Below are 47,527 nucleotides of genomic sequence, written 5' to 3'. Positions count from 1 at the left end.
TTTTTTGGGGCGCTTCCCCTACCCGTTTATGGTGTATTTTTTTAGTTCAGTAAATCTGTTGCTGTTATTTTCTGTTTGCTTCCATTTAGTCTAAACTCCAGTTAAGAGAAATTTTCATGTTTGGTTGTGGGCTTTTCCCATGAGGGACTAGCTTGGGCGGAAATATATATAGGTAAGCCCGTGCTAGATTGTTAAGCGACACCTCAAATATCTGGTTTTGCTACGTTAAAAAACGCCCTCACCCTAGAAGGGTGGGGCTATAAATACGAAGCCTGCCTTTGCAGGCTTTATTCGTATAGCAATATTGGGATGTTCCCTAAGTTTTTGCTCAGTGGCAAAAACAAGCTTAGGAGTCGTGTAAAAATAAGTTGAACAATTTAATATTTTTAGTGCGGGCAGCGTTCGACTGAGCGCTCACGCCGAAGTCTTGCCCGCGCGAGCAAGATGCTCGCACTACTTAATTTTTACTTGATACCTTATAAAATCGGGGTTTGCTATCTGCTAATCCTCTCAGATTGGTAAAGTTATTTTTATATATAAGTCATGCCAATTTTATGCGTACATTAATTATTGATAATTATGATTCTTACACTTTCAATCTTTACCAGATGATTGCTGAGGTGAATGGCGAATTACCTTTAGTAATTTATAATGATAAAGTTTCCTGGGAGCAATTAAAAGAAATTGCATTTGATAATGTAGTAATTTCTCCGGGGCCTGGTCGTCCAGAAAAAGCAGCAGATTTTGGGGTTTGTCGGCAAATAATTGAAAATGTTGATGTACCTTTATTAGGAGTATGTCTTGGTCATCAAGGATTGGGTTATCTTTACGGTGGTAAGGTGATTCATGCGCCAGAAGTTAGACATGGCAGAATTAGCAAGATTTATCATAATCATGACGCATTATTTCAAGGAATTCCCGATGATTTTTCTGTGGTTAGATATCACTCGTTATTAGTAGCTGATGAACTACCAGATTGTTTAGCCAAAATTGCTTGGACAGCAGACGGATTAATTATGGGATTGCGTCATCGAGATTTACCTTTTTGGGGCGTGCAATTTCATCCAGAATCTATCTGTACAGAATATGGTCAAATATTGCTGAGAAATTTTCGGGAAATTACGCGAAAATTTACGCCTAAATCATCGATAAGTACAAAAAAATATTATTGGTCAGGATATGGATCTGTGAGTAATTTTAGCGATGAATCACAGCCAAAACCATCACCAAATTTTGAATTGTATACGCGCAAGTTAGATATATTTCCCGATACAGAACAAATATTTGTACAGCTTTTTCAAGATTCAGCTAATGCTTTTTGGTTAGATAGTAGCTTGGTAGAATCTGGTCTGGCTCGATTTTCGTTTATGGGTGATGGTAGCGGTGTAAATAGTTTATTGGTGCGCTATCATACCCAAACCCAAGAGTTAATTATTACTCAATCAAATACTCTTACCCGTCGCCAGGAAAGTATATTTGATTATCTCCAGCGAGAAATTGATGAACGGCGATGTCAATCTGCGGAATTACCGTTTGATTTTAACTGTGGATTTGTTGGTTATTTTGGTTATGAGTTGAAGGCAGAATGTGGATCGCAATTAGTACATACTTCACCATTACCTGATGCTATTTTCCTACTTGCCGATCGCCTAATTGCGATCGATCACCAACAAAAGTGTGTTTATTTGCTGCAATTAGTCAAAAAAGGACAAACCCAACAGCCAGAAACTTGGTTTGATGATATTCAACAAAAATTAGAAAATCTTGCGCCTCTGCCTGAGATTGTACCCCAGAATAATCAACAGCCTCTTGAATTTCGCTTACATCGCGATCGCGCAACTTACATTCAAGATATTTATCATTGCTTGGGAGAAATTCACGAAGGGGAAACCTATCAAGTTTGTTTAACAAATCAATTACAGACTGAAGCGACTCCCGACCCGTTGAATTTCTATCGTAAGTTACGTAAAATCAACCCTGCGCCTTATTCCGCATTTTTGCGCTTTGGCGATTTAGCGATCGCTTGTTCATCTCCAGAAAGATTTCTGCGGATTGATTGTCAAGGTTGGGTGGAAACCAAGCCAATTAAGGGAACCCTACCGCGCGGAGAAACCCCCGAAGCTGATTTTTTATTACGCGAACAGCTACGTCACAGCGAAAAAGACAGGGCGGAAAATTTGATGATTGTCGATTTATTACGCAATGATTTAGGGCGAGTTTGTGAAGTCGGTACTGTTCACGTACCCAAATTAATGGATGTAGAAACCTACGCCACTGTACATCAGTTAGTGACGACAATTCGCGGGAAGTTGCAATCTCATTTACATGCTGTCGATTGTATTCGCGCTTCCTTCCCTGGCGGTTCCATGACTGGCGCACCGAAAATCCGCACCATGCAAATTATCGATCGCTTAGAAAAACAAGCGCGGGGGGTTTATTCTGGTGCGATCGGTTTTTTGGGCTTAAATGGTGCAGCTGACTTAAATATTGTCATCAGGACAGCTGTTTTCACCCCCCAGCAAACTTCTATTGGTATCGGTGGCGGAATTGTCGCCCTTTCCGATCCGCAAATGGAGTTTCAAGAAACTATGTTGAAAGCACAAGCTTTAATTCAGGCGATGGGGCATTAGGCATGGGGCATGGGGCATGGGGCATTGGACATTGGGCATGGGGCAATTTGTTCATTAATTTTAGATTGAAACCCACACAAGGGCGGGGAAACCCCGCCCCTACCAAAATCTTAATTACGTATCACAATGCGGATTTGTATGACAAATGACAAATGACAAATGACCTACAGATTTTGTACAAAGTTATGTTAACCTTTGGTACTAAATGCGATAAGTTATGTATGGAAAGGTCAAGTAATTTCTAACTTGGTTTAGGTTGGATCTAGCAGTCCGCTATATTGTAAATATTCTGATTTTCCTCATTGCGAACAATGCCAGCAAGGTTGCAAATAAAAGCTGAAGATTGCTCACCGCTCGGACGATACATTCTTCAATATTTAGAAGAACAAGGTATCAGTATGAATCGTCTGGCGGATTTGTCTGGTGTTCCTCAACCTCGACTGCGGGGTGCTTGCTTTAAGGGAACCTGTCCGACGCCGGAAACCTTGAGAAAGCTGGCGAGAGTTATGGGGAAACATCACTTGGAATTGTATACTTTAGCCTACGAAGCGAGAATTGAAAAACTTCCAGAAGAAGCAAATGATATTTCCCTGGATATTTTGATGCGGGATTTATTTGAAACTGCACGAGAATTGGGGTTAGCTGTGCCGAAAGTTCGTCCTTCTAAGGCGAAATTACGCAAAGCTTTACTAGAACTGGGTTTTCAGGCGGAAAATGATGAATGTGCTTAATTAAATGCGATCGCCTTTTATCCTCTTTGTAAATCTTCACAGATAGCGTATGCCGTATCTTAATCCAGGTGCGACATACGCTTTACTAATTTCTTAAATCGTTCTAATTCGTCTTATTTACGACGATAGGGAACTGATTTTTCGATATCAATATTTTGTACTGAGAGACGTTGTGGTGGGTTACCTACTGGGTTAATGCTCTGAGCCATTGCCAGGAACAGCTCTGGGTTACCTGCTGTAGGCTTCCTTTCGGGTGGGGTAAAGCGGCGAACGCTGGTTTGCCAAATAACTTGTGGGAAACCTAATTTACCACGATAGTAAGCATCGTAGCGAGGAGACTTGATGTTGAAAGGTATTTCACCTTCTTTTCTACCGGGTAATACCCGACGACGTTGGTAAGGTACGGTGTCATAGCCAAAAGCTGAGAGATATTCATCAGTGTTGAGCAGAGCGTCAACAAAACCTTGAATACCCTTTGTAGCTACAACAATTGACCAAGCAATTTTTTCCCGATTGTCGTAAACATCACGACCGAGAACCCGTTGTACAGTCTGTTCAACAAAACGGTAGTTGCTGTTGAGGTTGTAGAAACTACGCTTGTAGGTGTTAGATAACAGCAAGCCGCGAATAAAGTCACGGACTGTAATTTGACCATTGCGTAGCTGAGACTCTAGAAACCGCTCGCGATCTGCTGCAAAAGCATGGAAGAAAATCTGACGATAAGCAGCTTCAATGAGAATGTCTAAGTCTGTTGCAGAGAGGAGGTTCTCGGTTGAGAAAATCCGGGGTTGTTCATCACCAGGAACTTCAAAACCTTTTACCCGTTGGTTTTGAGAAATAGGGGAATATTCTAAAAGAGGAATTGCCACGAATACAAAATCTCCCTTTCCTTTATGAAATCTTACAAATTTCTCATAATCATAAAGGACAAGGGGGACATTATTCGATTTAGTTTAATAAAAATTACATAACTTAATTGATGAGTTCAGCAACGCAGAAACCTTAACGCCTACTACCACCACGGTATGGGATGACAGAAGGATCGTAAATGCCGAAAGTCAATGGCTCAATATTGACAATTTTGCCGCCTAAACGACTAATACGTTGCATTTCTGTATTCATCCGACTGTAGGGCACAGTAATAAATACGCTCCCACTATTACGAATGCCAAATTTATAATTTTCAGTTTCTGAGGATTGCCGTAAGCCAACAACTTCGTAACGAAATAGCCGACTGGCAGATGCAGACAATTTACCAGTACTAAGTTGAGTTTGACCAAACATTAGTTCTATTATCTCCCCTGGGTAAGTTTTGCGGAATGGTAGTTGCAGCAAAGTCAAAGGTTAAAAGCAAGACAAATACAATCAGATCTGCTTTTAAGTTGCACAATTGATTGTGAGGACTGTTGACTGTTGACTGTTGACTGTTAACAGCCCTGATTAGTAGTTATGCAATCTAGACGGGCATTAGCACAGACAGAGCAAATCTATCTCTGATGCAATTACAAGTGATGTATGGAAAAATTCAGTATCTGACTGCAAAGTCAAGAAATTTTGTCATTAAAATCACTCGTAAACATTCTATCCAAGATAGTAAAAATTGCAACTAGCAAATGTGTCAGTTTTGCGTGTGTGGGAATTAACTGAGATAGAAAATGGGCATGGGGCATGGGGCATTGGGCATGGAAAGCGTGATTAGTTTTCTTGAAAGATGGGGATAAGGGAAGGAGGACAAGGAATTTTAGATTTTAGATTTTAGATTTTAGATTTTAGATTCAAACCCAATCCAAAAGACGCTCGCGGACTCGCTCTAAGCGTTCGCCGAAGGCGTTCTCGTTCGACGAAGTCGTTCCCGAAGGGTAGAGTAGCTATGCCGTTGGCGTTCGCGAAGCGTGTCGCAGACAAGCCTCTCGTTCGCGTAGCGTCTCCCCTTGGGAGAAGAGAAGGCTTTACGCTGCGCTATCGCAAATCCAAAATTCAAAATTGTTTCCAATGCCCAATGCCCAATGCCCAATGCCCCTAGTCCCTAAGCAATGGTATTGTTACTAAGCAGGTAGTACCCATTCCTACCTCACTGGCGATGTGAATTGTACCTTGGTGTAAATCTACACATTTTTTTACGACAACTAGTCCTAATCCTGTACCGGGAATAGTGCGTACATTTTTACCGCGATGAAAGGGTTCAAATAATTGCTTTTGATCCTCTGGTGACATGCCAATTCCCCGATCCTGTACTGCTAATATCAGCCGATCTGACTGAAACTCTAAACTTAGATGTACTACCCCGCCTGTGGGAGAATATTTAATGGCATTAGAAAGTAAATTAGACAGCATGGAGCGCAATAATTTCTCATCCATGCAAACAAGAGCGGATTTTCCTTGACAGCTAAAGCGGAGATTGTGCTGACTACCGACACTTTCGCGCATTTGGTCGAGAAAATCACGGCAATATAGTTCTAAATCTAAAGCTTGGGGATTAAATGCCAGCTTGCCAGTTTCAGCGCGATTGATAGTCAAAATATCATCGAGTAGCTGCACCATGTGTTTCACAGAGTCTTGAATCCGGTGCAGATTTCGCAGTCTTTTGGCGGAAGTCTCCCATTCATCGCGACAGTTTTCCAGAACTTGCGCCGCAGCTAAGGCGATGCTGAGAGGGGTACGAAATTCATGGGAAGCCATTGAGAAGAAGCGGGTTTTTAACGCGCTGAGTTCTTTTTCTCTTTCTAGCGCTAGGCGAATTTCATCGAGTCGCTTTCTTTCGGTGATATCGCGGGCGTTGACTATGATTCGCAAAGTGGCGACACTATCCACAAAGGGTTGACTAATGGCTTCTAAGATCCGCCAAGAGTTATCTTGATGGCGGTAGCGGAACTCAATGGGGCGGGTGAGTTCGGGGGTGGGGATGGTATTTGTCAGGCGATCGCCAATCATCGCGATATCATCAGGATGCACCAATGCCATGACATTGTTACCCAGCAAATCGCCAACGGCATAACCTAAGATTTTTTGCACTGAGGGGCTAACGTAGCTAATCGTACCATCTGGATCGAGAATCATAATGATATCCAGAGCATTTTCAATTAGCGATCGCCAACGTTCTTCACTCTGTCGTAGCGCCTGTTCTACCTGTTTGCGGCTGGTAGTATCTCGCTGCACTGCAATCCAATGGGTATACCAGCCTTGATGATTAGCTACAGGCACAATGCTAAATTCATTCCAAAATTCCGTGCCATCCTTGCGATAATTAATCACCTCAACGGTGACAGGTTCCCACCTAGCCAGGGAAGCGCGAATTTTTTGCAATTCTTGGCGATCTGTTTTTGCTCCCTGCAAAATACGCGGCGTTTTACCTAATACTTCCTCAGGTTGATAACCAGTGATGCGGGTAAAAGCTTCATTGACGTAAAGAATCCTCGGCCCCGGTTCGTTAATTGTGTCGGCTTCGGTAATCAAAATCGCATCGTTGGTATTTAACACCACAGATTGCAGTAACCGGACTTGCTCGGCTTGGCGTTTTTGTTCGGTAATATCAGCTATGACGGCGACGATACCGTTAATCTGTTCGTCAGTATCCAGTAGAGGCGCAACCGAAAACACGATATCAATGGGAGTACCATCTTTTTTCTGCTGGCGAAATTCTAACTGGGAATAGGTTTTACCTTGTAAAACATTTTGTTGTAGGGTGGGATAATCTTCTAAACTGATGGGATTGGGGCGATTAAGTACCTCAGTTTCAGTCCAGCCAAACATTTTTTCGGCGGCTGGGTTCCAAATCTTGACTTTGCCTTGCCTATCCAACATCACAATGGCACGAGGAGAAGCTTTAATCAAGGCTTGTAAGGTGTCATTGGTGTGACGCAAAGCAATTTCTGTGCGCTGACGTTCGGCAATTTCTGCCCGTAAAGAACTATTGGCGATCGCTAATTCGGCGGTACGTTGTTGTACTCGCTGTTCTAGTTGGGCGTTGAGTTGCTGGAGTTGATTGTACAGTTCTGATTGTTGAATTGCGATCGCCACTTGCGTTGCTAATTGCGTCATCAATTCCACTTCCCAAGCTTCCCATTGACGGGGTTGACTGCATTGATGGGCAATTAATAAACCCCAAAGATAGGGCACAGAATCCAAATTTTCCCGATTTTCTTGGATAATTGGCACTACCAATTTTGCCTTTACCCCAAACTGCTGAACAAACTCCAGCAAACAAGGGGGAATTTCCGCTTGCTCAACGTTAGCAATAGTCAGAGTTTTCCCTAGAGAATAGGCTTGATGATATTCTTGGGGAAACACTTCTTCCGGAAATACATGCCCTAAAACTCTAGGGTAAGGCGCTAAAGCTGTTTCATGAATCGCGCTACCCGTGCCATCATTCCATAAACGATAGATGAGAACGCGATCGGCTTGGAGAAAACGCTGTACTTCTGAGACAGTTGTCGCTAAAACCTCATCAATATCTAGAGATTGCCTGATTTGCTGGGCAATTTGAGTTACCAACCGTTCGCGATCGCTTTGTTGTCGCAATAAAATTTCTACCCGTTGACGCTGGACAATTTGTCGGTGCAACAGGTAGATACCTAAACACAATAAGATAGTCAGCCCTATACCAAAGCCATAAAAGCTGAGGATTTTGGTAATATGAGTGACATCAAATTGTTTTAAAAAGAGCATTAGGGCGCAAAATTCCAGTAGATGCTTTTATTATCAGGGAAATGGGGGAATAAAGGCAGAGGGCAGAAGGCAGAGGGCAGAAGGTAAGTAGGTATGAAGCGATTTTTATTGCGCTTCGCGTCATAGGTGTTAATTTAACGCGAAACCCAGTTACCGCAAGGAACTGAAGTTCCTTGCTAATAGTAAAAGTCATCTTAAGATGACTAAAATATCTTCAAAATCTTGAGTCTACTTCAGTAGGGGCGGGTTCACAGATATGCTCCAATAATTTACGACTATCTTGCTTAACCCGCCCCTACTTGGGCTATGAGCCTTGAGCGAAGTCGAAAGGCGGGCTACAAAGCTAAGACAGAGGCTATTTTTAGCTTAAGTTGACACCTATGGCAGTGCCATGCCCTCTAGAATGTAGTCAATCGCGAGAAAATCTCTCCCTAGCCCCAAGCCCCAAGCCCCTCACACCTAACCCCAAACTTGGTGGTTAACCTCAGCAAGCATCAGCAGCAGGATAATGAATACTATGGCTAAAGCAAGGCTAACGAAGGTACTATTCCAGTTAGCGCGGTTGACGAACTTATAGAAAGTAAACTGCTCAAATTGGTCAAAAAGTCCAGTGGGAAGCGGACGATTGGGATAAAAAGGTACGGGAAGTTTATTGCGATACTCTACACCATAACGCGCCATGCGGGCGAAGGGTAATTCCCCTTGACTGTGCTGCGGTAAAGTGCGGCGACGTTGATAAGGAACGGTATCATAGCCAAAGTTAGCTAGGTATTCTTCCGTACTCATTAATTCATCGATAAAGCCTTGTAATCCCTTGGTAGCAATGACAATTGACCAAGCTATTTTTTCGCGATCGCTATAGACATTCCTACCTAAAAGCCTCTGAATGCAAATCTCTGCAAACCGATAGTTATTGTTACTATCAAAAGTGAGTCTTCTAAAGGAATCAGAAATTACCAATCCGCGAATAAAGTCTCTAACAGTAATTTGACCAGCTCGTAACTGCGACTCTAAAAATCGTTGACGATGGCTATCTAGCATCTGTTGCTCGTTATACACCTGGCGGTAAGATGCCATTATCAACTGATCCATTTCGGAATTTCCTAAAAGATTATCCGTAGTGTAAATCCTGGGTTGTTCATCACCAGGAATTTCAAATCCCTGTACTCGCTGATTTTGCGAAAATGGTGCATACTCTAACAGAGGAATTGACATAATGATGCTCCAGTTAAACAATTTTAGATTTGTTTAGATTTGAGATTTAGGATTTTCGATGAAGCGAAAAGTCTGAAGATAGTGTTACTAAAACTCAGTAATTCCCCTGGTTATTCTTACCAATTCAAGACTATTAATCTGAAATTGCTAATACCAATTAGCCCAGATTAGGTAACAGATATCAATTAATCAATTTGCCTGCATCTAATTTACCTAATTACGAATGACGAATGACGAATGACGAATTACAAATTGCTATCAACTCATATTGGTTGAGTAAATCTCGTCCGAAAACTTCCGCATTTCATCCAGTATTCTTTTAAGTCATGATGAGGAGTGTGCAAACTGGCTTTGACTCGATAGAGAATTACTTGACGATGATCGCCGATCCAAAATTTACCAATTGAGTCTACAGAAATTACTGTTCCCCCTAAAGCCGCAATACATTTACTAAATCTTTCTAGCGCTGTATAATCTACAGTTTCAAAGATAAAAAAATTTCCAGCACAAATGACATGGCGGCTACGAATCCAGTTTTGTAACTTTTTTTCAGCAGTGGATGGTAGTATTCCAACGGAAGCGATCGCGAGACTCATACCATTTTGAATTTTGGATTTTGGATTTTGGATTTTCGTTGATTGGGAAATTTTGAATCTGGCGAATCATCTCAGATCGAGTTTTCTGAAATGAGAAATTTTCAACAGAAAATTTTAGACTTGAGATGTTGAATTTATGACTGTCTGTACTCAGACTGTCTGAAACAATCTCGCATCATCATTTTGGCAATTGGTATGACAAAGACAATTGCATAGGTTATACCAATGCAAAACTAAAAATTAAGTAAGTAAGTAAGTAAGATTTCATTAGGAATTGTGAGTTGAGATTTTTTCCTCTTTCAAATAATTTGTATTACTATTTCCTCCAGGCTTCTGCTAAATAATCACATACCGCTAGTAAGGAAACTGGTAAGAAAACGGTAAAGAAATCGGAAAGAATCACTAAAATCCATAAATATTAATATTCTGTGATATTTATTTGAGAAAATTAGTCACGAAATATGCTAAACGTAAAAATCCTATTTGATGTATGAAAAAAAGGCCAAGGGACAAGCAAGACAATGACAATTGTACAGACAAGGGTTCATCGCGTCTCTAACCATTGACTCACGAAGCGCAGTAAAATTATGGAGGGGATCTCAGGTCTAAAGACGCAGAATAGTCAAACGTAATTGCAATTTTTTATGAGGATTCTCCTGGTTGAAGATGATGTGCGCCTTGCAGAAACCTTGGCAGAAGCTCTAACCGATCAGCTATATGTGGTTGATGTTGTCCATGATGGAGAAGCCGGGTGGTATCAAGCGAAAACCTTAGATTATGATTTGCTGTTGCTGGATGTGATGTTACCAGAATTGGATGGTATGAGTCTTTGCCAGCGATTGCGATCGCATGGTTATAATTGGCCGATCCTCATACTGACAGCCTGTGACACCATCAACGATGAAATTAATGGGCTGGATATGGGAGCAGATGACTATATAGTCAAACCAGTCGATTTACAAAAGCTGTTTGCACGGATTCGCGCCTTACTGCGTCGCGGATGTGTAACATCACCACCAATCCTGGAATGGGGCGAATTGCGTCTGAATCCCAGCACCTATGAAGTTAGCTACGGACAAACCCCGATTCATCTAACACCTAAAGAATACGGAATCTTAGAATTGCTTTTACGCAATGGTCGCCGCGTTCTCAGTCGCCGTGTGATGATTGAGCATGTCTGGGCGTTAGAATCACCACCAGAAGAACATGTAGTTAAAGTTCACATTCGGGGTTTGCGTCAAAAGCTTAAAGCAGCTGGAGCAAATGAAGACTTGATTGAGACAATTCACAGCATGGGTTATCGCCTCAATCAACAAAATTACTCAGGTGTGTGACATACTCCTACACTGATTGCAAGCAATACAGTGTAGGCTTCTCAGCGACTCCCGGTATCCCGCGGACATTAACTGAGCTTTGTTTTAAGTCCACGAGAAGCCCCTCCGCAGACTATGCAATTTCTTACACCTCGGCTTCGCTCGGTGTAAGTCTGAGCGAAGCCGAAGACTTACCTTGTACCCTACGAATTTTACTGTCCTGGATGAGATGCTGGCTTGTTCGCACTATCGGACAAACCCTCAGGCAATTCGTATTAATCAAGATGTGCCTACTTACTTTTATGCTGTGCAACGGAGTCGCTTACCAATGATCGCAGTGCCACTGGGCAGAGGCTTATCAGACACCAATACGGGCGAAGTTAGCCAAAATAATTCTACCAGAAAAACAAGGGATCATGGTGACTCCTCACCGACCCCTTGTCCTGTCAAACCTTCGGCTTGAATTGCTTAGGGGTCAGTTCGTCGCCACCCAAAAATTCATCTCATCGCTCCTGCTGTCGCAGTGAGCGAGAGGCTTCTTTTTGTTTTAGCTAAATTTTGTTTCTAATTATTGACGTTTCCACGCCAAGTATCGATTTAAATCTTTGCTATTAGCCATATAAATAGCAATAACTGCGCTGAGAACTGCCATTATCAAACTACCGACAATGAGCAAACTGGATAATTTTGAAATCAGTGCTATCACCATTGTGACTAAAATCACAGTCAGGAAACTACAAATACCAATCATCAGCCATTTCGCCCATTTCCGCCCCTGGAAAACAAAATACATAACGCCAATCGTGAATAAAATACGTCCAATTGCCCATTTATCTCTGGCAATTGTTACTAGGGTAATATCTAAAAGACAAAGCACCAGAAACATAATAAATAATGTATTTCTGGCTTTTAATGCACCTCTATCTATCTGAAGCATAGTTATATAAAGCTAGAGAATCTATGTTTATTCTGACTAAATCTTATTACTTTTAGATAGCAAATTTCCCCTAATACCCAAATATTAGGGGAAATTAACACCTTATATAATACAGCAAATTGAAATTAAAATTGTTAAATTCAAAATTCAAAATTGAAGATTTTGGATGAAAGCTGTACAATTGCAGTTGCTTCAATAGCCAGTAATTTAATTGTATAGCTAATCCAAAATCTCAAATTAGCTATGTGGATAATCTAAAATTCAAAATTGATTAACCGCTCGCTTACCACTCTTCTTTAAAAGAATACTCTTCTGCGTGAGACACTGCATTACCCGCAGGAATCGCTGGTTCTTCCAACTGTACTTGAGCTAAAGTTGGTATCTCTTCATGTGCCGAAGAAAGCAAATCACTGTCAGCGATTTTAACTAGTGACTCAGGAGAATCAATTGTTGCGTCTGAATGATGGGAAGGTGATAAAGTAACACGGGTAATTTTACCACCCTGACGATTAATGCTTTTAATCGTTTGCGACAGACAATTATATGGAATTGTCTTCGTATAATGTGCCTTCCGCATTAACTCTCGATGACAACCCCCTGTAACTTCAATTGTCACTTGACGACTGCTATAGTCACTAAAATCGCCAGGATCAATGATTGTGCTTGCCATACAATAACCTTGAAATTAGATGCTGTAAGCAACTTATCATCAACCGGAATCCAGGAACAACCGAAGTATTTACTAATTTTAAGCGGAGAGAATAAGGAAAAGGGGACAAGGAGGATAAATGAAAATTGTACAGACGCGATTTATCGCGTCTCTGAGCAATGACTATTGACTAATAAGGCATTCCATCTTTGTGGATGAACTTCCATTTACCATCCACAAGTAAAGCCTGAATATCGTCATCAGGATATTGTCCTTCGTCTCCCGCAGTTCTATCACCTACTTCTAGGTAGACAACATCCTCAGTAGTTTCGTTAATTAGATGGTGCGCATTACCAGTACCAGCTTTGAAACCTGCACACATTCCGGGAGCAAGTACAGTATTTCCATCATCTGTGCGTAGTGTGGGATACCCCTGTAAGATATAAATGAACTCGTCTTGTTTGGTATGAGCGTGACGGAGAGAGGAAATAGCATTAGGTACTAAGCGTGTAAGATTTACACCAAAGTTTGTCAGTCCAAATAAGTCGCCAAGTGGACGTTTCTCTCTTCCTTGCATCCGGGAAGCGAATGGTTCAGGATAGTTAGAAACTTTAGTCCTTGCTGGTACATCAGCCGCATTGATGGCTATCGGCCTTGTTTCTTGTGACATACAGGCTTTCCAATAGGGGACAATGTGTGCATACTACATTGATAGGAATCCGCTTTGATTACTGAAATTATTTGCCTAGGGAGGGAACAGGGAACAGGGAACAGGTAAGAAGGAATAAAAGTGTACTGAGTTTTTTATCCAAATCAAATATAAGTCCTATATTGACCATTGACTATTGACCATTGACCATTGACCATTGACCATTGACTAATCATAATCTCTGTCTCTGAATCAATTGGCTAAATAATCCTGGTTGCTGGGCGAGTTGGTCAAAGTTACCTTGTTGGACTAACCTACCATTTTCCAATACATAAATGCGATCGGCGTTGCGAATGGTGCTGAGGCGATGAGCAACAACAATCCGGGTAACATTCAACTTTTCTAAACTTTCGCTAACTATCGCTTGGGTGCGGTTATCTAAGGCGCTGGTGGCTTCATCAAACACCAAAATTCGGGGACGTAATGCCAAAGCTCTGGCAATTAATAACCGTTGTCGCTGTCCGCCAGAAAGGTTTGTCCCCCCTTCGCTGACTACGGTATGCATCCCCATTGGCATGGCGGCGATATCATCGGCTAAACCTGCCATTCTCGTAGCTTCCCATGCTTCTTCCATTGAGATGACAGCGTTACTGGAAATGTTTTCAAAGATGGATGCAGACATTAAGCGGCTATTTTGCAAAACTACGCCTAATTGACGGCGAACAGCATTGACATCTAATCCGGACAGTTCTTGCCCATCATAATTAATACTACCCGATTCTGGTGTGTCAAATCCTAACAACAATCTAAATAAAGTAGACTTACCACTCCCCGAAGGCCCCACCAAGGCGATAAATTCTCCTGGTTCTGCCCGTAAGCTGACATCATCTAAGGTGAGTGCGCCATCAGGGCGGTAGCGAAAAATTACATGGCTAATCTCGACTCTGCCTGATAATCTGCCTGGGTCAGTTTTGCTACCGTCAACTTCTGGGGTTGCTTGGAGGATAGGTTGGGCGCGTTCCCATAATGGTAAAGCTTCTAAGATATCGACGGCGGTACTGCTTAAGCTCGTCGCTCCACTAATAAATGTACCAAATGCTGCATTAAAAGCTAAGAAATGTCCCGGGGAAAAAGTTCCGCCATTGGCTTGGGATTGTTGCAGTAAATTAGTGGCGAAGGCAAAAATTATTACAGGAGTTAAGGCGGAGAGAAGATTGTTAATTACTACCAAATTATCTTCGATACTTTGAGCATCGAGCATATAGCGTAATTGCTGGCGATATTGCCCGCCCCAGTAAGCAAATGCTCTCGCTTGTGCGCCATTAGTCCGAAATTTAGCGACACCGTTGATGATTTGTACCATCATCCCAAAGAGTTTACCTTGCATTTCTAGTAAGGGGCGGACTTTGCGGATGGTGAGAATACCGGAAATAATGGTGACAGCTATATTAATTAAGGCGACAAAAACAGCAATTAAGGCTAAGGAAGGACTGTAGTAAAACAGCAATCCTAAATTGAGCAGGGAAAAAAAGCTGGAAAATAAAGTTTTGAGTAATGTATTGCTGAGTTTTTGGCGAATTTGACTGATAACAGCAACACGGGCGCTTAAATCACCGATGGAATATTGGCGGAAAAATGAAGCTTTGAGATTTAATAATCTATCCCAAATAGCCGCTTGGGTGGAAGTATCGGCAAAGGTTTCTAAGCGCATTATCGCTACGCCTTGGGTGAGTTGAAATAGGGTTGCGCCTAGAGTTGTGGCTACTAATCCAAAGGCGATTTGGTATAAGAGCGATTTATTGTCATCAGGAATGGCTTGATCGATAAGGATGGCGGTAGCTTGGGGTGTAATCATCCCCAATAATGCGATCGCAATTCCGGTGAATAAAATTGTCGCTAGTTCTTTAGAACGTCCTTTAAAGGCGAACTGTAGCAAGTTCAATACCTTGAGGTTTGCTGGTAAAGGACGATAAAAGGTGTAAGCTGTCGGTGATATCGTTGCAGCGATTTGGCGATCGCATTTTATCCGCTTTTGTTCTATCGGATCGATAATTTCGTAGCGCGTCTCCGAAATGGGTAACAGTGCCACCGGGCGGTTATCTGCTAAAGTATAAGCTAACAAAGCGCCGCTATCTTGCTGCCACCAATTATCCCGCAAAGTGATGCGCCGGATGCGAATCCGGGAAGCCCGTGCGATCGCATCTAAGGGATCGCGTACTCGTCGCAAGTCTTCTGAGTTTGCTGGGGGACGAATGGATATGCCTAATACTTTTGCTACTGCCCCGGCGGCAAATAACAGTGCTTCTTCGGAGTCGATTGCTGGTTTTGTGGGGGATTTAGGCGTTGTATCAGCATCGAAGATGTTAGCAAAGTTACTGAGAGTAGAGGCGATCGCTTGATTATTTAACCGTTCCCTGGCTTGAAATCTAGCTAACTCTGCGGTGTTGGCTTGTTGTTCGAGTTGGGAAATTGCTTGTAAAACAAATATTTGTAAATGATGTAATCCGGTTAATAATGTATGAGTATCGGCTAAATCTGTAGTAGATACAGCATCAATTTCAATTACATCTTGAGCTTGTAACCAGAGATATCCATATAAAGGAATGCGTCCAATTTCGGAGGTGATTTCTAAGGTATCTAAGCCTAATAAATTACCTTTTCCTTGGAGAATTTGCGTCCACACAACCATGTCATGTGGTGCTTGAAATATTTCTTTTTCGCCTAATATAGTACATCCGGGAATGTTCGCGGGTGTGGGGATTTTGGGGGAGATGATTTCAGCGACGGATGAACTAAGAAGTTGTACCCAATTTTCAATTAATTCGGGTGTGGAAGTTGGAGAAAATTCGGATTTGGTAATTTGTAATAGTTCGGTTTCTTCTAAAGCAACTGCGAGGATTTGATAATGTCCGTTTGGGGAGTTTAATTGAGCGGAAAACATGGCTGCGCCGGCTTTGACACTAAATAGATAGCGTCGTCTTCCTTTGGGTATACCATGTTGGACGTTGATGGCGAAGATGGCGAGGGAACCGGATTTGACTAGCCAAATTGTTTCTGGGTTGTCGAGTAGTAGGGGGTCGTTATTTTTGAATATATATGATTCACTGAGTGGGTTGGTTTGATTTTCTTCAGCTAGCATAGTTAAATTTCTTCTTACTATATTAGGAAATTTATTCTCCTCTGCGCCTCTGCGTCTCTGCGTGAGAAAAAAATGAATTGAACCGCCAAGACGCCAAGGACGCCAAGAAAGGAGAGTTGTAGAGAGTTTTTTTGGTTTAGCCTTCGCTTTTAATTAAGTCTAAATAATGCCCTTCGACTTGACTTAATTCGTCATGAGTACCGCGTTGGACGACTTTACCGCGACTGAGAACTATGATTTCATCGCAATCACGAATTGTACTCAAACGATGGGCGACAATTACGCAGGTACAGCCGCGTAAACGTAGGTTTTGATCGATGATTTTTTCGGTTTCTGCATCTAAGGCGCTGGTGGCTTCATCCATTAATAAAATTGAGGGATTATTGACTAAGGCGCGGGCGATTTCTAATCTTTGACGTTGTCCCCCACTCAAGTTACTTGCGCCTTCTAATAAGTCTGCATTGTAACCTCCAGGAAGCGATCGCACAATTTCATGCACAGCAGCATCGCGGCAAGCTTGGATTAAGTTACTATCAGGTATGGTAGTATCCCACAAGGTAAGGTTATCGCGAACGCTACCAGCAAATAGCATAATGTCTTGTTCGATTGTGGCGATGGAGTTTACCAATATCTGAGGCGGAATTTGCTGTTTGGGTTGTCCATCGAAGTAGATTTCCCCTGCCCAAGGTTGGTATAATCCGGCTACTACCTTGGCGATGGTGGATTTACCAGAACCGCTACCACCAACTAACGCTACACGTTGTCCTGGTTTGAGGGAAAGACTAAAATTTTCAATTAGCGGTGGTGCAGTTCGGTTATAGCCAAAGGTGATGTTACGCAGTTCGAGATATCCTTCCAGTTTAGGGGAAGTAACAGACCAATCCCCCCTGCTCCCCTGCTCCCCTGCTCCCCTGCTGTCTTCCACCGGGTTGCGTAAGACATCATCTAGGCGATTTAAGTTTCCTTCCAGTTCTTGTAAATCCCCACCTAAACTGATGAGTTGACTTACCGGTTGCATAAATTGCTGCATTAAGGATTGAAATGCAATTAACATCCCAATACTCAACCCCCCATTGATGACGCGGAATCCCCCGACAACCAGCAATAACATGGAGGTAATCCCAGATAAAAAGCTGGGTAAGATTCCCAAACTCTGATTGAGATTGTCCATATCTTGACGCACATTAATGGCTTTGGCGTAATATCCAGCCCAACGGGTGAAAAAATCGGACTCTAAACCAGAAGCTTTCAAGGTTTCCATACTTTGCAAACCTGCGATCGCAATCCCGCTCACTTTGCCTTGTTCCTGCATTAGGCGTATATTAGTATCAACCCGCAATCCAGCTACCCATTGCAACGCTACAAGATTGACGACGACAAAGGCAATACCAATCAGAGTTAATAGGCGATCGTATTGCCACATGACAATGGCATAAAAAATTACCATCACGGCAGAAATTACCGTTGTTGCCAGTTTACCAGAAAGGAGATTAGCCAGGCGATCGTTAAGTTGAATTCTGCTGCTAATTTCCCCAGCAAAACGTTGATCGTAAAAACTTACAGGAAGATGGAGCAAATGCCAAATAAATTTACTCGACATTCCCATTGCTAATTTAATTTTTAGTCGTCGCAATAACTGTAATTGCAAGCGTGTTAACAAACCACTTAATAAAGCAGTAAATAACATCGCAAATATTAGCGGACGCAACCAATCATCTCGACCTTGAATTAATACTTCATCTACAAATACTCGCGAAAATGTGGGGATGGCCAAACCAGGTATTACTAATAAAAATCCCGCCAATACACAATAAATTAAAGACCAACCTGAACCGCGTAATCGTGAAGTTAGAGCTAAAACTAAACTCGGTTTATGTCCCCCCGATTTAAAATCCGTACCCTTTTCAAATACGAGAACTACCCCGGTAAAAGCTTCGCTAAATTCCCCTACAGAAACCGTCCGTCTTCCCGTCGCTGGATCGTTTAAATAAACGCGCTGTTTACTAAAGCCTTCAACGACTAAAAAATGGTTGAAATTCCAAAATACTATATAAGGACATTGAATTTGTTCTAGTGCTGGTAAATCCGCCTTAAAACCTTTAGCTTGTAATCCGTAACTCCGCGCCGCATTTAAAATATTTGAAGCTTTACTTCCATCTCTGGAAATTCCGCAAGCTTGGCGTAATTCTGCTAAGGGGATAATTCTGCCATAGTAACCTAAAATCATTCCCAAAGCTGCTGCACCACATTCTACTGCTTCCATTTGGAGTAATGTTGGTGTGCGGCGAATTGAAGGGATTTTATTAAATAAAGATTTCATAGTTAATATTATTTATTAGTAAAGTTGCACAAGGTTTTAATTTTTTAAACGCAAAGGTACGCTAAGGTTAACGCAAAGGGGCGCAGAGTTTTTTTAGATATCTATCTTTGAGGAGAATTATGTGCATCTATTCTTCCTTGGCGTTCTTGGGGTTCTTTGCGGTTCCATTGATTTCTTTTTTTTCTCACGCAAAGGCGCATAGACACGAAGTGGCTTCCCGCAGGGTAGGCGCAAAGAAGAAGGCGCAAGTTAGAAATTATACAAGAGGTTTAATTATTTGGAATATAAGAAGATTAAACCTCTTGAAAATCACGAATTACCCCAATCCTGTCAAAGATTTGAAAATAGGTAATACAAAGGTAATCGGTGCGCGTTCTTCAACTGTAATCCTTACAGAAGTTGTGGTTCCTGCTGTAATTTCTAAGTCAGGCCCTTTTGATGAAGACCAACGATAGCTTTTATTAGTAGAAGTATCTGGTTGAAGTTCGCTAAAAACTGCTATTTGCGCTCCTTGACTCAATATACCTGGTAAAATATCAGGATTACCAATTAAACTGGCTACACCTTGCTGTGTTACCGGGAATGCAGAAATATTGGTTACCTTCGCTTCTATTCCCCCAAATTCTTCGCGTTTCACGGTAGAAGGTGTAACTTGTAAAGACATCCCCTGTTTAATTTTTTTACCTTCACTTACAGGTAAAAAAGTCACATTAACTAATTTCGCAGATTCTTCATTAGCTGCAATTGTCCCAATTCCTCCACCTGGTTCTAATTGTTGTCCTGGTTTGGCGGTGATTTCTAGAATTCTTCCGGTGTAATCGCTGACAATTTGACTAGTTTTTTGTAATTGTAATTCTAATTGAGCAATGACACGTTGAGTTTCTTGAATTTCTTTTTTTCTGTTAGTTACAGTGGTGAAATCTTGTTCTTTTTGGGTTGCTTGACGACTTTCTAAAGCCTTTAATTGGGTTTGAATCTCATTAATTTGATTGAGATTATTCATATACTGACGTTCGGTGTCAGTTTCCCTTAATTCCAGTTGATTTAATTGGGATTTGGCTTCATTGATTTGTGCTTGAGCATTTTTATAGTCTTGCTCTGCTTGTAAAGCTGTATCTTGGGGAACAGCACCTTGTTTAAAGAGTTTTTTCCGTTTTTGCCATCTTTCATGATAAATCGGTAATAATTCTTGTAAAGTTTGGATACGTTGTTGCAGATTGAGACGTTCGCGTTTCATTACAGTTTGTGTTTGTTCCCGCAACGCTGGGGTGAGAGATTGAACTATTTCTAAACTTCTTTGTAATGTTTGACGCTGTTGCTGAATCGCTATCTCTTCTAAATTAGAACGCTGTGTTTGCACTTGATTGGCGGTTTCATCTTGAAAACGTAACTGTGCTAATTTTTCTCGCGCTAGTTGCAATTGCTTGCGTAATTCAGCTTGATCTATAGTTGCAATCACTTGACCTTTTTTCACGCGATCGCCTACTTGCACATTTAACGCTAAAATCCTTCCAGGGTTAGCTGCTTGCACAGTCACCACTTTACTAGGATAAATTAATACCCCTCTTCCTGAGACAACTATCGGGATACGCCCAAACACACTCCAAGCAGTTCCCACCGCTACCAAGGAACCCAGCGCCAACAAAGAAAACCAGCGTTTCGGATTTGTTACCTTAATTAATTGATCGAGTTGTTCCGGCGAAGCAACTCTATCTAAAGCTTCCTGACGAAAAATATTCCGTTTCTGCGTATCTTGCTGTGTTACCATTTTTTCACCTTTATTTAGAGGCTAGGGGTTAGGGGCTAGGGGTTAGGGAAGGGGCAGGGGTGCAGAGGAAGCAGAGGGGGTAATAAAATAAATACTCAATGCCCAATGCCCAATGCCCAATGCCCAATTACTCAATCCCAATCCGTTTGAGCATCCAGTCAAACCGCGCTCCGGCTAACGCCACCTGTGAGAGAGAATTAAGATTAAGTTCGTTAGCGTAGGATTGATCTAAAGATTGTCCGCTACTGTAAGTCAGTCGCCCATATCCTAAGCGTTGAGCGATCGCTTGTTGTTTATCCGCCAACAAAATCCCCAACACGCGGTAAAATCGAGATGCAAAGCCGACATCATGCAATAGTTTTGCTGACAATCGCCACTTAGGAATCGATAATACTCGTGAGTTCCGTATTGTCCTCACTGTCACTGCTGGCGGTTGGACTTCAATAAATGGGGTTTCGCCCACAATATCGCCCCGCCATAATCGCGCAAATTCCTTTTCTAAGACTTGATTTTCGCTATCTTCTAAATTAGAAAAAGCTCTGGTTAAGGGGTTAATTTCCCCTGTTGCGGCATTTAAAGCTACAGCCCCATCAAGTAAAATATGTAACGCTTCTATCGGTCTACCGCCGCGAATTAAGACAGAACCAGCCGCAAATTGTTCGACTTTTCCCGCCGCAATTAACCAATCAATATCAGCATCCTGTAACTCTGCAAAGACAATCAAAGCTTCCCGCAATTGGGATTGACTCAAAACTACCGTACTGTTCCCCAACTGATTCATCAATTGTTCTAGACGATTGGCTAACAGCACTGCACTGGCGCGGTAGAGATGCGCCGCAAAACTCAAATCTTGTTGTAGTTTTTGGATTAGTTGGAATTTGGGAATTGTTAACACCAAAGATTTGGTTTTCGCGCTCACAGTAGTTGCAGGTAGATAAGTTTCAATAAAGGGAATTTCCCCTACCATCTCCCCACTAGATAACCGCGCAATTTCCCTTCCGGGTAAAGTCCCACCTTCTAGCACTGCAAAAGCACGTCCCAACGGATTATTATCCGACTGATTTAGTGAAACTGTCAATGCACCATCAAGGAGAATATGCAGTGCATCTAGGGGTTGATTTTGTTGAATCAAAACCTTTCCCGGCGCAATTTCTGCTTGCTTTCCTACCGCCAACATCCAATCTATATCTTCATTACTAAGTTCTTTTAATAGAACCTCTGCCATTACTCAACTCCCTATAAATCAACGAATGGGAGAAAAATTCTGCAACCTTCACCCCTAATTTCTCATTACTCAACCGTCAACACTGCCTTGCGGGACGCTACGCGAACGACAGGCTCCCTTCGACAAGCTCAGGGCATCGCAGTGCAGCGCAGTCAACAGTCAACAGTCAACCGTCAACACTCCTCTCATTTCCTACCAAAAAGCTTGGCGAAACCACTGACAAAACTCAGCGCATCGCTTACGGAACTAAAGCCCAAACCGATAAATTGAAATGCGGAGGAAGATATATAAGAAGATCTAAAAAGAGAATTTCTGCTGTTTCTGCGAAAATTCCGGCGATTGACGGAAAATATATCTCTTTGTTCAAAAGTGGAGCCAGATAGGTAAATATCGATTCCACCTGAGACTGCGTCTAGTTCTTCGGGCGATAATTCAACGGGACTATTATTTATATTTGTTTCATTAGACATTCTTTTATCCTGCGGAATGCTGCTGAAACTTAGATATTTCTGGGGGGGTGGAACTTATGCAAAATGCTAGACAGCCTTTGGCGTAGCTTTGTTTAGCGCCTCAAGTCTTCCAGAGAAGCCCCATCTCCTCATCTCCCGTTCCCAAGCTGTGAGACGATGGAATTGGTCACAAAGATCATTTTTATTGGCGATCGCAATTATATCTGCAGCAATCGTCAAACAACGCTCATCATCAAAAAAGTGATAGTAGACGAGCAACGCTTGCCTACCATTTTCTCTTACCGTCACTTAATTAACAGCTAGATTTTACAGCGAATTGCAAGTTGGTGAAGTACAGATAATCGTTGATTGTAGGGGCATTGGCACTGCCATGCCCCGAAGCGCGTACCTCATTTATCTGAAATATGCTGTAATCGTAAACAGCCGCTAAGATTGAGAGCAACTGAGCCAATTAAGATGATAAATCCCATTAATTGAGTAGGTACAATTGATTCATGGAGAATTGTCATATTCAGAATGAGGGCAAATAGCGGAGTCAATAATGCCAGCATTGAACATATTTGTGTTGAATTTAGATGCAATGCTTGATTCCAAAGTAAAGTCGCAATAATAGAAGTAAATACTGCTAAATAGATAATACCCAACCATTCAGTTATGCTTAATGTCCATGTCAACCCAAATGCTGGGACTAAACCGAGTAAAAACAACATACCAAAGCCATTAAACAGAAATATTCCTACATGCGCATCAAATTTTTTATGCTGAATTAGCACGCAGAAAAAAGCCCAAGTTGCAGCAGCGATGAAGGTGGCAAAAGCCCCAAAATTAAGTTGAATACTTAATAAGTGATTTTGGGCAATCAACAAATATACTCCCACAAAACCAGTAATTAGCAGCAAAATTGATTTGTAAGATAAGCGTTCGCGAAACCAAAAACCAGCAAAGATTGTCATCAGCAATGGATATATATAAAATATCCCAACTACTTGGGAAGCGGGTAGAAGTTGATAACCTTTTAAGCAGGAGATTGGTTGAATTCCCGAACCAATAATTCCCGCAATCATGAAGAAAAACTGCTGATTTTTCCATTCTTGGTAGAGAATAGGCAGTTTTTTTTGCATAACAATATAGATACCAAGAATGCAAGTAGATAATAAAGTAACATAGAATGTCGTGGTGAAACTATCAACATTTGACAACGTTAATTTGACAGTTGTACCCATTGTTGACCAAATTAAAATAGCCAACAATGCAGATAAGATACCTCTGAAACAGAAGGCAGAGTTTTTCAAGTTATAAACCGTCATAATTATTGACTTAATTTATGTAGCTACTTTCATAAGTCAAGATTTCACAACGGTCAATAGTTATACTACTGTTCTTTTGTCTCAACTATTAGCGAACTCAGCAATAGTATATCTAGGTAAGCGTTGCTCACCCTACATATACCTAATTTTTTATATAGGTATAAATCTGTGATTTTTAGCCTTTTAAAGGCAAATAAATTGTAAAAGTTGCGCCTTGATTAGGAAGGCTATTAGCTGTAATAGTACCTTGATGAGCTTCGATAATTCTTTTGGTGATTGCTAACCCCAAACCATTACCACTACTTTTGCGGGAAGGGTCTGTAGTATAAAATTGCTCAAAAATTCGGGGTAAATCGCCTTCTTTAATCCCTTTTCCTTGGTCTTGAATTTGAATAACTGCTTGTTTTCCTTTGCTGTATCCAGAAATCAAAATTTGAGAGTTAGGGGGTGAATGTTTAATCGCATTATCTAACAAATTGAGAATTGCTTGTAATAATCGCTCTGGATCGCCTTCAATCTGTAAATTTTCTACCTTAACTTCCAAAGAAATTTTCACAGTTTGCATTCGCGGTTCGATTGCATTCACCGCACGATTAATTAATCCTCGCAGGGGGATGGTTTGCTGTTCGAGTTTGGTAACTCCCGCTTCTAAACGCCCTAAATCGAGGAGATCGTGAATTAAACGCGCTAAACGTTTGATTTCGCTGTCGATAGTGAGAAAAAAGCGATCGCGTAATTCTGGTTCTTCATAAGCTCCCCCTTTGAGTGCGTCTACTGTTACCTGAACGTTACTTATGGGGGTACGCAGTTCATGGGAAACATTGGCTAAAAACACTCGCCGTTCTTGATCCAAAGACGCTAATCGCTCGCTCATGCGATTTAGTTCGGCGGCTAATTGATCTAACTCATTATTCTCATGAATCGTGAGTTTATCGCCAAAATGTCCGCCACCTAAGCGAATAGCAAAGTGCTGCATAATCTCAATCGGTTTGGCGAGACTACGCGCGAAGCGACTGCTAATAAACGCACACAGCAAAATGGTGATTCCTAGCGTACCTAAAACACTCCAAAATACCCGCGCAAACTGTCGCTGAAATTGCTCCAGCGTCATCGACATGCGCAATACACCTAAAAATTGACCGTTGCGTTCAATTGGTCGAGCAATATAGAGTCTGTCTTGTTGGGATAAAACTCCTTTGGCGATTCCTTGATCTACGTGATTTTGGAGAGCTACGCGCATTCCTGGAACCTGATACCAATCTTTCACTTGAGAGTCGAGCCTTGGGGCAGATGTAGCAATAAGCTTACCTTCTTGAGTAAAAACACGTAAAGTAACCGTTTGTGGTGCGCCGTATCGCTTGACTAACAACTGTACCCGGGGAATATCTTTTTCTGTGAGTGCATCTGCAACACTTTCACTTAAAGCACCCGTCCAGTTATCCAAATCAACTTGTCGCATTCGCATAAAATAATCAGCGAATGACCAGAGAATATAACCTGCTAGCAGCGATGTGCCAAAAGCTGTCAGCATCAGGTAAGTGCCTAACAGCTTGGCATGAATGGTGTTTAACTTAATGCGGGAAAAGAAGCCCTTCATTAAGGCTTGTCCTCGTCTGAACGACGACGCAACACAGCTTTGATGCGTGCTAGCAATTCGCGAGTATTGAAGGGCTTAGTCACATAATCATCAGCTCCAGCTTCCAAACCCCAAACTTTATCTACATCCTGATCTTTAGCTGTGAGCATAACAATAGGCACATTAGAGAAGGCGCGAATTCGCCAACAAACTTCCATACCACTAACTTCAGGAAGCATCAGATCTAACAAAATGATATCTGGTACTTGCTTGTGGAACTGTTTGATTGCATTATGCCCATCAACGGCTGTACTCACTGTGTAGCCTTCTTTTTGTAATGTATATGTGAGACTGTCGCGCAGAGCAGCTTCATCATCCACGAGTAAGACATGTGGCATTTGCGATTTTGAATTTCAAACGACTTTTTGTATTTATAATTTGTCGGCTCTTCTGTATCTCTGCCATCCTTCTTAGGGAAGAATGCGATCGCGACTACCATTTAGGGACTTCTAAGAAATAAATTATCCAATCTTGTGGGGTGGGCAGCGTTCGACTGAGCGCTCACGCCGAAGTCTTGCCCGCCTTTGACTATGGGCGGGCGAGACGCCCACCCCACAATAAATAGTTGTATATTTTTTTATTTGGAAGTCCCTTAGATACTGCCAAATAAAAAATCAATCGCTATGCAGCAAGGGGGCAGGGGTAGTAAAGAAAAATCTGATTAAATAAATTGGGTAATTTATTCTCTGGAAGTATCTTACAGCAGATGATGGCTGTGCGAATCTCGATTATAAGGGCACAAAATTCTGTACCCTTACATATTGATTTGTTTACCAGAAAATAGTTAATTTACTTTGCCATTCTCCTGAAGTTGCTGCAATTGCACATCGTTAATCCAAATTGCTTGTTGAGGAACAGGAATGGTAATTCCAGCTTCATCAAAGGCAATTTTGAGACGGCGACGATATTCTCTGGCTACATCCCATTGCTTGAGAGGTTGGGTTTTAATCCATACACGAATAATTAAACCGCGATCGCCAAAATTATCAACCCCTAAAACTTTTGGTGTCTCGACAATTTGATGTTGCCATATCGGATCTTCATCCATATCTAAAGCTACAGTACTAATTAACTGCAAAACCTCGTCAATATTGGCTTGGTAGTCTACTGGAATGGTTAAATCGGCTCTAGACCAACGGCTAGAAAGATTGGCGACGATTTTAATTTCACTATTGGGAATAGTAATTAATCGTCCTTCCGAATCGCGGACTTGAGTCATCCGCAAATTGAGATTTTCAACTAAGCCGCCGACTGTACCGACGTTAATCACATCGCCTAAGGCGTATTGGTCTTCGAGGATAATCAAAAAGCCGTTAATCGCATCTTTAATCAGGTTTTGCGAAGCTAGGGAAACTGCTACACCCACTAAACTTGCACCTGCTAATAAGGGAACTACATCTATTCCCAAGGCGACTAAGGCGAGGAAAAAACCAAAGATTACACAGGTAATAGTGGCAATACTTTTAGTTACGCCAGAAAAGGTAGAAACACGTAATTGCAAGCGTTCGGAAGTGTCCGAATTAAATAAAGCACCGCTATTAATAAGAGTTGAGGTAAAGCGGTCAATCAGCGCATAGCTAAAACGAATTACTACATAAGTTCCTAGCGCCACAATCCCCAATCTCAGAGGAATTTGGGCAGCTGAGAGAATTCCTAGCTGAAGAATTCTGGTGTAGGGAAATAAACCCAAAATTGTGAATGTACCACCACCCCAAATTCCCGCTTGGGTTAGCTGAAACAGACGTTTTTTAACTTCGTCTAAATGCCGATATTGTTGTTGATTTAGTTGCGTGGTAATTTGTTGCGTTTGACGCGAAGCCGGAAGGCTTAGATGTATGGCATTTTTTTGCGAACGAAGCTGCCAATGATATACACCCCAACTAGCAGCAATCATTGCTAAGGCGATCGCAGCTGCTATTTTACCTTGGTCAATTAAAAATTGCGTGTTCCGCTCTTGCTTTGCCCGTTGAAAAGCATCTTGCAATGTATCCGCAATTTGATTGGCGCTCAGAGTTGCATCTTCCTCTCGCAGTCTGGCGTCTTCGGAAGTGACAGTCATGAGGTATTGACCGTTGATGGTAATTACAGGCACATTGTTGGTATTTTCTACCTGGACATTAATTGACTGTGCCGAGGAACGCAGATAACTTTGGCTAATTTCATTCAAGTTTTGTTGAATATTTTGCGATCGCTCTGGGAAATTGGTTCTAGTTGCTGCTATCTGAAACAACCTGCGACCGTCTAAATAGATCCAGCCACTAACAGTTTGTTTGTCTGAATCTTTACTTACACTACTAGGAGTTGGCAAGTTCGGTAAAAAGGGAATTTGAGCTGTAGCTTTGGGGACTGAGACAACAGCGATCGCCATTGAACTCATCAGCGCCAAAAATTTCAAGCGCACTCCAAAACCTCCTTGCTAAACATCTTCTATGGAATACCCGCCCAGTTATCCTCCACAATAATTTTAAGTAAATGTACCTATCTAAAGTTGAATTTGTCTTTGGTAATGAGATATTTTTGAATTTCAAGAAAATGTATCTTTAGGCAGATGACATCATACTTTGTTTACTGCAAGCAATAACTACAGGAATTTTGGATATTACTCCGATCCAGGATAAAGGAAAAATGAAAAAAGTATAAATTAAATATCCAGTACTTATACTCATAACTGGCAATAGCTTCCTCATTCAAAAATTCATATTTAGTAGTTGATAAATTCATCTTGCTACATCTGTTTTCAGTTGACAGAAACCCAATCAAACGTCAAGCTAGTTCAGAGAATCTTCGACTAGTGTTTGGTGATGACAGCCAAAAATTGCGAGTCGTGGAATAATCTATTAGAGTACGTAAAGGTTACGTACCTTTTTTGACTTTTTAGAGGACATTTTTGATGACCGCAACTTCTCCCCGATTAAAGCACGAGGTTAAAGACCTCGCCCTAGCTCCCTTGGGAAGACAGCGTATTGAATGGGCTGGACGCGAAATGCCAGTTTTACGGCAAATCCGCGATCGCTTTGCTCAAGAAAAACCCTTTGCTGGGTTGAGACTAGTGGCTTGTGCCCACGTTACCACCGAAACTGCACATTTAGCGATCGCCCTGAAAGCTGGTGGTGCTGATGCAGTATTGATTGCTAGTAACCCCTTATCAACTCAAGATGACGTAGCAGCTTGCTTAGTCACCGATTACGAAATTCCTGTATTTGCGATTAAAGGCGAAGATGCGGAAACTTATAACCGCCACGTGCAAATCGCTTTAGACCATCGCCCCAACATTATTATTGACGACGGTAGCGATGTAGTTGCGGATTTGGTTAAACACCGTCAACATCAAATTGCTGATTTGATTGGTACCACCGAAGAAACCACAACCGGAATCGTGCGCTTACGCGCCATGTTCAAAGATGGCGTTCTTACCTTCCCCGCAGTCAACGTCAACGATGCAGACACCAAGCACTTCTTTGACAACCGCTACGGTACAGGTCAATCAACCCTAGACGGGATTATCCGCGCTACAAATATCCTGCTAGCTGGTAAAACCATCGTTGTAGTTGGTTATGGCTGGTGTGGTAAAGGTACAGCACTCCGCGCCCGTGGTTTAGGTGCAAATGTCATTGTTACCGAAATTGACCCAATTAAGGCAATTGAAGCCGTAATGGATGGCTTCCGCGTCCTCCCAATGGCAGAAGCTGCATCTCAAGGTGATTTGTTTATCACAGTTACAGGTAACAAACATGTAATTCGTGGCGAACATTTCGACGCAATGAAAGACGGCGCGATCGTTTGTAACTCTGGTCACTTCGATATTGAACTTGACCTGAAATACTTGGCAGCTAAAGCTACAGAAGTCAAGCAAGTACGCCCATTCACTGAAGAGTATAGATTACCTACTGGTAAATCAGTGATTGTACTAGGTGAAGGCCGCTTGATTAACCTCGCGGCTGCGGAAGGACACCCCAGCGCCGTGATGGATATGAGCTTTGCTAACCAAGCTTTAGCTGTGGAATACCTAGTCAAGAACAAAGGTAAACTCGAACCTGGTTTACACTCAGTTCCTAGAGAAGTAGATGAAGAAATTGCTCGCTTGAAATTACAAGCGCTAGGAATTCACATTGATACCCTAACAGCAGACCAAATTGAGTACATCAATTCCTGGACTTCTGGAACCTAAGCTTACCCTCATAATTTAGGGTGGCAAATATAACTTAATTTATCATTGGGATAGGCAACTTGCCTATCCCATTTTTATGGCGTTTCGTGTGTCATTTATCAGTTATTGAAAAAATCTAGTCGAATAAGCTAAAACACATCTAATTTGCAGATTAAATTTTATCAGTCTCTTGTGGGGTGGGCATCTTGCCCGCCCAAATCATGCAACTTAAATGCTGATTAGCTTACCCTATCCCTTTGTAGATAGTTTTTAGGTAGTGAAAGCCTTGCTGATTCTAGCTTTGAGATATAATTGAAATCATATGGATAATTATGCACAAAGTTGCAGTTAAATTAAACTAAATATTGCTATGCCGGCAAAAGATATCTTTCACGATGCAGTTAAAAATGCGCTTGAAAAAGACGGTTGGATAATTACAGAAGATCCCATATATTTAGATTTTGGAGGAGTTGAAATTTATATTGATTTAGGTGCAGAAAAATTAATTGCGGCACAGAAAGAAGGAGAAAAAATAGCCGTTGAAATCAAAAGTTTTATTGGAGGTTCAGCAATTTCTCAATTTCACACAGCGTTAGGACAGTTTATTAACTACCGAACTGCATTGAGTCAAGAAGAACCAGACAGAGAATTATATTTAGCTATTCCCAGTATCACTTATGAAACGTTTTTTAAACTTGAGTTAGTGCAAATCGTTATCCAGTCTCAAAACCTCAAGCTGCTGATTTACGAACCAGAACAGGAAGTGATTGAACGATGGATAAAATAGTCGAATATCGGGAAATAATTAAAAAATTGATTGTAGATTATGTTAATGAAGCTACAACCAAAGATGATGTAGAAAGACAAATGATTTTTGATACAGAACATGACCATTACCAATTAGTAAATGTAGGTTGGCGCAATCGCCATCGCGTTTACGGTTGTGTGCTGCATTTTGATATTAAAAATAATAAAATATGGCTGCAATATAATGGTACAGAAATTGACTTTGCAGAAGAATTAATTAAACAGGGTGTACCAAAACAAGATATTGTCATCGGATTTCATTCGCCATTTATGCGTAAGTTTACAGAATACGCAGTTAATTAAGGTTTCAGGAAATTTAATCTTTCTTTGATAATTGAAAGTTGCAGAGATAACTTAATTTTTTATGGCGATCGCATTTTTAATATCAAAAGTTATAACCATTTTGAGAGAAGATAGCGATCGCTTTCAACAAATCCTGCTTTTTTATACACAGTCTGAGCATGGATATTCTTGCTTTCTACCTCTAGATGTAGCGCCTGAACACCTTGCTCTCGGCAAATTTGCTCTGCAAGCTGTAAACCCTGCTTTCCAATTCCTTGTCCTCGATACTTCTGTTGAATATAGAATTCATCGATGAATGCATCACGCCCACCATATTCTATACTGAAACCAAATGTGACAACTAAATAACCAATAATCTGTTTGTCTTGATGAATCAGGTAGATTTGACCATAGGAATTATTATTTAAAATAAGTTTTAAAGCTGAACGTGCAGCTTGCTCATCAAAAGACAAGTGTTCGTGTGCATAGAATTCATTCATCAACTTCAGCAGCGTTTCTATGCTAGAAATAGATGCAAGTGTGAATACTGTTTCCATTGTTTAAAATCACATAGTTAAATATATTGCAAAGATTTATGGCAGAGAATTTCGGCAACTCCCCTTTGAGCATAAACAAACTGGTATAGTCGAGTTTTATTATTAGCTCGCATTCTTGTGAAATATTGGTATTAATTGAAATAATATTCTTGGCTCTAAGCCCATATATATAGACGTAGCCACAAAGATATTAAAAGTTACTCTCGCAGTGCATAACCAACACCACGCACTGTATGAACTAAGCGTTTCTCGTTATTTTCTTCTAATTTCAAACGCAGATAACGAATGTAAACTTCGATAATATTAGAATCTCCCATAAAGTCGTAACCCCAAACTTTCTCTAAAATCTGATCTCTAGTAAATACTTGACGGGGATGACTTAGCAGGTACTCTAACAAATCAAATTCTTTTGCTGTTAATTCAATTGCGCGTTTACCTCGAAATACTTGACGAGTGCGACGATTTAAACTCAAGTCTTCAAACTGCAAAACATCTTCGTCTGTTTCTTGAGTGCGGCGAAGATGGGCGCGGATTCTGGCTAAAAGTTCCTCAATGCTAAAGGGTTTGACTACATAATCATCTGCACCAGCATCTAAACCAGCCACGCGATCGCTTACTTCATCTTTTGCAGTTAATAATATCACGGGGATAGAGTTACCCGTTGCCCGCAGCCGCCGACAAATTTCTACACCCGATAATCCTGGTAGCATCCAATCCAGCACCGCTAAATCTGGTGATGTGTCTCGCGCTAAGGTTAAACCCTCAATCCCATCATGGGCTACACTCACCTGATAGCCTTCGCTACTTAATTCTAATTCCACAAATCGCGCTAGTTTGACTTCATCTTCCACTACCAGGATATGTGCTGTCATGTTTTTTGCCTCAAGTAGCTAATATGATAATAAAAGTAACTTTTAAAAATAACTTTACTGTAATCGTTAGATGCTATAGAAAAATGAGTTTTTCCTGAAAATAGTTAGAGATTTTGATAAGAAAATTTGCTTTTGTGTTGCTATCAGGGACTTTCGGGGATTATTGCTAATAAAATTTTAGCTGAGAAAACTAATATTTAAATCTCAGAATAATTTCATTTAGCTGTCAGTATCATCTCATATTCATGAATCAATCTATTAATTACAAGCTCTTTCACGCTTTAGAGTTAATAGTTCATCTAAAAAATAGGTATTGATTCATGAAAGGATTTATTTTTGGTGCTTTATCTACTTTAATTCTAGCTACATCTGCTACAGCGATCGCCACACCTGCGCCATCTCAACAGCTAATTGCACAAGCGCAATCGCAAACAGGCTATACAATTAACGTTCCCCATATCACTGGCTCTGGCGTATCGAATAATACTCACTTTATTAGAGTTGCAGTAGATGGGATGTCTGTACAAGATTTAATGATTACTCTCCCCTACCAGATGGAACGTTTTGAGCAAGTTCAAATTAAGGATCAATCGGGTAGAGAAATTGCGGCTAAGACACAGAGTACAAAAGGGCGTTTAACAATTACCTTTGATCAACCTGTAACCCCTGGTAATTCTATAGAAGTGCAGTTTGCAGGGGTAAGAAACCGGATTTCTAGCGTGAGAACTCTACTTTACGGCGTGACTGCGCAAAGGATGGGATTGCAAGGGGATATTCCAGTGGGGACAGCAAGAATTGATCTTCCCGATCAAAGTTGAATAATTTTGTCAGTGGTCAGTGGTCAGTGGTCAGTGGTCAGTTGTTATTAACCAACAGTCAAGACTTCGACAAACTCAGTGCGGTGCGGTCAACAGTCAACAGTCAACGGTCAACAATCAACTATCAAAATTAAAAAACGCCTGGGAGTGTTGCCGTGTTTCCACCCCAGACGTTTTTTATCTTTAACTTGCTCCTCACACACTACTAGAAGATATCATTTGTCCAAAGATTTTACAAGTATGTTTGGTGACACTTGATAAAGTGTACTAGATACAGGAACAAATTTAGTGTAAAAAATGTCTTATACCTGTTAACACCATAACTAAACCTAATTCATTGGCAGCTTTGATAGAGTCTTGATCCCGCAGGCTTCCCCCTGGTTGGACAATGCCAGTAATTCCCGCATCTGCGGCGGCTCTCACGGTATCATCGAAGGGGAAAAAGCCATCGCTGGCGAGAAATGCGCCTTTGGCTAAGTCTCCGGCTTGTTCGAGGGCGATTTTGGCGGAACCGACACGGTTCATTTGTCCTGCGCCTACTCCTAGAGTAGCGCGATCGCGGCTGACAACAATGGCGTTGGATTTCACATGTTTGCAAACTTTCCACGCAAATAGCAATTCAGCTAATTCGCTGTCGCTGGGTTGGCGTTCGGTGGCAACTTTCCATTGCCTGGTGTCAGCAATGATATCATCTGAGGCTTGGACAAGAAAACCGCCTGCGATCGCTTTTACTGTTTCTTTGGGGCCGCTGTTTAAATCTGGTAATATCAATACCCGGACTTTAGATTTAGCTGCGAGAATCGCTTGCGCGTCACCTTCACAACCTGGTGCTACCACACATTCTAAAAAGGTTTTGGTTAATTCACTGGCTGTAGCTTCATCAATGGGACGGTTGAGGGCGACAATTCCCCCAAAAGCGGAAACAGCATCAGCATTAAACGCTTTTTCATAAGCTTCTTTGATGGTATCGCCTAAAGCTACGCCGCAGGGATTGGTGTGTTTGAGAATTGCTGCTGCGGGGGTATCTGTAAATTCAGTGATGATGCGTCGGGCGGCTTCTAAATCAACTAAGTTATTGTAACTGAGTTCTTTGCCTTGCAGCTTACTTGCCGCCGCCCAGCCTGTAGGTGTGCTACCTGTTTCATACCAAGCAGCGCTTTGATGGGGATTTTCGCCATAACGCAGAGATTGTACTTGCTTTCCAGCGAGGCTGTAATGCTGGGGTAAAGCCGATGCATCATTTTGGGCGGCGGTGAGATAAGATGCGATCGCTTGGTCGTAGCTAGCAGTATGTAAAAATCCTTTTAAAGCCGACTTTTGACGAAATTCTAGGGATGCTTCCCCATTATTTAGCCGTAATTCCTGTAAATATTCATCATACTGGACGGGATCGCATAATACTGTCAAATGAGCGAAATTTTTCGATGCAGCCCTTAACATCGCCGGGCCGCCAATATCGATTTGTTCAATAGCTTCTGGTAAACTTACCCCTGGTTTAGCAATAGTTTCTTCAAAAGGATAAAGATTGACAACTACCAAATCAATCGGACGAATTTGGTTATTTTCTAAATCTGTCAAATCTTGGGGAAAATCCTTACGTGCTAAAATCCCGCCATGAATTCGCGGATGTAGAGTTTTCACGCGCCCGCCTAAAATTTCTGGCGAACCTGTATAATCAGAGACTTTTGTCACTGGTATTCCCGCATCTTTGATTGCTTTAGCTGTACCTCCACTGCTAATTAAATCAAAGTTAAATTCTTCTACTAAGCTACGCGCCAGGTCAATTAATCCAGTTTTATTGGATACACTCAGCAAAGCCAAACGTGCCATAATTCCCCAGTTTCCTTTGGTACAAACATGAAGGCAGAAGAATATTTTACAAGCCAATGGTCAAGGCAGAAGGCAGGGGGCAGGGGGTAGTCTTGATGAAACAATTTTCATTGTCATGTATTAAAGGACAAGGGAGACAAGGGAGACAAGGGAGAAATCACTCTTTCAAGTTAGCCCCTTATGGGAAAAACCCACAACCAAATATGAAAATCTCTCTTCCCTAGCCCCTAGTCCCTATCCCCTATTTTCAAGTTAGAAGGAGAAAAAGTTTGACAGCAATCCTATTTTCTTGTTGCATACTTTTTAAGAGGATTTTTTGTTGTTAATTATTCCTAACAAGTGACCATTGTATAGACCAGATTAATCGCGTCTCTAAAAACATGACTCAAACTTTAGAAGTTATATCAATCCCCCCAGACTCAGATCAAGCACCATTAGGCTTAATCGTAACTTTACATGGTTGGGGTGCTAGTGCTGATGATGTGGCGGGTTTATTGCCTTATTTTGATTTGCCAGATTATCAGTTTGCCTTTCCCAATGCGCCTTACCCTTATCCTTATGCTGCCACAGGTAGGGCATGGTATGACCTGCGCTCAGAAAATATGTATCAAGGTTTAACTGAAAGCCGGCAAATACTCACAGATTGGTTGCTGTCTTTGGAAGGTGTCACAGGTGTACCTTTATCACGCACTATTTTAAGTGGATTCTCCCAAGGGGCGGCGATGACTTTGGATGTAGGATTAAACTTACCTCTAGCCGGTTTAGTGGCGATGAGTGGTTATTTACATCCTGAAGCTGGAAAAGTTGCTAAAGATACTTTTCCACCCACGTTAATTACTCATGGTAGAAAAGATGAAGTTGTCCCCTTATCGGCGGCGGTGAGGGCAAAAACTACCTTAGAAGCTTTGGGTGTTCCCTTGCAATATCAGGAGTTTGATATGGGTCATGAAATTAGTTTACAAATGTTAGAGCTGCTACGGAATTTTGTAATTAATGCAATTGAGTAGCCTTAGTTGCAATTTTTTTACAAAAGAACGTAGAAATCAGGAAAATTTTTACAAAATCCACACCATCTAATGAGTAAGATATATTGGGTGGCCGTGAAAAGCACAACCCGACCCATGCTGGGTGCGAATGCTGCAATAGGGAGGGGCAAGCATTATGAAAACTCTAAGCATTTCCAGAAAAGAAATTGCTGCCATGACTGTGACAGATGTTGAAGAGTTAGCTACACGTCTGGAGATGGATAATTATAGCAATGCTTTTGAGGGTTTGAATGATTGGCATCTACTGCGAGCGATCGCATTTCAGCGTCCGGAGTTAGTTGAACCCTATATCCACCTCTTAGACTTGGAACCCTACGATGAAGCTTAGATAAAGGATAAGGATAAAGTGTGAAGGATGAAAGTACTTTAATCTTATTTTCTCATCCTTAGCACCAATGCTAAATCCCAAATTATCAAAGGTTGTCATCGGTGTAGGCGGCGGTATCGCCGCCTATAAAGTCTGTGAACTGGTTTCACGGCTATTTCAATCTGGGGTAGAGGTGCGTGTAATTCTCACGAATTCAGCGCAAGCTTTTGTCACACCCCTGACTTTAGCTACTCTTTCTCGTCATAGCGCCTATACTGACGAGCTATTTTGGCAACCGGTTCACTCTCGCCCTTTGCATATAGAATTGGGTGAATGGGCAGATTTATTGGTAATTGCACCGCTAACAGCCAATACCTTAGCCAAGTTAACTCATGGGATGGCGGATAATTTACTCACTAATACTGTACTAGCTTCTACTTGTCCTGTATTGCTAGCGCCAGCAATGAACACAGATATGTGGGAACAGCTTGCAGTTCAGCGCAATTGGCAGCAACTATTGACAGATAGCCGATATCATGGTATTGGTACGGCATCGGGGTTATTAGCTTGCGATCGCGTCGGTGCGGGGAGAATGGCTGAACCCCCTGAAATTTTGGCTTATATTCAATCTTTATTGCACACTGGCGGTAAACGCGATTTAGTTGGGAAGCGGGTATTAATTAGTGCTGGAGGAACGCGAGAATTTCTCGATCCGGTGCGGTTTATTGGCAATCCTTCTACGGGAAAAATGGGACTAGCGTTAGCACAGGCGGCACTTCATCGCGGTGCTAATGTTACTTTAGTACATGGCCCGGCGAGTTGGAACGTACCTTTAGGGGTGCAAGCAATTCCTGTGATTAATGCAGAAGAAATGCAGCAGGTGATGCAGGAATATTTAACGAGTGCAGATATGATAGTCATGTCCGCAGCAGTGGCGGATGTTAAACCTAGAGATTATAGTACCGAGAAATTACCCAAGCGATCGCTTCCTGAATCTTTAGCTTTAGAATCTGTACCCGATATTGTCAGCGAACTAGCGAAAATGAAGCAGCCACATCAATGTTTGATTGGATTTGCGGCTCAAACTGGCGATATTGTAGCGCCTGCTTTAGATAAATTAAAGCGAAAAAACTTGGATGTAATTGTTGCAAATCCTATCGATAAAACTGATAGTGGTTTTGGTAGTGATAATAATCAAGCGATATTTTTAGATAAACAAGGAAAACAGTTAGAAATTCCCCCTTGTTCTAAATTGGAGATGGCACATCATTTATATGACTTTGCCCTGGGATAGCTAAATTAGCTGATTGTTTATCCAATCGAAATCAAACAATTATTTCAGGATAATTTAAAGTATTTTGCGCTATTTCTATCTAATGGTAGAATATCGAATTTTATACTAAAAATAGTTCCATCAATAGATAAATATTGGAATTATAAGCATTCTCTGCTATAAGTTTCCAGGCTTTTAGCTAATGTTTAGGCAAAATACATTAACTAGTAAGTATATTCGCAATATTGGCGGATTATTTGACTGTATACACCTATTTTTAGATTATCTATGCTTGGTTAAATGTTGCCATTGACACAGTGAATATTAATAATTCTTTTAACCGTTTTCTTCTGTAATTCAGTATTTGCAAAGTATGGATGTTGTTGCTTGATTTTTAAAATGATACTAGGATAAAAAACTACTACTTTTGATAAAAAATTACTTAATGATGTGTTTCTTTAGAGTAGTTAACTTAATCTCTATAATTGTTAGGTTAATAACTGGTGAGAGCAAACATTAAATGAATGCTTGTTAATCCTTTGTAATCTCAGGAGATTATTGATATGGTAGAAAGCAGCCAGACTTTTAACAATCAAGGTGGAAATGTTGACCGCACAGCAACAGGTCAATCTTATCCAGGTTCAACTAACATTAACCAAGATGCTGGCACCTTTGGTGACCAATATAGCGATCGCGCAGCAACAGGTCAATCTTCTCAGGGTTCAACTAATATCAACAGAGGTAGTGGAGTCTCTGGAACTGGATATAGTGGGACAACAGGTAGTCAATCCTATCCAGGTTCAACCAACATCAACCAAGGTACTGGAGTATCAACAGATATAAATCCTCCAAAAACTACACCTCAATCTGATAATCGTTCAGAAAATAGAGGTATGAATCCGATGTTAACGAGGGCACTTATAGGCGGAATTATTGGTGCTACTGTAGGTGCTTTAGCTGGTAGAAGAATCGGTTTAGGCTTGAATATTGCTGCAAAAGGAATAGCAGAAGCATCAAAGACTATTGGTGAAGGCCTAGGTCAAACAGCTAGAGGTTTAGGTGAAGCAGCTAAGAGTGTTGCTGAAGGCGCTTCTCAAGCTGTTGTTGGTGGAACTTTAGATACCGCAGAGGGTGTTGTAGAGGGTGTCAAACAAACCGCTTCTGGTGCATTAGACGCCGTCCAAAATACAGCGCAAGGTGTAAGTCAGGTTGTCCAAGCTAGTGCAAACATCGCCAAAGATGCAGCGCAAAATGTTACTGATGTCGCAAGACAAACTACAATGGGTACTCTAGACGCCATCCAAAATACAGCACAAAGTGCTAACCAAACTGTGCAAGGTGCAGCAGATTCAACTAAGGATAAAGTTAATAACTTCCAGCCATCTGGAAATCAGGGATATCAATCTCCAGGACAGATGACAGGTAACCAACAGAATATGAACGAAGGTGTTACAGATCAAGTAAATCCTGAGTCGATGTTCTACATTTCATCCCCAGAACAAGCAGAGGGATTAATTATTACTTCAGTCACCTTAACAGAGATGGAAAACCAAGCAAATTCTCTAGAAGATAATTCACTCGAAGAAGAAATTGCTCGCCTTGACTGACTGTTAGGTGAAAATCTCTCATATCCTGAATCAAACCCAGATTTTATTGATGATAATTTCATCAATAATGGCTGAATAATTAATCCTTATGGATAAGTATTCCTAAGTTATACCAATTTTAAAAAAGAATGCGACAAATAGATAGTGATACCCAACATATATAAAGCGTTGGGGTGTTGGCTTGAGGAAAGAAACCAACTTAAATCTGTAACGATAATTCTTCAAATTGGTATTATCAATGCTTAGGAATACTTACAGCTTATTTCAGGTAAATGAGGTACGCGCTTCGGGGCATGGCAGTGCCAGCGCCCCTACAATTAACGATAATCTGTACCTCACTAACTTGCAATCTGCTGTAATAAATACACTTCAATTTCTTGGAGAATAAAGGAGCAAATAACTATGAATGGAAACCAGCAGCTTTTAGATAAGTCTGATAATAATCTTGATTTTTCTTCAGAAAAATCTGAGAATTATACAACAGATAACGGCAGTAATAATTTAGCAAAAATAGCGCTGGGAGCCATTGTAGGCGGTACATTGGGCGCAGTAGCTGTTGCTTTAACTATTAAGGGTACAGCCGAAAGAATTAACCAAACTATTCAAAGTTTCGGAAATACGGTAAAAGGCGCAGCTAAGGGTGTTGATAATACAGTTCAAGGTGTGGGAACAGCAATTAAGACTGTAGCTGATGGTGTTAATTACACTGCTAAAGATGTAGGAGATGCAATTCAAGTTTCTGCTGAGAGTGTTAACAATACTGTCATCAATACAGTAGATGTGGTGAAAAGTACAGCAGTTAAAATTAATGACACTGTTCAAGATACAGTAGATACTGTTAAAGATAAAGCTGTCGATGTCAAAGACAGTGTTGAAGATGCAGCGAATATGAGCAATAGTGAAAGTCAGAATAGCAACGTATCTAACGATCCAGCAACCTACTTGTTAATTCCTGTAGACAAACAATTGTGATTTTTACTCATAACAATTCAATAAGCTATTCTGCTTTTAAGTTACACAATTAATCGTGAGGGTTGTTAAATGTTGACGGTTGACTGTTGACAGTTGACTGTCAACAGCCCTGATTAGTAGTTATATAATCTGCTATTATTGGTGAAATAAATTTCACTTGATAGGCAAAATAATTTGTACAGATGTTCCCTCTTTCAAGACACTTTTAATATTAATTTGCCCGCCATGAAATTGAATTATTTGTTGAGCTATTGCTAATCCTAAACCAAAGCCGCCAGTTTTACGCGATCGCTTTTTATCAACTCGATAAAATCTCTCAAAAATATAAGGTAAATCTTCTGCGGGAATGCCGATTCCATTATCGATAATTTTGATAATAGCCCAATGTGATTGTTTAAATAAACTTAACTCAACTTGACCGCCAGCAGGAGTATATTTACAAGCATTAGTCAGGATATTAATAACTGCTTGCCGGAGTAAATTAGGTTCGCCCAGGATATTTATAGTATAATTTGGTAGGTGAGAAACTAAACTTAGATGTTGTGCATCCGCTTGGGTGAGATAATCATCTGTTATTTTTAAAAGTAAATTATTGATGTCAATTTCTTGTAAAAATTCTTTGGGTAATTGACTTTGATTTCGTGCTAAAAATAGGAGATCGTTGACTAAAGTACTCATAGATTTAGCAATATCAAAAATTTTGTGGAAGCGTTGACGCTGGATCTCCAAAGCAGTAGAGTTAGAAAGAAAGCCGTATTGAGCATTGCTAATAATTGCAGTCAGAGGCGATCGCAATTCGTGAGAAGCATCGGCGGTAAATCTTTGCAAACTATCGTAACTGTGGCGAATTGGTTGCATTGCTAACCCCCCCAACCACCAACCAGTCAGCGCCACTATACCTAAGGTAATCGGGACGGAAATAGCCAAAACTAGCCGGAATTCTGCTAAAGCGGTTTCGGTTGCTGTCATTGGCATTGCTGCTTGCAAATAACCAATCAATACACCATCCTGATACACTGGTAAGGTTACTTGACGCAGCCAAACTTTGCTATCAGTTTTGATGGTATCAAATCCACCAGAGACTAAAAGGCGATCGCTCGGAATTGTACCAAAAAATTGTACTAGTTGCTTTTGGCGATCATACCAAGCTGCATATACCAGTTGACTCTCTGGTAATGGTAGTACCATACTGCCTAATAATGGTACATGTTCTAAGTCTACTTGTTGCTGTCCATTATGCTGCTCTAACTTAACATTTGCAGCCATAACAATGGTTTTTTTATATAGTAATCTATCCAATTCTTCCAATTCATCAATGACTTCCGAGTAATAAACTACCGCCGCAAATATAATTAAAATACTCCCCATTGTCAGGGTAAACCAATTTGCAAGATTGCGACGGCTGCGATTAAACATAATTAGTCAGTTGTCAGTTGTCAGTTGTCAGTTGTTAGTTGTTAGTTGTTAATAGCTATAGCAATCCTAAATAATGGGTGAAATATTACAAGCAGGTTTGTTGAATTTTAACGGTGAACAGTCAACAGTCAACAGTCAACAGTCAACAGTCAAAACTGATATTTTTAGCAACTGAAATAGAATTGACATAATACTTTTGATTGTTAATTTAATTTTGGTGATTGAGGCGATAACCCATACCATAAACTGTTTTTACCCAGTCTTCTGCATCTAATATCTGTAAACGTTGGCGCAATTTGCGTACTAGCACTGTTAAAGCGTTGCTTTCTGGTTCCATACCGCATTCCCATAAAGATTCTTCAATTTGGTTGCGCGTTAAAACTTGATTGGGGTGACGCATCAAATATTCCAGTAATTGCGCTTCACGGGGAGATAATTCTACTTTGATTTGATTTCGTTCTACAATTAATTCAGCTAAATGCAATTGTAAATCGGCTATCCGTAAGCTATCACCCTGCCAATTAGGAACTCTTCTTCCTAAAGCGCGTACTCTTGCTAATAATTCCACTAAATCAGCAGGTTTTACTAAATAATCATCTGCACCAGCATCTAAACCCATAACTTTGTCAGGTATGGTGTCTTTAGCAGTTAACATTAACACTGGTGAATTTTTCCCAGATAGACGATACTGGCGACATAAATTTAAGCCGCTAATTGTGGGTAACATCCAATCCACAATCAATAAATCGTAATCTTTTTGGGAAATTAGCCACTGCGCAATTTCTCCATCTTCCGCCGCATCGACTATATAGCCAGCTTCTGAGAGAATACCTTGTAGTGGTTCTAATTGTTCAATGTCGTCTTCTACTAGTAAAATTCGCATAAAACTTTTGAGCTTCCAGCTTTGTAATCAAATTGTCTAATCTTTTTTAAAATTACAAAAGCTAACTATATTTATGTTTTCTATCTAATTTGATATTCTCAATGTTATTTTATTTACGTAATTAAATATATCTATCGATAGATAGAATAATTTATATCTAATTCAATACGGTTCAGTCAGCATCAAAAATCTTAAAATACGTAGGTTGGCTTGAGGAACGAAACCCAACATTTCCGGTGGCTACAATTTATCCCTAACTGAACTGTATTTATCTATAAACATAAAACAAAATTTTATAATAAAAAAATGCTCGCAATCCGCCGACAATTTTTCTTATTTCTCCTATCTTTTCTATTAATAGGATTTGTTTTCTGGGCTGGTGGCGATTTAGTGACACAGCAATTATTAAGCCTCTCTTATCGAACGCCAGATAAATTACAAGCTGATACCCTTCCTCAAGTATTGCTAACCTTGAATTTTAAAGTAATTAATTTGCAAATCAAGCCAGAGGATAAATCTACTAAAGTTATCATCAAAACGAGCAATTCTCTCTTGAAAAGCTTAGAATTAGAAATTCCTAACTCGCAAGATACTGAAATAGCGATCGCTCAACAATTAGGATTATCTTCTCAAGTCAAAAAAATAGCGGTAAATCAGCGATTGAATATGGAATTTCGGCTGAATTTAATTGCAATTAAAGCCGCAGTTATTCAAGAGCAAGGTTTTAGTTATGTTGATGTTATAACAGCTAATAATTCTGTGACAAAGCTGCATTTTGTACTACCAACAGCAGATGTTAAAAGTCTAGAAGTCAAGATTGCACAATTATTAAATTTATCTCGCGAAGATGTGAGGAAGCTGATAAGTTATCAAGTTAAAACTCAATCTCTTTTGACACCACAACCTAAACAACGCACGCAAACAGAGAAAGACGCTACAACTGAAAAAATCTCTATGAATAATTGAAATGCTAAGGGTGCTGTAGCTAATCCCCAAATTAGGGAAATTGTCCCACTAACCAATGCAGTAATGCGATTAATTTCATCTTTAGTTTTCAATCCTAAAAATAAAATTCCTAAGCCAATTAACAATAATACTAAGCTACCCATACATTTATTCCTTAGTTAACAGACAAAGTGCAATCAATATTGATTTACAGTGATATACCAATTCTTTATGAGGTTGCATAGAATTTGATCCCCCCTAGCCCCCCTTAAAAAGGGGGGAACTAGAATCAAAGTCCCCCTTAAAAAGGGGGATTTAGGGGGATCTAGATATATGCAACTTCATATTAAATTAGTATTACCAGTATTATAACTTAAATCTAGTATATATTTATATCAGTATTTATTTTGTCACTTTCTATTCACATTCTTTTTATAAATTGAATATACATGAGATTTTCGTTGATTGCCAATAAATCAACTGGCTATTATATGCATTTCTCATGAATAACTTACAGAATATGAGGAAATAAATTGTCTTAGAGGTAAATAATATGACACAAAATATATCGGCAAATTTAAATAATAATTTAAATTTGAATAAAAACAACATATCCAGAATCAGTTTAAGAAGTGAAAAGCGCGATTCTGAAAATTCAATCGGTGAGAATACAAGGGCGGCATTCAATACAGAGCCATCAATAATTTTACTTCCTTGTTTATTGTTATTAATGGGCTGGATAGTTATTATTCATAAGCGCTATTTGGTGGCAGAAGCTAAACAAATCAAAGAGTTAGAAAACTCTCCATGTAAAGATTGCCGATTTTTTGTAAACAACAAATATCTTAATTGTGCGGTAAATCCTTCGATTGTTTTAACCAAAGCTGCTATTGATTGTCGCGATTATGACGCTTTGGGAAATAGGAAAAAAGTTAATTTATGCAAAGAGAGTAAGTAATTTTAATAGGACTTACGCACAAACTACGGAAGAATCGAACCGCAAAGACACGAAGAACACGAAGAAATAAGAGTTTTAAAGGTATTTTGCGTAAGTCCTGTTTAATTTAAATAATATTGACGGTACATCAGTATATTCTAGAGGGCATGGCAAGAATTATGAATTATGAATTATGAATTATGAATTAGGTGTTTATATTTGATTACGCAATTTGTTTTTAGAACAAATGCGATAGCCAAAAACAACAAAGCGTAGCTATACAGCCGCTTATTGTAAGACATCGACATTTTTGAGCAAGTAATCTACCTTTTTACCTGCGGAAAATACTAAAATGGGTGCGTGATTTACCGAAATGAGTAGGCGATATACCTTTTCACTTGCGGAAAACACCAAAATGAGTGCGCGATTTACCGAAATGAGTCAGCGATAAAGCTTTTTGAGTAGGTGAAATGGTATTTCACTTGCGGAAAACACAATAATGAGAACTCGTTAAGGCTTAACGAGAAGGTGAAATGGCTTTTTGCTTACTGAAAACAGGAAAATGAGTACTTGATTTTGATAAATTAGAAAGCGATCGCCTTTTTTGTTTACAAAAAATTTAAAAATCAGTCTTGAATATGTGTAAATGATAAAGTTGGCGCATTTTCAGCGATTTGTTGGGTTTCACTTCGTTCAACCCAACCTACATTTATCTAAATATCTTCAAAATCTTGAGTCTACTTTAGTAGACTTTGGCTATTAGCCTTGGAATTTATTCCCAGGCGGATGACAAAGCTAAGACAAAGGCTATTTTTAGCTTAAGTTGACACCAATGGGCATTGCCATGCCCTTACTATTATCTATCTGCTGTAATATGCATTAATTATCAATTAATTCAGAGGATCGAAACGATTGACTAGAATGGCGACTAAAATCATTGGCAAGCCGATAATTAAGCAAATTAGCCATTGAGTTAAATTCAATGGAGCAGTAGAAAATAAACTATTCATTATATTCCATTGGCTAAAAATAATCTGCAAAATTATGGTAGTAGCGATACCAAAACCAATGGCAGATGCATCACTAAATTTTTGTTTAAATCCGCGAACTTTATTAATTAATGCAATTCCTAATTGACTAATGCTTAAAAGATAAAAAATTCTGCCTGCGACTAAAGCCTGAATTGCCATTGTTCGAGCTAAATCGGTATTGCCTGTAGTTTGCTGTATCCATTCAAATACACCAAAAATTAAAATCCAGTTGAAGATAGAAATTGCCAGAATACGTTTGACTAAACTTTGAGAAAGTAAGGGTTCGCGGGGGCTGCGCGGTGATTGTTGCATTACCCGTTGGGATTTGGGTTCAAAGGCTAAAGGTACAGTCATGGCAATGGAATTCACCATATTTAACCACAAAACTTGTAAAGATAAAATGGGTAATTCTCTAGCAAATAAGACACTAATTAAAATCGTCATCGATTCGCCACCATTAACAGGTAGGATAAAGGCGATCGCTTTTAATAAATTTCGATAAACAGTGCGCCCTTCCTCAACCGCAGCTTCGATGGAAGCGAAGTTATCATCAGTCAAAATCATATCTGCGGCTTCTTTAGCTACCTCTGTACCTGCACCTCCCATCGCAATCCCAATATCTGCTTGTTTGAGGGCTGGTGCATCGTTGACACCATCCCCTGTCATGGCTACAACTTCGCCTTTCGATTGCAATGCTTCGACAATGCGCAGTTTTTGTTCTGGTGCAACCCTAGCAAATACTACCCCATCTTCTATGGCTGTAGTTAGTTGAGAATTATCCATATTAGCTAGTTCCCTACCTGTAAAGGCGAGAACTTCACCATTTTTATTTAAGCCCATACTTTGAGCGATCGCTTTTGCTGTCGCTGCATGATCGCCTGTGATCATTTTCACCTGAATACCAGCATTCTGACAAGCTGCTACTGCTTTGATAGCTTCGGTTCTCGGTGGATCGATCATTCCTTGTAATCCTAAGAAAACCAAATCATTCTCGATATCTGCATGGTTGATTGAATTTTGTTCATTGGCTAGAGATTTTTTGGCAAAAGCTAGTACCCGTAAGCCAAAATTCGCCATTACATCTACTTCTTGATGGATGATTTCTGGATTTATTGCGATCGCTTTTCCTTCAGTATCTAACATCTGCTGACAACGTTGGAGAATCGCCTCTACCGAACCTTTAACATAAACCGTTCTCACGCTGGAAGAGTTTTTCTGACTTCTATTTTCATGCAAAGTCGCCATGTATTGAAACTCAGACTCAAAGGGAATTGCATCTAGTCTGGGCATTTCTGTTTCTAAATTATGGCGATGCAACCCCACTTTATCAGCTACAACAATCAATCCGCCCTCTGTGGGATCGCCTACAACCTGCCATTCTCCTTCCTTTTGTTCGAGGTGCGAATCATTACATAACAATCCAGCTTTCAAACATTCTGTTAAAACCGGGAAATCCTGCCCATTTATCGGCTGTTCATCGCATAAAATTTCCCCTTCCGGCGCATATCCCGCACCAGTAACAGTGTATTGTTCGCCACCTGCATAAATGGCTTGTACAGTCATCTGGTTTTCGGTAAGCGTACCAGTTTTATCAGAACAAATAACTGTAGCACCGCCGAGAGTTTCTACTGCGGGTAACTTCCGCACGATCGCATGTCTTCGTGCCATGCGGGAAACCCCGATGGCTAATGTCACTGTTACTACTGCTGGCAAGCCTTCAGGAATCGCACTCACAGCAAAAGCCACAGCCGCCTCAAACATACTTGCCCAAGAATTGCCATATCCCAACCCCACGGCAAACGTCAGCGCTGCTATACCCAGGATGATGTATAACAAGTTGCGGCTAAATTTATCAAATTTTCGGGTTAAAGGAGTTTTTAAGCTGGTTCCTTGCTCAATCAATTGAGAGATACGCCCGGTTTCCGTTTCCTCGCCAATCGCTACTACAATTCCCTTAGCAGTGCCAAAAGTAACAAAGCTACCAGCGTAAGCCATATTGCTGCGTTCAGCTAAAGGTGCATCAGCGTCAAGAGGTTCGATATTTTTTTCAATCGCCACCGATTCACCAGTCAGCGCTGACTCATTAACTTGGAGATTCCGCGATTGTACAAGACGCAAATCGGCGGGAACTTTATCGCCAGAAGTCAGGAGTACTAAATCTCCCGGTACTAACTCTGTTGAAGGAACTTGTAACTTTTGATTGTTGCGCAGAATAGTTGCATTAGTTTGTACTGAAGAAGCCAAAGCTGCGATCGCACTTTCAGCTTTCGATTCTTGAATAAAACCGATTATCGCATTAATTAAGGTAACACCCCAAATTACCCAAGCGTTTACCCACTGTCCGATTAAAGCTTTAATTGCACCCGCAACCAGCAAAATGTACAGCAACGGTTGGTTAAATTGCAACAGAAATCTTAGTATTGGGTTAGTTCCAGATTTCGCCTGAAGTTCATTTGCACCAAAACGTTCTCGTCGTTTCACCACCTCATCTGAAGTTAAACCTGTTTGTAGATTTGTATCTAAATGTTGCGCCACCTTTGATGCTGG

At 40.6% G+C, this 47,527-nt stretch carries 40 protein-coding genes (1 of these 40 running past the window's edge); 15 read left to right on the top strand and 25 right to left on the bottom strand.

What is annotated here, in order from left to right; all coding sequences use genetic code 11:
* The first annotated feature begins 554 nt into the window (after positions 1-554).
* Both pabB and AACW45_RS10770 read left to right on the top strand, forming a co-directional pair.
* Positions 555-2,630: an aminodeoxychorismate synthase component I gene (gene pabB / locus AACW45_RS10775; protein WP_190632970.1), complete on the top strand. Its 2,076-nt coding sequence runs from the start codon at positions 555-557 to the stop codon at positions 2,628-2,630.
* A 311-nt stretch (positions 2,631-2,941) separates the two neighbouring features.
* Positions 2,942-3,361, top strand: coding sequence for a helix-turn-helix domain-containing protein (locus AACW45_RS10770; protein WP_096645559.1), 420 nt, complete (start codon positions 2,942-2,944; stop codon positions 3,359-3,361).
* A 113-nt stretch (positions 3,362-3,474) separates the two neighbouring features.
* Here AACW45_RS10770 and AACW45_RS10765 read toward each other — a convergent pair whose 3' ends face one another.
* The 6 genes from AACW45_RS10765 to AACW45_RS10740 all read right to left on the bottom strand — a co-directional run bounded on the left by AACW45_RS10765 (position 3,475) and on the right by AACW45_RS10740 (position 9,837).
* A complete protein-coding gene (locus AACW45_RS10765) occupies positions 3,475-4,230 on the bottom strand; it encodes a phycobilisome rod-core linker polypeptide (RefSeq protein WP_190632969.1) in 756 nt (251 codons plus the stop codon).
* 133 nt (positions 4,231-4,363) lie between these two features.
* Complete coding sequence (locus AACW45_RS10760; RefSeq protein ID WP_190632978.1) at positions 4,364-4,645, bottom strand: phycobilisome linker polypeptide; 282 nt, start codon at positions 4,643-4,645, stop codon at positions 4,364-4,366.
* Positions 4,646-4,905: 260 nt separating this feature from the next.
* Complete coding sequence (locus tag AACW45_RS10755) at positions 4,906-5,031, bottom strand: hypothetical protein (protein ID WP_277880374.1); 126 nt, start codon at positions 5,029-5,031, stop codon at positions 4,906-4,908.
* Between the two features lie 349 nt (positions 5,032-5,380).
* Positions 5,381-8,026 carry a sensor histidine kinase gene (locus AACW45_RS10750; RefSeq protein WP_190632968.1) on the bottom strand — a complete coding sequence of 882 codons (2,646 nt, stop codon included), beginning with the start codon at positions 8,024-8,026 and terminating at the stop codon, positions 5,381-5,383.
* Between the two features lie 459 nt (positions 8,027-8,485).
* Positions 8,486-9,241: a phycobilisome rod-core linker polypeptide gene (locus AACW45_RS10745; RefSeq protein ID WP_190632967.1), complete on the bottom strand. Its 756-nt coding sequence runs from the start codon at positions 9,239-9,241 to the stop codon at positions 8,486-8,488.
* 263 nt (positions 9,242-9,504) lie between these two features.
* On the bottom strand, positions 9,505-9,837 hold the full coding sequence (locus AACW45_RS10740; RefSeq protein WP_190632966.1) for a CpeR family transcriptional regulator: 333 nt from the start codon (positions 9,835-9,837) through the stop codon (positions 9,505-9,507).
* Between the two features lie 644 nt (positions 9,838-10,481).
* On the opposite strand from AACW45_RS10740, the gene AACW45_RS10735 reads away from it, so the two are divergent.
* Complete coding sequence (locus tag AACW45_RS10735) at positions 10,482-11,171, top strand: response regulator transcription factor (RefSeq protein ID WP_190632965.1); 690 nt, start codon at positions 10,482-10,484, stop codon at positions 11,169-11,171.
* A 175-nt stretch (positions 11,172-11,346) separates the two neighbouring features.
* Positions 11,347-11,613, top strand: coding sequence for a hypothetical protein (locus AACW45_RS10730; protein ID WP_190632980.1), 267 nt, complete (start codon positions 11,347-11,349; stop codon positions 11,611-11,613).
* A gap of 105 nt (positions 11,614-11,718) precedes the next feature.
* On the opposite strand, the gene AACW45_RS10725 is transcribed toward AACW45_RS10730, so the two are convergent.
* The 13 genes from AACW45_RS10725 to AACW45_RS10665 form a co-directional block, all read right to left on the bottom strand.
* Complete coding sequence (locus AACW45_RS10725) at positions 11,719-12,087, bottom strand: hypothetical protein (protein ID WP_190632964.1); 369 nt, start codon at positions 12,085-12,087, stop codon at positions 11,719-11,721.
* A 283-nt stretch (positions 12,088-12,370) separates the two neighbouring features.
* The gene (locus AACW45_RS10720; RefSeq protein WP_190632963.1) at positions 12,371-12,757 is read right to left on the bottom strand and encodes a phycobilisome linker polypeptide; all 387 of its coding nucleotides are present in this window, start codon (positions 12,755-12,757) and stop codon (positions 12,371-12,373) included.
* 169 nt (positions 12,758-12,926) lie between these two features.
* Positions 12,927-13,406 (bottom strand): cupin domain-containing protein, encoded by a 480-nt coding sequence (locus AACW45_RS10715; protein ID WP_190632962.1) that lies wholly within the window; start codon positions 13,404-13,406, stop codon positions 12,927-12,929.
* Positions 13,407-13,617: 211 nt separating this feature from the next.
* On the bottom strand, positions 13,618-16,524 hold the full coding sequence (locus tag AACW45_RS10710; RefSeq protein ID WP_190632961.1) for an NHLP bacteriocin export ABC transporter permease/ATPase subunit: 2,907 nt from the start codon (positions 16,522-16,524) through the stop codon (positions 13,618-13,620).
* Between the two features lie 136 nt (positions 16,525-16,660).
* Positions 16,661-18,844, bottom strand: a complete 2,184-nt coding sequence (locus AACW45_RS10705) for an NHLP family bacteriocin export ABC transporter peptidase/permease/ATPase subunit (RefSeq protein WP_190632960.1) — start codon at positions 18,842-18,844, stop codon at positions 16,661-16,663.
* Between the two features lie 316 nt (positions 18,845-19,160).
* Positions 19,161-20,612 (bottom strand): NHLP bacteriocin system secretion protein, encoded by a 1,452-nt coding sequence (locus AACW45_RS10700; RefSeq protein ID WP_190632959.1) that lies wholly within the window; start codon positions 20,610-20,612, stop codon positions 19,161-19,163.
* A gap of 127 nt (positions 20,613-20,739) precedes the next feature.
* Positions 20,740-21,837: a cyclic nucleotide-binding domain-containing protein gene (locus AACW45_RS10695; protein WP_190632958.1), complete on the bottom strand. Its 1,098-nt coding sequence runs from the start codon at positions 21,835-21,837 to the stop codon at positions 20,740-20,742.
* Between the two features lie 185 nt (positions 21,838-22,022).
* Complete coding sequence (locus tag AACW45_RS10690; RefSeq protein ID WP_190632957.1) at positions 22,023-22,307, bottom strand: CTB family bacteriocin; 285 nt, start codon at positions 22,305-22,307, stop codon at positions 22,023-22,025.
* Positions 22,308-22,373: 66 nt separating this feature from the next.
* The gene (locus AACW45_RS10685) at positions 22,374-22,595 is read right to left on the bottom strand and encodes a hypothetical protein (protein ID WP_190632956.1); all 222 of its coding nucleotides are present in this window, start codon (positions 22,593-22,595) and stop codon (positions 22,374-22,376) included.
* 101 nt (positions 22,596-22,696) lie between these two features.
* Positions 22,697-23,614, bottom strand: coding sequence for a DMT family transporter (locus AACW45_RS10680; protein WP_190632955.1), 918 nt, complete (start codon positions 23,612-23,614; stop codon positions 22,697-22,699).
* Positions 23,615-23,789: 175 nt separating this feature from the next.
* A complete protein-coding gene (locus tag AACW45_RS10675) occupies positions 23,790-25,211 on the bottom strand; it encodes a sensor histidine kinase (RefSeq protein WP_190632954.1) in 1,422 nt (473 codons plus the stop codon).
* Entirely contained in the window at positions 25,211-25,588 is a 378-nt protein-coding gene (locus tag AACW45_RS10670; protein WP_190548857.1) for a response regulator transcription factor, read from the bottom strand. The genes AACW45_RS10675 and AACW45_RS10670 overlap by 1 nt, the downstream gene beginning before the upstream one ends.
* 446 nt (positions 25,589-26,034) lie before the next feature.
* On the bottom strand, positions 26,035-27,651 hold the full coding sequence (locus AACW45_RS10665) for a mechanosensitive ion channel family protein (RefSeq protein WP_373462066.1): 1,617 nt from the start codon (positions 27,649-27,651) through the stop codon (positions 26,035-26,037).
* A 489-nt stretch (positions 27,652-28,140) separates the two neighbouring features.
* Between AACW45_RS10665 and ahcY the strand changes: the two genes are divergently transcribed.
* The 3 genes from ahcY (at position 28,141) to AACW45_RS10650 (ending at position 30,507) form a co-directional block, all read left to right on the top strand.
* Complete coding sequence (ahcY, locus tag AACW45_RS10660) at positions 28,141-29,418, top strand: adenosylhomocysteinase (RefSeq protein WP_190632953.1); 1,278 nt, start codon at positions 28,141-28,143, stop codon at positions 29,416-29,418.
* A gap of 349 nt (positions 29,419-29,767) precedes the next feature.
* Positions 29,768-30,184, top strand: coding sequence for a XisH family protein (locus tag AACW45_RS10655; RefSeq protein WP_190632952.1), 417 nt, complete (start codon positions 29,768-29,770; stop codon positions 30,182-30,184).
* Positions 30,172-30,507, top strand: a complete 336-nt coding sequence (locus tag AACW45_RS10650) for a XisI protein (protein WP_096645543.1) — start codon at positions 30,172-30,174, stop codon at positions 30,505-30,507. Before AACW45_RS10655 ends, AACW45_RS10650 begins: the two co-directional genes overlap by 13 nt.
* A gap of 89 nt (positions 30,508-30,596) precedes the next feature.
* Here the strand turns inward: AACW45_RS10650 and AACW45_RS10645 are convergent, their stop codons facing one another.
* Both AACW45_RS10645 and AACW45_RS10640 read right to left on the bottom strand, forming a co-directional pair.
* Positions 30,597-31,043: a GNAT family N-acetyltransferase gene (locus AACW45_RS10645; protein WP_190632951.1), complete on the bottom strand. Its 447-nt coding sequence runs from the start codon at positions 31,041-31,043 to the stop codon at positions 30,597-30,599.
* Between the two features lie 197 nt (positions 31,044-31,240).
* Complete coding sequence (locus AACW45_RS10640; RefSeq protein WP_096645538.1) at positions 31,241-31,915, bottom strand: response regulator transcription factor; 675 nt, start codon at positions 31,913-31,915, stop codon at positions 31,241-31,243.
* A gap of 320 nt (positions 31,916-32,235) precedes the next feature.
* Here AACW45_RS10640 and AACW45_RS10635 point away from each other — a divergent pair, with 320 nt between their 5' ends.
* The gene (locus AACW45_RS10635) at positions 32,236-32,733 is read left to right on the top strand and encodes a DUF2808 domain-containing protein (RefSeq protein WP_190632950.1); all 498 of its coding nucleotides are present in this window, start codon (positions 32,236-32,238) and stop codon (positions 32,731-32,733) included.
* A gap of 285 nt (positions 32,734-33,018) precedes the next feature.
* Here AACW45_RS10635 and purH read toward each other — a convergent pair whose 3' ends face one another.
* Entirely contained in the window at positions 33,019-34,563 is a 1,545-nt protein-coding gene (gene purH / locus AACW45_RS10630; protein ID WP_190632949.1) for a bifunctional phosphoribosylaminoimidazolecarboxamide formyltransferase/IMP cyclohydrolase, read from the bottom strand.
* Between the two features lie 380 nt (positions 34,564-34,943).
* On the opposite strand from purH, the gene AACW45_RS10625 reads away from it, so the two are divergent.
* From AACW45_RS10625 to AACW45_RS10605, 5 genes are all read left to right on the top strand, one after another.
* The gene (locus AACW45_RS10625) at positions 34,944-35,570 is read left to right on the top strand and encodes an alpha/beta hydrolase (protein WP_190632948.1); all 627 of its coding nucleotides are present in this window, start codon (positions 34,944-34,946) and stop codon (positions 35,568-35,570) included.
* 154 nt (positions 35,571-35,724) lie between these two features.
* A complete protein-coding gene (gene isiD / locus AACW45_RS10620) occupies positions 35,725-35,937 on the top strand; it encodes a protein IsiD (RefSeq protein ID WP_096645534.1) in 213 nt (70 codons plus the stop codon).
* A 67-nt stretch (positions 35,938-36,004) separates the two neighbouring features.
* Complete coding sequence (gene coaBC / locus AACW45_RS10615; RefSeq protein ID WP_190632947.1) at positions 36,005-37,210, top strand: bifunctional phosphopantothenoylcysteine decarboxylase/phosphopantothenate--cysteine ligase CoaBC; 1,206 nt, start codon at positions 36,005-36,007, stop codon at positions 37,208-37,210.
* A 542-nt stretch (positions 37,211-37,752) separates the two neighbouring features.
* Positions 37,753-38,796, top strand: a complete 1,044-nt coding sequence (locus AACW45_RS10610) for a hypothetical protein (RefSeq protein WP_190632946.1) — start codon at positions 37,753-37,755, stop codon at positions 38,794-38,796.
* 402 nt (positions 38,797-39,198) lie between these two features.
* Complete coding sequence (locus AACW45_RS10605) at positions 39,199-39,768, top strand: hypothetical protein (protein ID WP_190632945.1); 570 nt, start codon at positions 39,199-39,201, stop codon at positions 39,766-39,768.
* A gap of 153 nt (positions 39,769-39,921) precedes the next feature.
* On the opposite strand, the gene AACW45_RS10600 is transcribed toward AACW45_RS10605, so the two are convergent.
* Together AACW45_RS10600 and rppA are read right to left on the bottom strand one after the other, a co-directional pair.
* Entirely contained in the window at positions 39,922-41,184 is a 1,263-nt protein-coding gene (locus AACW45_RS10600) for a sensor histidine kinase (RefSeq protein ID WP_190632944.1), read from the bottom strand.
* Between the two features lie 208 nt (positions 41,185-41,392).
* The gene (gene rppA, locus AACW45_RS10595) at positions 41,393-42,067 is read right to left on the bottom strand and encodes a two-component system response regulator RppA (protein WP_190632943.1); all 675 of its coding nucleotides are present in this window, start codon (positions 42,065-42,067) and stop codon (positions 41,393-41,395) included.
* 306 nt (positions 42,068-42,373) lie between these two features.
* Between rppA and AACW45_RS10590 the strand changes: the two genes are divergently transcribed.
* Entirely contained in the window at positions 42,374-43,033 is a 660-nt protein-coding gene (locus AACW45_RS10590; RefSeq protein ID WP_190632942.1) for a hypothetical protein, read from the top strand.
* 532 nt (positions 43,034-43,565) lie between these two features.
* Entirely contained in the window at positions 43,566-43,970 is a 405-nt protein-coding gene (locus tag AACW45_RS10585) for a hypothetical protein (protein ID WP_190632941.1), read from the top strand.
* An 869-nt stretch (positions 43,971-44,839) separates the two neighbouring features.
* Here the strand turns inward: AACW45_RS10585 and AACW45_RS10580 are convergent.
* Positions 44,840-47,527, bottom strand: the 3' portion of a protein-coding gene (locus AACW45_RS10580; RefSeq protein ID WP_190632940.1) for a cation-translocating P-type ATPase. It continues 51 nt past the right edge of the window; only the last 2,688 of its 2,739 coding nucleotides appear in the window; the start codon falls outside the window, past its right edge; the stop codon is at positions 44,840-44,842.

The sequence above is a fragment of the Calothrix sp. FACHB-168 genome, assembly GCF_963889195.1.
GTDB classification, from domain to species: Bacteria; Cyanobacteriota; Cyanobacteriia; order Cyanobacteriales; family Nostocaceae; genus Aulosira; species Aulosira anomala_A.
This window is presented reverse-complemented; position numbering and strand designations above follow the sequence as displayed.

Coding starts and splice junctions, on each gene's coding strand:
- pabB (WP_190632970.1), top strand. CDS start 555: ATGCGTACATTAATTATTGATAATTATGATTCTTACACTTTCAATCTT.
- AACW45_RS10770 (WP_096645559.1), top strand. CDS start 2,942: ATGCCAGCAAGGTTGCAAATAAAAGCTGAAGATTGCTCACCGCTCGGA.
- AACW45_RS10760 (WP_190632978.1), bottom strand. CDS start 4,645: ATGTTTGGTCAAACTCAACTTAGTACTGGTAAATTGTCTGCATCTGCC.
- AACW45_RS10755 (WP_277880374.1), bottom strand. CDS start 5,031: ATGCCCCATGCCCATTTTCTATCTCAGTTAATTCCCACACACGCAAAA.
- AACW45_RS10750 (WP_190632968.1), bottom strand. CDS start 8,026: ATGCTCTTTTTAAAACAATTTGATGTCACTCATATTACCAAAATCCTC.
- AACW45_RS10745 (WP_190632967.1), bottom strand. CDS start 9,241: ATGTCAATTCCTCTGTTAGAGTATGCACCATTTTCGCAAAATCAGCGA.
- AACW45_RS10740 (WP_190632966.1), bottom strand. CDS start 9,837: ATGAGTCTCGCGATCGCTTCCGTTGGAATACTACCATCCACTGCTGAA.
- AACW45_RS10735 (WP_190632965.1), top strand. CDS start 10,482: ATGAGGATTCTCCTGGTTGAAGATGATGTGCGCCTTGCAGAAACCTTG.
- AACW45_RS10725 (WP_190632964.1), bottom strand. CDS start 12,087: ATGCTTCAGATAGATAGAGGTGCATTAAAAGCCAGAAATACATTATTT.
- AACW45_RS10720 (WP_190632963.1), bottom strand. CDS start 12,757: ATGGCAAGCACAATCATTGATCCTGGCGATTTTAGTGACTATAGCAGT.
- AACW45_RS10715 (WP_190632962.1), bottom strand. CDS start 13,406: ATGTCACAAGAAACAAGGCCGATAGCCATCAATGCGGCTGATGTACCA.
- AACW45_RS10710 (WP_190632961.1), bottom strand. CDS start 16,524: ATGCTAGCTGAAGAAAATCAAACCAACCCACTCAGTGAATCATATATA.
- AACW45_RS10705 (WP_190632960.1), bottom strand. CDS start 18,844: ATGAAATCTTTATTTAATAAAATCCCTTCAATTCGCCGCACACCAACA.
- AACW45_RS10700 (WP_190632959.1), bottom strand. CDS start 20,612: ATGGTAACACAGCAAGATACGCAGAAACGGAATATTTTTCGTCAGGAA.
- AACW45_RS10695 (WP_190632958.1), bottom strand. CDS start 21,837: ATGGCAGAGGTTCTATTAAAAGAACTTAGTAATGAAGATATAGATTGG.
- AACW45_RS10690 (WP_190632957.1), bottom strand. CDS start 22,307: ATGTCTAATGAAACAAATATAAATAATAGTCCCGTTGAATTATCGCCC.
- AACW45_RS10680 (WP_190632955.1), bottom strand. CDS start 23,614: ATGACGGTTTATAACTTGAAAAACTCTGCCTTCTGTTTCAGAGGTATC.
- AACW45_RS10675 (WP_190632954.1), bottom strand. CDS start 25,211: ATGAAGGGCTTCTTTTCCCGCATTAAGTTAAACACCATTCATGCCAAG.
- AACW45_RS10670 (WP_190548857.1), bottom strand. CDS start 25,588: ATGCCACATGTCTTACTCGTGGATGATGAAGCTGCTCTGCGCGACAGT.
- ahcY (WP_190632953.1), top strand. CDS start 28,141: ATGACCGCAACTTCTCCCCGATTAAAGCACGAGGTTAAAGACCTCGCC.
- AACW45_RS10655 (WP_190632952.1), top strand. CDS start 29,768: ATGCCGGCAAAAGATATCTTTCACGATGCAGTTAAAAATGCGCTTGAA.
- AACW45_RS10650 (WP_096645543.1), top strand. CDS start 30,172: ATGGATAAAATAGTCGAATATCGGGAAATAATTAAAAAATTGATTGTA.
- AACW45_RS10645 (WP_190632951.1), bottom strand. CDS start 31,043: ATGGAAACAGTATTCACACTTGCATCTATTTCTAGCATAGAAACGCTG.
- AACW45_RS10640 (WP_096645538.1), bottom strand. CDS start 31,915: ATGACAGCACATATCCTGGTAGTGGAAGATGAAGTCAAACTAGCGCGA.
- AACW45_RS10635 (WP_190632950.1), top strand. CDS start 32,236: ATGAAAGGATTTATTTTTGGTGCTTTATCTACTTTAATTCTAGCTACA.
- purH (WP_190632949.1), bottom strand. CDS start 34,563: ATGGCACGTTTGGCTTTGCTGAGTGTATCCAATAAAACTGGATTAATT.
- AACW45_RS10625 (WP_190632948.1), top strand. CDS start 34,944: ATGACTCAAACTTTAGAAGTTATATCAATCCCCCCAGACTCAGATCAA.
- isiD (WP_096645534.1), top strand. CDS start 35,725: ATGAAAACTCTAAGCATTTCCAGAAAAGAAATTGCTGCCATGACTGTG.
- coaBC (WP_190632947.1), top strand. CDS start 36,005: ATGCTAAATCCCAAATTATCAAAGGTTGTCATCGGTGTAGGCGGCGGT.
- AACW45_RS10610 (WP_190632946.1), top strand. CDS start 37,753: ATGGTAGAAAGCAGCCAGACTTTTAACAATCAAGGTGGAAATGTTGAC.
- AACW45_RS10605 (WP_190632945.1), top strand. CDS start 39,199: ATGAATGGAAACCAGCAGCTTTTAGATAAGTCTGATAATAATCTTGAT.
- AACW45_RS10600 (WP_190632944.1), bottom strand. CDS start 41,184: ATGTTTAATCGCAGCCGTCGCAATCTTGCAAATTGGTTTACCCTGACA.
- rppA (WP_190632943.1), bottom strand. CDS start 42,067: ATGCGAATTTTACTAGTAGAAGACGACATTGAACAATTAGAACCACTA.
- AACW45_RS10590 (WP_190632942.1), top strand. CDS start 42,374: ATGCTCGCAATCCGCCGACAATTTTTCTTATTTCTCCTATCTTTTCTA.
- AACW45_RS10585 (WP_190632941.1), top strand. CDS start 43,566: ATGACACAAAATATATCGGCAAATTTAAATAATAATTTAAATTTGAAT.